The 55,782-nt window shown below is 67.9% G+C and carries 56 protein-coding genes (1 of these 56 cut by a window edge); 31 read left to right on the top strand and 25 right to left on the bottom strand.

Translation table 11 applies throughout. The annotated features are described in order from the left end of the window. Positions 1-47: 47 nt before the first annotated feature. From ABC766_RS08245 to mqo, 3 genes are all read left to right on the top strand, one after another. Complete coding sequence (locus tag ABC766_RS08245; protein WP_345821790.1) at positions 48-1,154, top strand: tlde1 domain-containing protein; 1,107 nt, start codon at positions 48-50, stop codon at positions 1,152-1,154. Positions 1,155-1,311: 157 nt separating this feature from the next. After that, positions 1,312-1,446, top strand: a complete 135-nt coding sequence (locus ABC766_RS08240) for a hypothetical protein (RefSeq protein ID WP_345821789.1) — start codon at positions 1,312-1,314, stop codon at positions 1,444-1,446. Positions 1,447-2,088: 642 nt separating this feature from the next. Beyond that, positions 2,089-3,819: a malate dehydrogenase (quinone) gene (gene mqo / locus ABC766_RS08235; RefSeq protein WP_345821787.1), complete on the top strand. Its 1,731-nt coding sequence runs from the start codon at positions 2,089-2,091 to the stop codon at positions 3,817-3,819. A gap of 60 nt (positions 3,820-3,879) precedes the next feature. Here the strand turns inward: mqo and ABC766_RS08230 are convergent, their stop codons facing one another. The 3 genes from ABC766_RS08230 to ABC766_RS08220 all read right to left on the bottom strand — a co-directional run bounded on the left by ABC766_RS08230 (position 3,880) and on the right by ABC766_RS08220 (position 7,917). Continuing rightward, positions 3,880-4,614 carry a DUF3750 domain-containing protein gene (locus ABC766_RS08230; protein ID WP_345821786.1) on the bottom strand — a complete coding sequence of 245 codons (735 nt, stop codon included), beginning with the start codon at positions 4,612-4,614 and terminating at the stop codon, positions 3,880-3,882. Between the two features lie 106 nt (positions 4,615-4,720). Further along, entirely contained in the window at positions 4,721-5,674 is a 954-nt protein-coding gene (gene mdcB / locus ABC766_RS08225; RefSeq protein WP_345821785.1) for a triphosphoribosyl-dephospho-CoA synthase MdcB, read from the bottom strand. Positions 5,675-5,934: 260 nt separating this feature from the next. After that, the gene (locus tag ABC766_RS08220; protein WP_075381638.1) at positions 5,935-7,917 is read right to left on the bottom strand and encodes an acyl CoA:acetate/3-ketoacid CoA transferase; all 1,983 of its coding nucleotides are present in this window, start codon (positions 7,915-7,917) and stop codon (positions 5,935-5,937) included. A 714-nt stretch (positions 7,918-8,631) separates the two neighbouring features. On the opposite strand from ABC766_RS08220, the gene ABC766_RS08215 reads away from it, so the two are divergent. Continuing rightward, positions 8,632-8,952 (top strand): hypothetical protein, encoded by a 321-nt coding sequence (locus tag ABC766_RS08215; RefSeq protein WP_043386257.1) that lies wholly within the window; start codon positions 8,632-8,634, stop codon positions 8,950-8,952. Positions 8,953-9,116: 164 nt separating this feature from the next. Here the strand turns inward: ABC766_RS08215 and ABC766_RS08210 are convergent, their stop codons facing one another. From ABC766_RS08210 to ABC766_RS08195, 4 genes are read right to left on the bottom strand one after another with little or no spacing between them, the layout of a single operon-like run. Further along, entirely contained in the window at positions 9,117-10,406 is a 1,290-nt protein-coding gene (locus ABC766_RS08210) for an FAD-dependent oxidoreductase (protein ID WP_182592561.1), read from the bottom strand. A 9-nt stretch (positions 10,407-10,415) separates the two neighbouring features. Further along, positions 10,416-11,147: an amino acid ABC transporter ATP-binding protein gene (locus ABC766_RS08205; RefSeq protein ID WP_043386251.1), complete on the bottom strand. Its 732-nt coding sequence runs from the start codon at positions 11,145-11,147 to the stop codon at positions 10,416-10,418. Then, positions 11,144-11,797 carry an amino acid ABC transporter permease gene (locus ABC766_RS08200; RefSeq protein ID WP_043346657.1) on the bottom strand — a complete coding sequence of 218 codons (654 nt, stop codon included), beginning with the start codon at positions 11,795-11,797 and terminating at the stop codon, positions 11,144-11,146. The genes ABC766_RS08205 and ABC766_RS08200 overlap by 4 nt, the downstream gene beginning before the upstream one ends. Before the next feature lie 5 nt (positions 11,798-11,802). Further along, complete coding sequence (locus tag ABC766_RS08195; RefSeq protein WP_342144782.1) at positions 11,803-12,576, bottom strand: ABC transporter substrate-binding protein; 774 nt, start codon at positions 12,574-12,576, stop codon at positions 11,803-11,805. A gap of 144 nt (positions 12,577-12,720) precedes the next feature. Between ABC766_RS08195 and ABC766_RS08190 the strand changes: the two genes are divergently transcribed. Then, on the top strand, positions 12,721-13,338 hold the full coding sequence (locus ABC766_RS08190; RefSeq protein WP_279897412.1) for a helix-turn-helix domain-containing protein: 618 nt from the start codon (positions 12,721-12,723) through the stop codon (positions 13,336-13,338). A gap of 60 nt (positions 13,339-13,398) precedes the next feature. On the opposite strand, the gene ABC766_RS08185 is transcribed toward ABC766_RS08190, so the two are convergent. From ABC766_RS08185 to ABC766_RS08175, 3 genes are read right to left on the bottom strand one after another with little or no spacing between them, the layout of a single operon-like run. Next, complete coding sequence (locus ABC766_RS08185; protein ID WP_345821783.1) at positions 13,399-14,691, bottom strand: TadE/TadG family type IV pilus assembly protein; 1,293 nt, start codon at positions 14,689-14,691, stop codon at positions 13,399-13,401. Between the two features lie 38 nt (positions 14,692-14,729). Further along, the gene (locus tag ABC766_RS08180) at positions 14,730-15,344 is read right to left on the bottom strand and encodes a TadE/TadG family type IV pilus assembly protein (protein ID WP_179697983.1); all 615 of its coding nucleotides are present in this window, start codon (positions 15,342-15,344) and stop codon (positions 14,730-14,732) included. Beyond that, positions 15,344-15,946, bottom strand: coding sequence for a TadE/TadG family type IV pilus assembly protein (locus ABC766_RS08175; protein WP_091955289.1), 603 nt, complete (start codon positions 15,944-15,946; stop codon positions 15,344-15,346). The genes ABC766_RS08180 and ABC766_RS08175 overlap by 1 nt, the downstream gene beginning before the upstream one ends. Before the next feature lie 449 nt (positions 15,947-16,395). Here ABC766_RS08175 and ABC766_RS08170 point away from each other — a divergent pair, with 449 nt between their 5' ends. Together ABC766_RS08170 and ABC766_RS08165 are read left to right on the top strand one after the other, a co-directional pair. After that, positions 16,396-16,947 (top strand): protein phosphatase CheZ, encoded by a 552-nt coding sequence (locus ABC766_RS08170; protein WP_043346637.1) that lies wholly within the window; start codon positions 16,396-16,398, stop codon positions 16,945-16,947. A 22-nt stretch (positions 16,948-16,969) separates the two neighbouring features. Next, complete coding sequence (locus tag ABC766_RS08165; protein ID WP_345821782.1) at positions 16,970-18,046, top strand: HD-GYP domain-containing protein; 1,077 nt, start codon at positions 16,970-16,972, stop codon at positions 18,044-18,046. Between the two features lie 124 nt (positions 18,047-18,170). Here the strand turns inward: ABC766_RS08165 and ABC766_RS08160 are convergent, their stop codons facing one another. Next, positions 18,171-19,514, bottom strand: a complete 1,344-nt coding sequence (locus tag ABC766_RS08160; RefSeq protein WP_342143334.1) for a dicarboxylate/amino acid:cation symporter — start codon at positions 19,512-19,514, stop codon at positions 18,171-18,173. A 29-nt stretch (positions 19,515-19,543) separates the two neighbouring features. Here ABC766_RS08160 and ABC766_RS08155 point away from each other — a divergent pair, with 29 nt between their 5' ends. The 4 genes from ABC766_RS08155 to ABC766_RS08140 all read left to right on the top strand — a co-directional run bounded on the left by ABC766_RS08155 (position 19,544) and on the right by ABC766_RS08140 (position 23,428). Further along, positions 19,544-19,813, top strand: coding sequence for a hypothetical protein (locus ABC766_RS08155; protein WP_345821779.1), 270 nt, complete (start codon positions 19,544-19,546; stop codon positions 19,811-19,813). Then, complete coding sequence (locus tag ABC766_RS08150) at positions 19,810-21,693, top strand: ATP-binding protein (protein ID WP_345821778.1); 1,884 nt, start codon at positions 19,810-19,812, stop codon at positions 21,691-21,693. The genes ABC766_RS08155 and ABC766_RS08150 overlap by 4 nt, the downstream gene beginning before the upstream one ends. After that, positions 21,690-23,045: a sigma-54 dependent transcriptional regulator gene (locus ABC766_RS08145; RefSeq protein ID WP_345821777.1), complete on the top strand. Its 1,356-nt coding sequence runs from the start codon at positions 21,690-21,692 to the stop codon at positions 23,043-23,045. The genes ABC766_RS08150 and ABC766_RS08145 overlap by 4 nt, the downstream gene beginning before the upstream one ends. Before the next feature lie 146 nt (positions 23,046-23,191). Continuing rightward, on the top strand, positions 23,192-23,428 hold the full coding sequence (locus tag ABC766_RS08140) for a DUF6894 family protein (protein WP_043346619.1): 237 nt from the start codon (positions 23,192-23,194) through the stop codon (positions 23,426-23,428). Between the two features lie 484 nt (positions 23,429-23,912). On the opposite strand, the gene ABC766_RS08135 is transcribed toward ABC766_RS08140, so the two are convergent. Continuing rightward, positions 23,913-25,256, bottom strand: coding sequence for an IS1380-like element ISMex4 family transposase (locus ABC766_RS08135; protein WP_043765794.1), 1,344 nt, complete (start codon positions 25,254-25,256; stop codon positions 23,913-23,915). 396 nt (positions 25,257-25,652) lie between these two features. Between ABC766_RS08135 and ABC766_RS08130 the strand changes: the two genes are divergently transcribed. From ABC766_RS08130 to ABC766_RS08095, 8 genes are all read left to right on the top strand, one after another. Next, on the top strand, positions 25,653-25,895 hold the full coding sequence (locus ABC766_RS08130; RefSeq protein ID WP_236952835.1) for a hypothetical protein: 243 nt from the start codon (positions 25,653-25,655) through the stop codon (positions 25,893-25,895). A 167-nt stretch (positions 25,896-26,062) separates the two neighbouring features. Next, the gene (locus tag ABC766_RS08125; protein WP_043346618.1) at positions 26,063-26,431 is read left to right on the top strand and encodes a hypothetical protein; all 369 of its coding nucleotides are present in this window, start codon (positions 26,063-26,065) and stop codon (positions 26,429-26,431) included. Between the two features lie 332 nt (positions 26,432-26,763). Then, positions 26,764-26,973, top strand: coding sequence for a cold-shock protein (locus ABC766_RS08120; RefSeq protein ID WP_043346616.1), 210 nt, complete (start codon positions 26,764-26,766; stop codon positions 26,971-26,973). Between the two features lie 105 nt (positions 26,974-27,078). After that, positions 27,079-27,441, top strand: coding sequence for a DUF6481 family protein (locus ABC766_RS08115; RefSeq protein ID WP_043755289.1), 363 nt, complete (start codon positions 27,079-27,081; stop codon positions 27,439-27,441). A gap of 41 nt (positions 27,442-27,482) precedes the next feature. Continuing rightward, entirely contained in the window at positions 27,483-27,680 is a 198-nt protein-coding gene (locus ABC766_RS08110) for a hypothetical protein (RefSeq protein ID WP_043346614.1), read from the top strand. A gap of 560 nt (positions 27,681-28,240) precedes the next feature. Continuing rightward, complete coding sequence (locus ABC766_RS08105) at positions 28,241-28,477, top strand: hypothetical protein (RefSeq protein WP_051044647.1); 237 nt, start codon at positions 28,241-28,243, stop codon at positions 28,475-28,477. 92 nt (positions 28,478-28,569) lie between these two features. Then, positions 28,570-28,827, top strand: coding sequence for a hypothetical protein (locus ABC766_RS08100; RefSeq protein ID WP_051044646.1), 258 nt, complete (start codon positions 28,570-28,572; stop codon positions 28,825-28,827). Positions 28,828-29,078: 251 nt separating this feature from the next. Continuing rightward, positions 29,079-29,234, top strand: a complete 156-nt coding sequence (locus tag ABC766_RS08095; RefSeq protein ID WP_164706323.1) for a hypothetical protein — start codon at positions 29,079-29,081, stop codon at positions 29,232-29,234. Between the two features lie 438 nt (positions 29,235-29,672). Here the strand turns inward: ABC766_RS08095 and ABC766_RS08090 are convergent, their stop codons facing one another. Beyond that, the gene (locus ABC766_RS08090) at positions 29,673-30,566 is read right to left on the bottom strand and encodes a LysR family transcriptional regulator (protein ID WP_345821774.1); all 894 of its coding nucleotides are present in this window, start codon (positions 30,564-30,566) and stop codon (positions 29,673-29,675) included. A 339-nt stretch (positions 30,567-30,905) separates the two neighbouring features. Between ABC766_RS08090 and ABC766_RS08085 the strand changes: the two genes are divergently transcribed. From ABC766_RS08085 to ABC766_RS08070, 4 genes are all read left to right on the top strand, one after another. After that, a complete protein-coding gene (locus tag ABC766_RS08085; protein ID WP_043346606.1) occupies positions 30,906-31,409 on the top strand; it encodes a flavin reductase family protein in 504 nt (167 codons plus the stop codon). A 139-nt stretch (positions 31,410-31,548) separates the two neighbouring features. Further along, complete coding sequence (locus tag ABC766_RS08080; protein ID WP_345821773.1) at positions 31,549-32,937, top strand: MFS transporter; 1,389 nt, start codon at positions 31,549-31,551, stop codon at positions 32,935-32,937. A 29-nt stretch (positions 32,938-32,966) separates the two neighbouring features. Then, on the top strand, positions 32,967-34,121 hold the full coding sequence (locus ABC766_RS08075; protein WP_043346595.1) for an LLM class flavin-dependent oxidoreductase: 1,155 nt from the start codon (positions 32,967-32,969) through the stop codon (positions 34,119-34,121). A gap of 19 nt (positions 34,122-34,140) precedes the next feature. Next, positions 34,141-35,334, top strand: a complete 1,194-nt coding sequence (locus ABC766_RS08070) for a YbfB/YjiJ family MFS transporter (RefSeq protein WP_345821772.1) — start codon at positions 34,141-34,143, stop codon at positions 35,332-35,334. A 115-nt stretch (positions 35,335-35,449) separates the two neighbouring features. On the opposite strand, the gene ABC766_RS08065 is transcribed toward ABC766_RS08070, so the two are convergent. Genes ABC766_RS08065 through ABC766_RS08040 form a run of 6 tightly spaced genes read right to left on the bottom strand, consistent with a single transcriptional unit; the run spans position 35,450 to position 41,267 of the window. Beyond that, a complete protein-coding gene (locus tag ABC766_RS08065) occupies positions 35,450-36,913 on the bottom strand; it encodes a class I adenylate-forming enzyme family protein (RefSeq protein WP_345821770.1) in 1,464 nt (487 codons plus the stop codon). Between the two features lie 37 nt (positions 36,914-36,950). Continuing rightward, entirely contained in the window at positions 36,951-37,706 is a 756-nt protein-coding gene (locus tag ABC766_RS08060) for a CoA-transferase subunit beta (protein ID WP_287090363.1), read from the bottom strand. Beyond that, entirely contained in the window at positions 37,699-38,526 is an 828-nt protein-coding gene (locus ABC766_RS08055) for a CoA transferase (RefSeq protein ID WP_345821767.1), read from the bottom strand. Before ABC766_RS08055 ends, ABC766_RS08060 begins: the two co-directional genes overlap by 8 nt. A 25-nt stretch (positions 38,527-38,551) precedes the next feature. Next, entirely contained in the window at positions 38,552-39,268 is a 717-nt protein-coding gene (locus ABC766_RS08050) for an enoyl-CoA hydratase/isomerase family protein (RefSeq protein ID WP_043755295.1), read from the bottom strand. Between the two features lie 10 nt (positions 39,269-39,278). After that, the gene (locus ABC766_RS08045; RefSeq protein ID WP_345821763.1) at positions 39,279-40,436 is read right to left on the bottom strand and encodes a CoA transferase; all 1,158 of its coding nucleotides are present in this window, start codon (positions 40,434-40,436) and stop codon (positions 39,279-39,281) included. Positions 40,437-40,451: 15 nt separating this feature from the next. Further along, on the bottom strand, positions 40,452-41,267 hold the full coding sequence (locus ABC766_RS08040; RefSeq protein ID WP_345821760.1) for an IclR family transcriptional regulator: 816 nt from the start codon (positions 41,265-41,267) through the stop codon (positions 40,452-40,454). 280 nt (positions 41,268-41,547) lie between these two features. Here ABC766_RS08040 and ABC766_RS08035 point away from each other — a divergent pair, with 280 nt between their 5' ends. The 3 genes from ABC766_RS08035 to ABC766_RS08025 all read left to right on the top strand — a co-directional run bounded on the left by ABC766_RS08035 (position 41,548) and on the right by ABC766_RS08025 (position 44,344). Continuing rightward, positions 41,548-42,855, top strand: a complete 1,308-nt coding sequence (locus ABC766_RS08035) for an MFS transporter (protein WP_345821758.1) — start codon at positions 41,548-41,550, stop codon at positions 42,853-42,855. Between the two features lie 65 nt (positions 42,856-42,920). Further along, positions 42,921-43,250 carry a hypothetical protein gene (locus tag ABC766_RS08030; protein WP_345821756.1) on the top strand — a complete coding sequence of 110 codons (330 nt, stop codon included), beginning with the start codon at positions 42,921-42,923 and terminating at the stop codon, positions 43,248-43,250. An 8-nt stretch (positions 43,251-43,258) separates the two neighbouring features. Next, entirely contained in the window at positions 43,259-44,344 is a 1,086-nt protein-coding gene (locus ABC766_RS08025; protein ID WP_427902321.1) for a YeiH family protein, read from the top strand. A 312-nt stretch (positions 44,345-44,656) separates the two neighbouring features. On the opposite strand, the gene ABC766_RS08020 is transcribed toward ABC766_RS08025, so the two are convergent. The 3 genes from ABC766_RS08020 to ABC766_RS08010 form a co-directional block, all read right to left on the bottom strand. Further along, positions 44,657-45,679: an efflux RND transporter periplasmic adaptor subunit gene (locus ABC766_RS08020; RefSeq protein WP_345821754.1), complete on the bottom strand. Its 1,023-nt coding sequence runs from the start codon at positions 45,677-45,679 to the stop codon at positions 44,657-44,659. Continuing rightward, positions 45,663-47,195, bottom strand: a complete 1,533-nt coding sequence (locus tag ABC766_RS08015) for an ABC transporter ATP-binding protein (RefSeq protein ID WP_345821751.1) — start codon at positions 47,193-47,195, stop codon at positions 45,663-45,665. The genes ABC766_RS08020 and ABC766_RS08015 overlap by 17 nt, the downstream gene beginning before the upstream one ends. A 524-nt stretch (positions 47,196-47,719) precedes the next feature. Beyond that, on the bottom strand, positions 47,720-48,001 hold the full coding sequence (locus tag ABC766_RS08010; protein ID WP_179697994.1) for a hypothetical protein: 282 nt from the start codon (positions 47,999-48,001) through the stop codon (positions 47,720-47,722). 371 nt (positions 48,002-48,372) lie between these two features. Here ABC766_RS08010 and ABC766_RS08005 point away from each other — a divergent pair, with 371 nt between their 5' ends. Further along, on the top strand, positions 48,373-49,233 hold the full coding sequence (locus ABC766_RS08005) for a LysR substrate-binding domain-containing protein (RefSeq protein WP_345821750.1): 861 nt from the start codon (positions 48,373-48,375) through the stop codon (positions 49,231-49,233). Between the two features lie 36 nt (positions 49,234-49,269). Here ABC766_RS08005 and ABC766_RS08000 read toward each other — a convergent pair whose 3' ends face one another. From ABC766_RS08000 to nhaA, 3 genes are all read right to left on the bottom strand, one after another. Then, entirely contained in the window at positions 49,270-50,040 is a 771-nt protein-coding gene (locus ABC766_RS08000; RefSeq protein WP_345821749.1) for a potassium channel family protein, read from the bottom strand. Between the two features lie 26 nt (positions 50,041-50,066). Then, positions 50,067-50,243, bottom strand: coding sequence for a hypothetical protein (locus tag ABC766_RS07995; protein WP_164706322.1), 177 nt, complete (start codon positions 50,241-50,243; stop codon positions 50,067-50,069). Between the two features lie 77 nt (positions 50,244-50,320). Beyond that, positions 50,321-51,502, bottom strand: a complete 1,182-nt coding sequence (gene nhaA / locus ABC766_RS07990; RefSeq protein ID WP_345821748.1) for a Na+/H+ antiporter NhaA — start codon at positions 51,500-51,502, stop codon at positions 50,321-50,323. A 713-nt stretch (positions 51,503-52,215) separates the two neighbouring features. On the opposite strand from nhaA, the gene ABC766_RS07985 reads away from it, so the two are divergent. From ABC766_RS07985 to ABC766_RS07970, 4 genes are all read left to right on the top strand, one after another. Beyond that, positions 52,216-52,359, top strand: coding sequence for a hypothetical protein (locus ABC766_RS07985; RefSeq protein ID WP_287090371.1), 144 nt, complete (start codon positions 52,216-52,218; stop codon positions 52,357-52,359). A 118-nt stretch (positions 52,360-52,477) separates the two neighbouring features. Beyond that, positions 52,478-53,395 (top strand): hypothetical protein, encoded by a 918-nt coding sequence (locus ABC766_RS07980; protein WP_345821746.1) that lies wholly within the window; start codon positions 52,478-52,480, stop codon positions 53,393-53,395. Further along, positions 53,392-54,657, top strand: coding sequence for an HlyD family secretion protein (locus ABC766_RS07975; RefSeq protein WP_345821745.1), 1,266 nt, complete (start codon positions 53,392-53,394; stop codon positions 54,655-54,657). The genes ABC766_RS07980 and ABC766_RS07975 overlap by 4 nt, the downstream gene beginning before the upstream one ends. Positions 54,658-54,712: 55 nt before the next feature. Beyond that, a protein-coding gene (locus ABC766_RS07970) for a peptidase domain-containing ABC transporter (RefSeq protein ID WP_345821743.1) crosses the window boundary here: on the top strand, positions 54,713-55,782 show its 5' portion. The gene runs 1,039 nt beyond the window's last position; the window shows 1,070 of its 2,109 coding nt (coding positions 1-1,070); its start codon is at positions 54,713-54,715; the stop codon falls past the right edge of the window.

The raw sequence follows: 55,782 nt of genomic DNA, 5'->3' as shown, positions 1-55,782 counted from the left end.
CCGCCGCCGGTCTGCCCCGTCTCGCGACGAGGAGCATGGGCAACCGCATGGCTGTCGAATCCGTGCCGCTGGACGGCCTCAAATCCCAGTCCGCGCGCGGCGCCTGGCGGGCGCCCCTTTCGGTGCTCACCGGCGTCGTGGCGCTCGCTGCCCTCGGGGGCAGCGTCCTGCACCGCGACCCGGATCCGGGCGCCGAGATCGAGATCGCCCGAACGGAGGCGTCGACCGCAAGATCGGATGCCGCTGAGACGGCGGCGGCGACCGTCGTCGAATCGGAAACGGTGGGATCGCCTGATCCGTGGCGGGAAGCCGCCGGCGGAAAGCTGTCGCGCTGGGCCTGGACCCAGATCGCGCCGCCCGCTTTGACACCAGAACCCGTGCCGGAGCCCGGCGCCGAGACCGAACCGAAAGCCGCGGAGCCGCCGCAGGCCGCGATGGTCGTCCCGCTTCCGATTCCGCGGCCGCCCGAATTCCGTGCGCCGGCCGGAACCGGCTTCGCGCGTCGATCCGACCGGCGCATGGCGCGCCGCGACGTCCCGCCTGTGGCGCAGCCCGCTCCCCAGACCGACGAGCGGTCCTTCCTCGAGAAGCTCTTCGGCATCGAGCGCGGACCGGCTCTCGCCTACGCCGCTCTGGAGAGCAAGCCTGCGGACGTGGCGCCGCAACGGCGGATCTCGCCGCCGCTGGCGCTGTCCCCGGCGCCGAGCCCGACGGGCGGAGTGGCCGTCTACAACATCGCCGCCAAGACCGTGACGCTGCCGAACGGCGAGCGTCTTGAGGCCCATTCGGGTCTCGGGGAGGGGCTGGACGATCCCCGCCTCGTCAATGTGCGGATGCGCGGGCCGACGCCGCCCGGAACCTACGATCTCACCGAGCGCGAGCGGCCGTTCCACGGGGTTCGGGCCATCCGGCTCACGCCGGTGGGCGGCAACGAGGCGGTCTATGGCCGTGTCGGCCTACTGGCGCACACCTACATGCTGGGGCCGCGCGGTGATTCGAACGGCTGCGTATCGTTCCGCGACTACGAGCGGTTCCTTCAGGCCTTCCTGCGCGGCGAGGTGCAGCGCCTCGTCGTGGTCAGCGGCACGCAGGATCCGCTCCCGAGCCTCGCCGCCGGTACGGTCACGACCCGGATGGCCCGCAACGGCGGTTGAACCCGCCCCGCGACCTGAGCCGGCGGCGCGCCGCGCCTCGCGCCTTGAACCGGCCGGTCGTGCCGTCCAAGGTCACGGACCGAGAGGCCGGCCCGCTCATCGATGCGCTGGGCAGCGGCCGCAAGCTGGAATCCTCCAGCCCGTTCGGACCGCGCACATGGAGACCCTCGTCGCCGGTACCGTCTGTCACCGGATCGGGGGAGACCGGTGGGTCACCGACGTCCAGACCGCCAAGGCGCCCGAAAGGGTCGCCTCCGAGCTGCGACGCGCCACCCGGATCGACGGCGACTGAACCGACTTGACGACGCCAGGGCGCGTCATGCCGAACTGAACCGACCGCCGGCCGTCGCGCAGCATCAGCAGTTGCCAGTCCATCCGATAACGTCGATCGCGGATCCGGACGCACGATCCCGGACAGTCTATCGGCGACGCCCGATCGTGCTGGCCTGTCATACCGCGGTTGGTCGTCAACCTTCGATGCTTGCATCCGGGCCTGACAGGCAGACGGTGAATGCAACCCCTGCAGCGATTGTCCTTTCGAGCGTCGTCCTCTAAGAGGCCGACATCAATCTGCTGAGCTAAGCCAGCCAGCGTCTTTCCTCCCCCTCGGCGATCGCGCCTGTGCGCGTTCGAGGTCTTGGACCGAAGATCACGGCTCCGGCCGGATCGGGCGTCCGAGTGGCAGGAGACACGCGCGTCGCATCGGTACGTTCCGTCGCCTCGCGATCTGCGCGGGCATCGGAACTTCGCACCGCTGCGGACACGCGCCGGACCGTCGTGTCGGGTCGATCGAGACCGCCGGCACGCCGCCACGGCAACGGGGAAACGATCCGGAAGGCCTGACGAGCGGGGCTCTCGCTCGTCGTATCGAGTGTCTTCCGTACGCGGATCGGCCGATCGGGCCTGTCCGGTACGCAAAAAGCGGGATCTGCCCATGCGTGGCGACGACGAGACTCACGACCTGCGTAACCGCCGTGCCTCGGCCGCGCTGCCTCTCAGCCGGCGTCAGATCCTCGGAACGGCCGCGACGGGCTTGGCCGTGGCCGCGCTGCCGGGCTCGCCGGTCCTGGCCGACGGTGCCGACGGCACGGTCGACGTGCTGCTGATCGGCGGCGGGATCATGAGCGCGACCCTCGGCATCTGGTTGAATGCACTGGAGCCGGATTGGTCGATCCAGATGGTCGAGCGGCTCGATCAGGTCGCCCTGGAGAGCTCCAACGGCTGGAACAATGCCGGCACCGGACACTCGGCCCTGGCGGAGCTGAACTATACGCCCGAGAACAAGACGGGACAGATCGAGATCGCCAAGGCGGTCGAGATCAACGAAGCTTTCCAGGTCACCCGTCAGTTCCTGGCGCATCAGGTCAGGACCGGCGTGATGAAGGATCCGCACACCTTCATCAACCATACGCCGCACATGAGCTTCGTCTGGGGCGACGACAACATCGCGTATCTGAAGAAGCGCTGGGAGGCTCTCAAGGCGAGCCCGCTCTTCGCCGGCATGGCGTATTCGGAGGATCCGGAGCAGCTCCGCAAATGGGTGCCCCTGATGATGGAGGGGCGCGACCCGAAGCAGAGGGTCGCCGCGACGTGGTCGCCGCTGGGCACCGACTGCGAGTGGGGTGAGGTGACCCGTCAATACGTCGCCCATCTGCAGAAGCAGCCGAGCTTCAAGCTCCGGCTCTCGACCGAAGTCGAGACCATCGCGAAGAATGCGGACGGCTCGTGGCGTGTGACCTCGAAGAACCTCAAGGACGGCACGCGCCGGACGGTCGACGCCAAGTTCGTCTTCATCGGCGCAGGCGGCGGCGCCCTGCACCTCCTGCAGAAATCCGGCATTCCGGAGGGTGACGATTACGCCGGCTTCCCCGTGGGCGGCTCGTTCCTGATCAACGACAATCCCGACGTCGCCACGCTCCACCTCGCCAAGGCTTACGGCAAGGCGTCCGTGGGCTCGCCGCCCATGTCGGTGCCCCATCTCGACACCCGCATGCTCGGCGGCAAGCGCGTGATCCTGTTCGGGCCCTTCGCGACCTTCTCGACCAAGTTCCTGAAGGAAGGCTCCTATTTCGATCTCCTCAGCTCCACCACCACCAGCAATATCTGGCCGATGATGAAGGTCGGCGTCGACGAATTCCCGCTGGTCGAGTACCTCGCCGGACAGCTCATGCTGTCGGACGACGACCGGATCGCGGCGCTCCGCGCGTACTTCCCGAACGCCAAAAAGGCGGAGTGGCGTCTCTGGCAGGCGGGCCAGCGCGTCCAGATCATCAAGCGCGACGCGAACAAGGGCGGCGTCCTGAAGCTCGGAACGGAGATCGTCAACGCCAAGGACGGCAGCATCGCGGCCCTGCTCGGGGCCTCGCCCGGGGCCTCGACGGCGGCGCCGATCATGCTGCAGGTGCTGGAGAAGGTGTTCGCCCAGAAGGTCGCCACGCCGGAATGGCAGTCCAAGATCCGGGCGATTGTCCCCAGCTACGGCACGAGGCTCAACGACGATCCCGAGCGCGTCGCCCAGGAATGGGCCGAGACCAGCGCACAGCTCCAGCTGCCGACGCCGCCGCAGATCGACCGGGCCGTGCTGAAACCGGTCCCGACCGGCAGCACCGTGCTCAACAGCAGTGCCACGCCGGTGAAGGAGCCGGTCCACGACCTCGCGCCGTAGGACCGGTTCGGCGTGCGCGACTGCGCGCACGCCTGCCAGGGTGGTGGCCGGATCCGCCGCTCAGAGGCCGAGCCGGCCCACCGCCGGCAGCTTGATCCCGGGTCGCCGCAGGTCGATCCCCGCGACGCCTCCGAGCAGGTTCAGCTCGAATCCCTCGACCCAGCCGAGGGTCACTCCGGCATAGCCGCCAAGATTGACGCGGATTCCGGTCCGGGAGGGCGTCAGGCCGGCCCAGCGCCCGTCGTAGGGGAAATCCTTACCGATCGCCGTCGTCGGCAGGCTGGCGCGGATCTCCGGCACCGCCGCCATCACGGCGGCCACGAAGGTGTTCGAGTTGGGCCCGGGCCAGACGACATAGTCGCCGGGCCGGCTGTAGCGGTACTCGGCCACAGCCCTGCGGATCCGCGGGAGCATCGCCTCCGCCTCCGGCCCGTCCGCCGCGAACACGACCGACGGCGGATTTCCAAACCAGCGCCCGTCCGGCACGAACCGGTCGACCCAGATCGGCTGGCCCCAGGCCGTGTAGTCGAACCGGCTGAAGGCGGTGGCGTCGCGGTCCTTGATGACGATCCAGCTATGCGTGGCCACGATGCCGCGCCAGCTCACGGTCCGCGCCGAGAAGATGCGCAGCACGGCGCCGGGATGCGCATCCGCGCGTGGCAGCAGACCGACGCTGGACCGATCCGCGAGATGCCAGTCGCCATTCGCCCGCGTCGCGTAGAGCACGGCCGATGCCGCCACGGGCAGGACGAATAGCACGGCGAGCGCGAGGAGGACGATCCTGAAGCAGGTCACGAACGAGAGAGCTCCGGGTGATGGGCCGGCCGGATGAAGGCTGCGTGTACCCCGACGTATGCCGCCAGTGGAACGCGGCCGCGCGGATCGGTTCGCACCGTCGCTCTCAACCAGCGGCGGCGAGCGCGTCGAGCAGAAGCGTCGCGGCGAGGAGATCCGCGCAGCCACCCGGGCTGAGGCGCGTCGCAACGAAGGCGCGGTGGATCGCAGCCGCCCGGTCCCGCCAGCCCGGCGCCGCGATTCCGCCGTCCGCGAGAAAGTCCGCCGCCGCCGCCTGCGCCCATCCGAGGCCGTCGGGTCCCCCGCGATGGAGAAGATTGGTATCGTCGACCACCGCCAGCAGCGCGAAGAAGCAGTGCACGCGCGCCGCCTCTGGCTCGCCCGGCCGGCAGGCGCGCCCGGTGCGCAGCGCCGGCAGGCCGACCGTTCGGATCGTCGGGAAGCCGGCCGCTGCCTCGGCGCTGGCACCGCCGACTCCGAAGCGGCGCACCGCACGTCCGCCATGGCTCACCGGCGAGACAGGGGCCCCGGCGATCGCCGCTCCCCACAGATGCCCGACGCGTTCGGCCCACGCCTCGGCGGAGCCGCGCCCCCTGTCCGGCGTGCCGGCCGCCGCACAGATCAGACCGAGGGAGAAGATGGCGCCGCGATGCGCGTTGACGCCGCCGGTGGCCCGCATCATCGCGGCCTCGGCCCGCAGCCCGATCCCGCGGAGTTCCGCCATCTCCGCCCCTCGGCTGCCCGCCGAGACCAGATCGGCGAAGAACGGCCGGATCGCCGCGGCGCTCCGGTGGAGGGTGTCGGCATCCATGTCGTCGTGGCTGCCGGAATCCACCGGGCTGACGAGGCCGGGCTTCGGCCAGGTCTCCAGTTCCTCGATCAGAGCCGCATGGGCGAGGTCGGCGACGCGCTCGGCCCAGGGGGGCTGGGCGCGTCCGGCATCGGCCGTCGCGGCAGCGAGGTTCTGATGAGCGTGCAGGAGCGGACCTCCCCGAGGCGTGCGCCGACATGGCCGGACGGAACTGGGCCGGCCCAACCTATACGGGAAGAATCCGCGCATGCATGCGTCGGAAACAGCCCCAGTCTGCTTGGGCGTCTCCGGCCTGGAGATTCTCCGGAAACACTATAGTCGCGGATGGCGGGTCGGGCTCGGCGAACGCGTGATCTGTCGTCAACCGCGGGGAGCCGGGGCTTGGCCCTCTCACGAGAGCCACCGACGACGCGCCGTATGCCGCCCCCGGAATGGTCCGCCGCGCCGTCCTCTCCGGGACGGCGCGGCGAATCCTCCGGACTACCGGCCGCCTGCGGCCGGCTCTCTCCTCAGGCCGCCGAGGCGACCGCCGGAGAGATCCGCTTCCGGGCCTTCTTGTCCTCGGTGCTGCTGACGAAGGCCTGCGCCTCCTCCTTGCGCTCGAAGACGTGTGGTGCGACCCCGCGGTTGTTCAGGGCCTCCTCCATCTTCAGGCGCAGGAACGCGCTCGTCGCGTACCGGGTCGTGGTGGCGTAGTAGTTCGCCTGCAGATACTGGACCATGCCGGCGTAATCATCGACAAGGTTCTCGTTGAGCCGGAAGCCGTCGTGGTTGATCACGGCGTTGACCCGCTGGCCGGCCTTGCGGCAGGCCTCGACGATGGTCATGCGCAGCTCGTCCATGTCGCCCTTCACCCGGCAGTACCAGCCTTCCAGGTTGATGAAGAGGATGTTGCGCTCGCCATCGTAGCTGACACGCGACTTGAGATCGAGGTTGAGCAGATCCGAGATCAGCTCCATCGGCTCGTCGCGGAAGATGCGCGGATCCATCGGCACGGGATTGCGCACCACGGGGGCGAAATCCATGTGGGCGATGATGTCCCGCTCGATATCGATGCCGGGTGCGACTTCGATCAGTTCAAGACCTTCCGATGTCAACTGGAACACGCAGCGCTCGGTCACGTAGAGGACCGGTTGCGACCGCTCCACCGCGTAGGGACCCGAGAAGGTGTTCTGCTGCACCTGCGTGACGAATTTGCGCGCCTTGCCCTCGCTGACGATGCGCACCTGACCGTCGTTCACCGCGATCTCGAGGCCGCCGGCCGTGAACGTGCCGGCAAAGACCACGGTGCGGGCGTTCTGCGAGATGTTGATGAAGCCGCCGCAGCCATTCAGCTTGCCGCCGAACTTGGACGTGTTGACGTTGCCGGCGGCATCGCACTCGGCCATGCCCAGGCAGGTCATGTCGAGGCCGCCGCCGTCGTAGAAGTCGAACATCTGATTCTGGTCGATGATGCAGTCGGCATTGGTCGCCGCACCGAAGCTCGAACCGGAGGCCAGCACCCCGCCGACCGCGCCCGCCTCGGTGGTGAGGGTGATGTAGGGCGTGATCTTCTCCTCGTTGGCGACCGACGAGATGCCCTCCGGCGCACCGACGCCGAGATTGACGACGCCGTTCGGCGGCAGCTCGAAGGCGGCGCGCCGGGCGATGATCTTGCGCTCGTTGAGCGGCATCCGCTTGATGCCCGTCACCGGAACGCGGATCTCGCCCGCGAGCGCGGCGTCGTGCATGACGCCGTAATTCATGCGGTGCATCTCGGGCTCGGCGACCACCACGCAGTCGACGAGGATACCGGGGACGCGCACGTCCTTCGGCAGAAGATATCCGTCGTCGACGATGCGCTCGACCTGGGCGATGACGATGCCGCCGTTGTTGCGGGCCGCCATGGCCTGCGCGAGGCAGTCCAGGGTCAGCGCCTCCTTCTCGTAGGAGAGGTTGCCGGACGGGTCGGCCGATGTCGCGCGGATGAACGCCACGTCGATCTTGGTCGCCGTGTAGAACAGCCACTCCTCACCATCGACCTCGACGAGCTTGACGATGTCCTCGGTGGTCAGCTCGTTGACCTTGGCGCCGCCATGACGCGGATCGACGTAGGTCTTCAGGCCGACCTTCGAGAACAGGCCCGGCTGGCCTGCGGCGCAGGCCCGGTACAGCTGTGAGATGACGCCCTGGGGCAGGTTGTAGCCGCGGATCAGGTTGTCCTGCGCGGCCTTCGCGACCTTCGGCATGCGGCCGAAATTGGCGGCGATGACCCGCGAGAGGAGGCCGTCATGGTGCAGGCGGCCCGTGCCGAGCCCTTTGCTGTCACCGGCACCCGCCGTCATGATCAGGGTGAGCCCACGGGGCGATCCGGTCTCGACGAACCGCTTCTCGAGGGCGGCGTGCAGGGCCTCCGGGATGCAGCTCTGGACGAACCCCGTTGTCGTCACGACGTCGTTCTCGCGGATCAGCGCGATCGCCTCTTCCGCCGAGATGACCTTGTTCTTCCTCATGGAGCCCGTGATCCTCCCCGGCCTTCGGAGGTGCGGCCGGCCGTGATGCCCGTCCCCTCCGATTCTGCCATACGCCGCCCCCGTGGTTCCGGGACATATCGGCCCCGGGAGTCAGCTGAGTTTTGAATACGATCGTTATTGCACCGCATCAATATTTGCGGCATTGCACGAGGGCCCATGCCGGCCGCGTGACAGTACTCCTAAAATGCAGACCGGCGCTGCTGAAAAACTCTTCGGTCCACGATCAGAAAAATTGCGCGGTGTCAGCGCCGCGGACGAGGATCGGCTCGAGCGTGACCGCATGTGCTCCCCCGCACGCGGTTTCCGCGGTTCGCGTGCGCGGCCTCACCGCGGGGTCCCTGGATCCGGTGTCTCTCTCTGTCACGCAGGGAGGCGATCATGAATCGAGATCCGAGAGACCGAAACAGCCAGCGCGAGGGCAGGGGCCGGCCTGCCGATCCGACCAGGGGCGCCGAGGCCGGCGCACGCGAGGCCGTCGTGGCCGCCTGGCGGCGGGCGCTCTGCAGGATGCGCGAACGGCGGGCCGCGCAGGATCGGACCGATCCCAGCGGCTGAGCCACGGGCGCAAGCGCGCAAGCCACACCCACCGCCGACGTTGCCCGAATGGTGACGGGACCGACCCCTTTTTCCCTACTTTGCGCGGCGCCGCGCAGGCGGCACAGCGGGCCTGACGGATGAGGAGTGCATAGGCCGATGGACGACGACGTCGCAGACGGTACGGACGGCGGCGACGCGAGTTCAGACGCGGCCCGGGAGGCGAACGGGATCGCCTTCCTGCTGGCGAGCGCGGCCTATCTGACCCTCGCGGACGCACATCTCCGGAGGGAAGGTCCGGAAGGCCTCGCCCTGATGGACGAGATCGAGGATCGGATCACGGAGGCGCTGCAGAGTTTCGTCGACGAGACGTCCTACGAGGATGCCCGCCCGGATATCCTGCTGCATGCAACCCGCAAGGTTCGGGCCCTGCTCGAGGCCGGACGCTCCCTTTCACCGGAGATGCGGCGGTTCCAGTAAGCCGCTCCTCCGGCGCGGCAAGCCTGTTCCGATGCGGCTCGATGGCCGGGTCGCGATTGCCCCAAGAAGCCGATAGCGTCCGCTTCTCGACCTGTCGGTCGGGATCCTGGCGCCTCCGCCCGCGGGGGTCTCGCTGGATCGTCGAGACGCCGAGCCTTGCCGCCTCAGCGGATGCCGCCGTCGCTCAGGCGATACCAGGCGATGATCGCCGATACGTACAGTCTGTGGAGGGCGTGAAGCGGCAGCGGCGCGATCGGAGTGAGCGGGAGCGGCAGGTTGTCGGCATCGCCGGTGGCGATGTAGGCGGCCATCGCACGCCCCATCGCCGACTGGAGGCCGACGCCCCGGCCCTGGCAGCCGATATCGATGAGGAGGCCGGGTGCCGGCTCATGGAGATGGGGCAGGTAGTCCCGGGTGATCGCGACGCGGCCGCACCAGCGGTGGTCGAAGGCGGTCCCGTCGAGCTGCGGGAACAGCTTGCCGACGATCCGTTCGAGATGGGCCCAGTCGGCAGGACTCCGCGGCTCCCGGAACGGGCCGCGGCCGCCCATCAGCAGGCGACCGGTATGGTCCAGCCGGAAGTAGAGCAGGAGCTTGCGCGTGTCCGACGAGACATGGCCTTCGGGCAAGATCGAGCGCCGCAGGTTGTCGGAGAGCGGCACCGTGGCGACCTGGAAGGAGTTCGCCGCGATCACGGTCCGCGCGAGGTCCGGCCAGAGGCCGCCCGTGTAGCCGTTGGTGCACAGAACGACCCGTTCGGCATTCAGCCGGGCCCCCTGGGCCGTCGTGACCGTCCAGCCCGACCCCGTCCGTTCGAGAGAGGTCACCGGCGATGCGCCGTGGATCGACGCTCCGGCCTTCAGGGCCGCCCGGGCGAGGCCGCGGGCATAACTCAAGGGCTGGATCGCGCCACCGCGTCCGTCGAGCCAGCCGCCGCGATAGCGACCGGTCCCGAGGAGCTGTTCGGCCTCGGCCTTGTCGAGGACGCGGGTTGGCGCGCCGAGATCGGCCCATTGCGCCGCCCGTCGCTCGACTTCGGCGAGCCCCGTCTCGGTATGGGCACCCTGAATCCAGCCGGCACGCCGGTGCGGCACGTCCATCCCGTGCCGGGCAATCAGGTCGAATACCACGTCGGCGGTTCCGCCTGCGAAGCGTGCGAGTCGCTCGCCGCGCTCTCGGCCGAACCGGGCGACGAGATCCGCGGGATCGTATTTCAGGCCCGGGATCACTTGGCCGCCGTTGCGACCGGACCCGCCATAGCCGACCTCCCGCGCCTCCAGAACCACCGGGCGGATGCCGCGCTCGGCCAAGTGCAGGGCGGTGGACAGGCCACAGAATCCGCCGCCGACGATCACCACGTCGGCCGTGCCGGATTCGGCGAGCGGCGGTGTGTCCGGCGCGGGCGCCGCCGTAGTGGCCCAGAGCGAGGGGGCGAGGGGGAACGGTTCGGCCACGGCCTTGTCCTAAAGCGGGTGCAGCACACGCTGCAGGAAATCCTGCGTGCGCGGGTTCTGCGGACGATTCAGGATCTCGGCGGCGGGTCCCTGCTCGACGAGCCGGCCGCCATCGAGGAACAGCACCCGGTCGGCGACCTCCCGAGCGAAGCCGATCTCGTGGGTCACGACGATCATCGTCATGCCCTCGTCGGCGAGCCCGCGCATCACCCGCAGCACGTCGCCGACGAGTTCGGGATCGAGGGCCGAAGTCGGCTCGTCGAACAGGATCGCCTCCGGGCGCATGGCGAGCGCCCGGGCGATGGCGACGCGCTGCTGCTGGCCGCCGGAGAGTTCGTCCGGCCGGGCGTGCTCCTTGCCGGAGAGACCGACCCGCGCGAGGAGCGCCCGGGCGCGCTCCTCGGCCTCCGCACGGGGTTCGCCCTTGACGTGGATCGGCCCCTCGACGACGTTCTCGAGGGCGGTCCGGTTGGCGAACAGGTTGAATCGCTGGAAGACCATGGAGACCCGGGTCCGGATCGCCTTGATGCTGCGCTTGTCCCGGTCGACCCGCTGACCATCGACGCGGATCTCGCCGCCGTCATAGGCTTCCAGGCCGTTGATGCAGCGCAACAGGGTCGACTTGCCGGACCCCGAGGGTCCGATGATGCACACCACCTCGCCCTTGGTGACTTCGGCCGAGACGCCCTTGATCACCTCCAGGGTGCCGTAGTGCTTCCGCACGTCCTTCAGCACGATCATCGATGCCGCCCCTTGGCCTCGAGATGCCGGACCAGCAGGATCAGCGGCAGGCTGAGCGCGAGGTACATCAGCGCCACCATCGTGTAGACGCTGGTATTCTTGAAGGTCGACGACGCGATCAGCTTCCCCTGGAGTGCCAGTTCCGCCACCGTGATGGTGGAGGCCTGGGACGAATCCTTGAGCATCATGATCATGATGTTGCCGTAGGGCGGCAGCGCGATCCGGATCGCCTGCGGCAGGATCACCCGCCGCATCGTCATGCCCCAGCCCATGCCGATCGACAGCGCCGCCTCGACCTGGCCGCGATCCACCGCCTCGATGCCGGCGCGGAAATTCTCCGCCTGGTAGGCCGAATAGGCGATGCCGAGCCCGATGATCGCCGCCTGCACCGCGGTCAGCGACAGGCCGAAATCGGGCATGACGAAGTAGATGTAGAACAGCTGCACGATGATCGGGATGCCGCGCAGGATGTTGATCATCACCGCGCTGAAGCCCGCCAGCACGGCGATGCCGGAGACGCGCATCACCGCCCAGACCAAGCCGAGGAGCGTCGAGACCACCAGGGAGGCGAGGGTAATCAGGACCGTCAGTTGCACGCCCTGCAGCAGGATCGGCAGGTATTCCTGAGCATCGGCGAGGAACTCGCGCATGGAGCTCAGGACCGGTCGGCCGATGGCGGCAGGCCCCATTTGGTGAGAATCGCCTGGAGCGTCCCGTCGGCCTTCAGCTTGGCGAGCGCCTTGTCGATCTTGGCCAGCAAGTCCGCGTCGGTCTTGCGCACGCTGAGGCCCACCGAGGCCACCACGGTCGGCTTGAAGGTCTCGACCAAGCGGACGCCGGGGAACGCTCCCTGCTTCACGTAGTAGGCCAGGATCGGCGCATCGGCGAAGCCGGCCTTCAGCCGTCCGGAGTTCACGTCCCGGATGATGTCGGGGATCGTATCGTAGATCTTCACCTCGCCGAACAGGCCGGATTTCTTCAGCGGCTCGACGAAGGCGGTGCCGACCTGGGCGCCCACGGTCTCGCCCTTCAGGTCAGCGAAGGACACGTAATCCTTCGTGTCGGTCTTCGGGACGATCAGCCCCTCACCGTAGCTGTAGACCGGCGCCGAGAACGCCACGACTTCCTTGCGCTGCGGCGTGATGAACATCGCCGCCGAGATGATGTCGATCTTCGAGGCGGTGAGCGCCGGGATCAGCGTCGAGAATTGCAGCGGCTCGACCGCCACGGTGAAGCCCGCCTCTTTGCCGACCGCGTTGACGAGGTCGACCATCACGCCCTGGATGGTGTTCGTCTTGGTGTCCAGGAAGGTGAACGGCAGACCTGTCGGCGTCGCACCGACCTTCAGGGATTGGGCGCCGACCGCGCTCCCCAGGATTCCCAGGAGCAGCGTCGACGACAGACACAGCCCGGCCAACCGTCTTCTCATCCTGCCGCTCCCATCATGACCGGATTGCGCGACGAGAGCCGCCGTCCGATTTCATTCTCGTGAAGAATACCGCACGTTTCCAATATCGACGCAAGGGACTTTCACGTGCATGAAGAGACACGCGAGAGGCAGGTTGGTGCGACGGTGAGCATTCCCCAAGGCGACGCAACGGGTCCGGAACCGGTCGACCGGGCCGTGGGTCAGCGCCTGCGCGGCCTCCGGCGCGCCAGGGGGCTCTCCCTCGAGGCGATCGCATCCAGCACCGGTCTCTCGATCGGGTTCATCAGTCAGGTCGAACGGGGTCTGTCGTCGCCCTCGCTCAGGGTTCTGGCGCTCCTCGCGGACACGCTGCAGATCGGTATCGGCGGCCTCTTCGAGCCCAGCCCGCACGAGCCCGATCCGGACCCGATCGTGGTGTTCCGGAAAGACCGGCCGGAACTTCAGCTCTGGCGGGCAGGCATCACCAAGCAGTTGCTGACCCCGCCCGGCGGCACGCACGGGATGAGCCTCTTCCACATGGTGCTGAGGCCGGGGGCGAGCACCGGCGACGAGCCGTTCAGCCACGAGGGCGAGGAGGCCGGCCTCGTTCTGGAGGGGCGCCTGACCCTGGTCGTCGAGGCGCGGACCCTTCAACTCGCGGAAGGCGACAGCTTCCGCTTCGAGAGCCGGCGACCACACCGGTTCAGCAATCCCGACCCGCATGGCCAAACCATCGTGCTTTGGGTCAATGTCCTCGGACCGATGCCGGCCGGATCGCCTTAGCGGAACGCAGGGCCGCCGACAGGCAGGGCCATGCTGGCCCCTGGAGTGGCCGATACCCGTTCAGTTGCTGATCCGGACGGATGCCACCGCGGTGGAGAACAGCTTGAGCATGGCGGCGGTGATGTCGCCCCCGGACGCAACGGGGAAGTACAGCCCGTCCGACGCGCAGGACCGCAGCGCCGGCCCGATCTGGCCCTCATAGGGTCTGACGTACCGATTGTAGAAGTCGTTGTCGTAGATCGGCAGGTATTGCGTATAGATGATGCCGATCCGCACGTTCTTGCTCTTCAGCGCATTGCATGTCGATGGGCTGAAAGGGCCGATGAAGCGGTCGCTCTGGATTTGAAAGCCGGCGCTCTGGTTCGTGACGCTGCCACCGGTATCCTCGACCCCGTCGGTGACCAGGAACAGAAAGCGGATCGGAGAGGACGCCGTGATGCCGGTCCCGCTCGCCGGGATCGTGGTATTCATGACCGCGATGGCGCGCTCGAAATCCGTCTGGTTGTCCGACTGGTTGTAATACGCGTACGCGATATCGATGTTCGGCGCCGCAGCCTTGATCTGGCTCAGGGTCGGCGTCATCGCCTGGAGCCGGGTCTGCGTCGTGGAATCGTTGAACGTCCACATTTCCATTTGATACTGCTGCGACAGCGACATGCTTGCGTTCGCCTGATCAACCAAGGCCGACACGGCGTCACGCAGGACCTGAATGCGCAGCTTAATGTTGTTCTTCAGCGCCACGTGATAAAAGTCGGTCTGGCTATCCCCTGTGATACGACCTTTATTGTCGTAGGTGTGCTGATGACACGCGAAGGCACAGCCGCCCGTCGCGATCTTCATGTTGGCGACATCGGTGTCGGTCGCCGCCAGCCCCATCGACGGCGAATTGTCGAGCAGCAGGTAGAAGTTGATATATTGGAACATGTTGCGGGTGCTGGACGAGCTCCCGTTGATGTTCATGACCGGCACCTGCATCAACGATGAGATCGTCGTCTTCACCGTGGCCGTATAGCTCGCTGCCAAGCTGAGTGTGGCCGAGTTGCTGACGGGTGTTCCCGGGTTGAAGGAGGTCACGGTGACGCCCGGAACCTTGGCGGCCTCCGCTCGGAACTGCGTCTCCATGTTCAGCAGGCTGGTCGATGAGATCGAATTCGTCTTCTGCGAGATCACCGCCAGGACGGCGCCGTCGAGGGCCGCGTCGAGCTGTGCCTTGGCGGCGTTGCGTCGACCGTAATCCACCGCCGCCCCCGTGGCGAACAGCACCGGCAGCATCACGAGGGCGAAAGTGATCGCGACCTGGCCGGATCGCGAGCGCGCACACTTGCGGACGCAGCGCGTGAGGAGGCGGCTCATTCCGGCTGGAACAGCGGACACGTTGGGCCCCCGTCGCGCTAGTTGAAGATCGGGCAAGCCACGCCGCCCGGCATGATGATCTCGCTCGCGGTGCGCTCCGACCACGGGATCTGCCGCGTGAAGGTCAGGCCGCGGTTGCCGAAGATCCAGCGGTAGAGGGCGCTGCCGATGATCGGCGTATAGGTCATCGTCACCTCGCCGAGGATGTAGCGGGCGCCGTCGAACTGATAGACGGCCGGCGTCGGGGGCAACCCGTTGGTCCCGTTGCGCTGCTGGGCCGGCCGCTTGGTCGCGTTCTGGGCCCAGCTGGAGCAGACCCCGCCATAGAGCGTGCCTGAGACCGACTCCACACCCATGGCGTTGACGACGATCTGCAGATTCGAGGCATCGAGGGGACGCAGGATCGCGGTCGCGGCGCCCGCGATCGTCGCCATGGCTTCGACCGTCGGACTCGGATTGTCCGCGCGTCCCGACAGATCACTCAGCGTGCGCGCGAACAGCGTCAGCTTGCGGTTCGCGTCGACCAGGCGCGTGAGTTCCGCGGTGGCAAAATACAGGATGATGAGGAGGGGCAGCACGAACGCGAACTCGACGGCGGCGATCCCGCGCTCGTCGCATCGGTAGCGCGCGAGACGTTCCAGAATCCGGCGCATCAGGAGCACACGGACTGGGTTGTGTACGGTTCGACCTTGAAGACCGTCGCCGCCTGAATCACCCGACGCCTGTTGGGCAGGCTCGGCGTCGCCGCACCGAGCAGCGGGAAGAAGATCGGGACGTCCACGGCCGCCTGCACGATCACGATCGCGGAGGCGCCCGCGCAGGAATAGCTGGGGAAGCTCGCGTTCCAGTCGCTGGCGCCGCTGGCATTGGTCGCCACGGGCGAGACCGGGTTGGCGGCCGCGTAGCTGCTGGCCTGCGTGACGCTGACCCGGACATTGGCGCAGTTGAAGATCGTCACCCGCGGGGTGCCGTTCGACTGCGTGCAGATCGCCGTCCGGAACCGGCTCATCAGGGTCGCAGGATCGGTGGTGCCGGTGTTCGCGGTCTGAAAGGAGCCCGTATAGATCTGCCGGCCGGCATCGGACACTGCCTGCTGGAGGATCTCCTGCTCCCAGAAGACGATCCCGTTCTCCAGGCAGGCCCCGATCAGCGCGAAGAACGGAAGGGCCACGAGGGCGAACTCCACGGCAGTCGCACCCCCGCGCGCCCGCACGAAGCGCGCCGCCTGCGCTCGTCCATCAAGCCAGCGAACCACCGTTCGGATTTCCGTGCTCAATACCCAGCCTTCGACCGGACCACGCCGCTAAAAGAGCATCAAAAGCTTACTTTTTTTTCGCGCAGCATTGTTCAAAATCGATCCATTCGGAATGCTGTCACTTAACATGCAATTGCAAATTTAACCATCGCATCCACCTCAAGTTGAAAGAACTGGCAGAGATTCCTTGAGTCTTGCGACGGCGCCCTGGATGGCCGCCGCTTGTCAGACCAGCAGACCACCGTTGCACGCCTCCGAACATCAGGCTGGAGGGGGCTACGGGCATCGAATTGACCGATCGACCGGCTCGAAGTACGAAATCATGAAATCTTTAAGTCATCAATCGTACGATACGCTGACGACACACGGAAACAATCGGCATTAAGACCAGCTTAAGACATGGCCGATAGTTTCGGCGCCTAAATTAAAGCGCATGGTGATCGTCGATCATGGCCCGTGCTGTACCGGACGTCGTTTCCATAGAAGAGGGTGTCGGGCTCCTGCGGAGCCAGCTCGTGTCGATCTCGGACGCGATCGCGCGGACGCGCCAGGAAATCGCAGACCTTCGACAGGAGCAGGAGACCAGTCGCGCCTGCGACGAACTCCACGCCGTCGTACAAGGCACGGAAGACGCCACGAACGCGATTTTGACGGCGTCGGAGACCGTCGATGGGCTGGCCCGCGGGATCGTGAGGCGATCGGAACACCCTGCGACCCGGGCCGACGCGGAGGCCATTCAGGCCGAGATGCAAACCATCTTCGAGGCGTGCAACTTCCAGGACCTGACCGGGCAGCGGATCTCGAAGGTCGTGCGCACGATCGTCCTCGTGGAGGAGCGGATCGGCGAGATGCTGCGCGTCTGGTCGGCGTCCGGCGACGGGCCGGCACGGCCCAACCTGCCGCACGACAGACGCAGCGGCGAGGCGGCCCTGCTGAATGGCCCCGTGCTACCCGGCGACGCCTCGGTCTCGCAGGACACGGTTGACGCAATGTTCCCGTAGGCCGCGATCAGAGAGCGTGCCGATGGGCCGTATCCTTCTGATCACGGACGATCCCGTACGCAGCCTGGGCTTGCAGGGGGATCTGTCCGATGGTCTGTCTTGCGAGATCCACGACCTCCGCGCCGCGGCGGCGCCGGTCGGCACACCGACCGCGATCGTCACTGACGTCCTCGATCTCGGTACGGCATCCGTCGAGCGTCTGCGGCGCCTCCTGGTTCAGATCCGGCACGGGGTCCCCCTGGTCGTCCTTTCGCCGACCGAGAGCCCGCGCACCCGGCTCGTCGGCGTCGCGCTCGGTGCGACGCACACGCTGTGCGCCCCCATCGACATCGATCACCTGCGGGATCGGCTCGGCGCGCAGCGGCCGCCGTCACCCGTCGCGGCGCATGTCGAGGAGCCGGTGCCCGCCTGCGCGGTCCGGATGGCGGGAGAGGTGCGCGGGTTCTACGCATCGGTCTTCGTGGCGGATCAGCCGATCACACCCGCTGTCATCGACAACGGCACCCAGGCCATCGACGTCGCGATCCGGGATACGGGGATCCGCGACTGGATCCGGGCGGTGCGCCAATTCGACGATGCCACGCACCAGCACTGCCTGCTGGTGGCCGGGCTGGCGGCCGCCTTCGCGACAAGTCTCGGCCTCGGCGTGCAGGAGCGTCACCGGGTCACCAAAGCGGCCCTGCTGCACGATGTCGGCAAGATCCACATCCCGGCCGCCATCCTCAACAAGCCGGGCCGGCTCGACGACACCGAGATGGCCGTGATGCGGCTGCATCCCGAAAAGGGATACAGCATGCTCGCCGAGCAGGGCTTCGAGCAGCAGATGCTTCTGGTGGTCCGGTCGCATCACGAAATGCTCGACGGTTCGGGCTATCCGGACCGGCTCAAGGGACGCGACATCCCCGACCTCGTCCGGCTCGTCACCGTCTGCGACATCCACGCGGCCCTGATCGAGCAGAGGCCCTACAGGGCGCCCATGGCGAGCGAGGCGGCATACGCGATTCTGGAGGGCATGGCCGGCCGGCTCGATCCTGCGATCGTCGGCGCGTTCCGGCCGGTCGTCGCCGCCTTCGCGCCCCAGGCCCTCGCGCAGGGCTGACGGCCGGGGATCGGCCCTTGGAGTCCCGGCACAGCCGCCCGAGGGTCTGCGCGGGCTGATCGCAGATCGCTTGTCTAGGATGTGGCCGTCGCGAGCCGCACGCGCGGCCCGCGACGGCCGCGGCTCACTCGGCGGCCTGCAGGGTCGGCGTGTGGCCGGCCGGTCGGGTGGTTTGGCCAGCGAGAGCCGCCGCGAGCTTGTCCTCGTCAACCTCGTTCTCCCAGCGCGCCACCACGATGCAGGCCACGGCGTTGCCGATGAAGTTCGTGAGCGCCCGGCACTCGGACATGAAGCGGTCCACGCCCAGGATCAGCGCCATCCCGACCACCGGCACGGAGGGCACCACCGCCAGCGTCGCCGCCAGCGTGATGAAGCCCGAGCCGGTCACGCCCGCCGCGCCCTTGGAGGACAGCATGGCCACGAGGAGCAGAAGGGCCTGTTCGCCGAAGCTCAGGGGCGTATCGGTCGCCTGGGCGATGAACAGGGCCGCCATCGTCATGTAGATGTTGGTGCCGTCGAGGTTGAACGAGTAGCCCGTGGGCACGACGAGGCCGACGACCGGCTTGGAGCAGCCGGCCCGCTCCATCTTCTCCAGCAGCGAGGGAAGCGCCGACTCGGACGAGGACGTGCCGAGCACGAGGAGCAGCTCCTCCTTGATGTAGCGGATGAGCCGGATGATCGAGAAGCCGTTGTAGCGGGCCACCGCCCCGAGCACGACCAGCACGAAGATCGTCGAGGTCAGGTAGAACGCGCCGACGAGATAGGCGAGGTTGGCGAGCGAGCTGATGCCGTACTTGCCGATCGTGAAGGCCATCGCGCCGAAGGCGCCCACGGGGGCGACCTTCATGATGATGTTGACGACGCCGAAGATCGCCTCGGACAACACCTTGATGATGTCCAGGACCGGCTTGCCTCGGTCGCCGAGGAAGGCGAGGCCGAAGCCGAACAGCACCGAGAAGAACAGCACCTGCAGGATCTCGCCGCCCGCGAAGGCGCCGACCGCCGTCGTGGGGATGATGTTCATCAGGAAGTCGACGATGCTCTGCTCCTTCGCCTTGCCGGCGTAGGTGGCGATCGCCTTCGGATCGAGCGACTTCGGGTCGATGTGCAGGCCGTTGCCCGGCTGGAGCACGTTGGCGACGATGAGGCCGACGATCAACGCCAGCGTCGAGAACGTCAGGAAGTAGATCAGCGCCTTGCCGCCGACGCGTCCGACCTTCTCCAGGTTGGTCATGCCGGCGATGCCGGAGACGACGGTGAGAAAGATGACCGGGGCGATGATCATCTTGACGAGCTTGATGAAGGCGTCGCCGAGCGGCTTCATCTCGGCACCGAGCTGCGGATAGAAGTGGCCGAGCAGGATGCCGATCGCGACGGCGACCAGGACCTGGAAGTACAGCGTCCGGTACAGCGGCTTCGGTTTGGCGGGCGGATGCGGGGCGGTGAGTGGTGACGGCACGGCAGCCATGGGGCGTTCTCCCTGTCGATAGCTTCGGTTTGGGCGACTGGCGTCGAAATGGTCCGACGCTGTCCGCGCTTGCTCTTGGCCGTTCGGCTGGCAGCCGTTCACTGACGACATGGCTGCGTTACGTGGCGGGAATGGCAACCGGCATGCCACCGAAAGGCGGCGAGTTGCATTTCTTCATTTCATTGAAAGGAAATGCTTTTTTACGGCCGTGGCGCGACCGCCCGATCGGTTCCTGTGCGGATTTCCGCACGCTTCGGGCCGAAGCGTTCCGGCTTTCCGCACGGGTTGGCGCCCGTTGATCCGCTCGGCGGCGCCCGAAAGCGGAGCCCGGACGCCGGACGGAACGCCGTCGCGGCGGGGTCTCGCGATTCTTCTCGGGCTCTGCGCAGTCCTGGCGGCGACGTGGCTCGCAGGCCGCACCGCAGAACGCTGGGCCCTGTCGGATCTGCGGCGGGCCGCCCGCTCGGCCATCGGGCTTCAGGTCGGCGTACTGCTGGCCGAGATGCAGAAGCAGGCCTCGCTGCCGCTTGCACTCGCCACCGACCCCGAAGTCGTCGCCGCACTCGGGCCGGATCCGGGCCGCGGCCTTCTGGATCGCGTCGACAAACGGCTCGCACAAATCGCAGCCGCCACCGGCTCGGCGGTCATCTACGTGATCGGCGCCGATGGGCTCACGGTCGCAGCCAGCAATGCCGGGAGCGACCGCAGCTTCGTTGGACAGGATTACGGTTTCCGTCCCTATTTCAAGCAGGCCCTGGCCGGCGGCGCCGGATCGCAATTCGCCCTCGGCACGGTCAGCAGCCGGCCCGGCCTGTACCTCGCGCGGCGCGTCGGCACTGGCGCCGGGGTCGTCGTGGTGAAGGTGGAGTTCGACGCGGTCGAGGCGGCGTGGCGCGCGGCCCACGAGGTGACCTTCGTCACCGATGCCCGGGGCATCGTCCTCGTCACCAGCGAGCCGGGGTGGCGCTTCGATACCCTCGACGCCATCGATGCCGCCGAGCGTGCCCGGATCGAGGCGGGGCAGGAATTCGGGGCGGCGTCCCTCAAGCGGCTGCCGCTGCATCCGATCGTCGGCAAGCCGGACGCCGTCCGCGTCGCCCGGGGGGCACTGCCGGCCTGGACCGCGATCCTGTCGCAGGCCCCCGTGCCCGGCACGGACTGGCGGTTGCATACGCTGACGCCGGTCGGCACCGCTGTCGAGCGCGAGCGGCTTCAGGCCTGGATCATCGCGGCGCTGGCCACGGCGCTCGTCGGATATGGGCTCTTCGCCCTGGCCGACCGCGGCCGCCGGACGCGGACCCGGCTGGCGGAGGCCGCTGCGCGCCGGGCGGAGCTTGAAACCCGGGTCGAGGCGCGGACACGCGCGCTGCGCGAGACCAACGCGCAGTTGCGCGCCGAGATCGCGGAGCGACAGCGCGGCGAGGCCGAACGCGAGCGCCTCGGCCGCGAATTGGCGCAGGCCGGCCGGCTGGCAGCCCTGGGCCAGTTCGCGGCCAGCATGGCGCACGAGATAAACCAGCCGTTGGCGGCGATCCGCTCCTACGCCGACAACACCGCGATTCTCATCCGCCGCGGGCGATCCGACGACGCGGCCGAGAACGCGGCCGCCATCAGCCGGCTCACCGACCGCATCGCGGGCCTCACCCGGCAGCTCAAGGGCTTCGCCCGCCGCGCCTCGCCGCGACGCGAGCCGGTGGTGCTGCGCGACGTGGTGGCGAACGCCTTGGAACTCGTGACTGCGCGTGCGGCGGCCCTCGACGTCCCGCTCGCGGCAGACCGGCCCGACCCGGATCTGCGCGTGCTCGGAGACGGTCCGCGGCTGGAACAGGTTCTGGTCAATCTGCTCCAGAACGCCCTCGACGCGGTGGCGGGCCGACCGGACGCCCGCGTCGGCCTGCACCTTCGCTCCGACGGTGGCGAGCGCATCGCGGTCGAAGTGGCCGATACCGGGCCCGGCATTCCCGACGCCCTGCGCAGCCAGGTCTTCGACGCGTTCTTCACGACCAAGACGGATGGCCTCGGTCTGGGTCTCGCCATCGCCCGTGGGATCGTGGAGGATTGCGGCGGCAACCTGATCCTGGCGGGCGGCGCGGACGCCGGCACGGTCTTCCGGATGGAGCTGCTCCGGGCGACGGAGAACAGTCCGGGCGCGGACAAGCCCTTGGGAGCAACACCGTGAGCGGATCGGCGGACGCGGAGGCGGCGACCGAGCGCGTCGTCTTCATCGACGACGAGGCGGAGGTTCGCCGGGCCAATTGCCAAAGCCTGGAACTGGAGGGATTTGCCGTCGAGGCCTTCGCCGCGGCAGAGGCGGCTCTGGCGGCGATCCTGGCCGCGCCTCCCGGCGTGGTGGTCACCGACGTGCGGCTGCCCGGACTCGACGGCGTCGGCCTGCTGGCGCGCCTGCGCCGTGTGGATCCGGACCTGCCTGTCATCCTGATCACCGGCCACGGCGACATCCGCATGGCTGTGGCCGCCATGCAGGGCGGCGCCTACGACTTCCTGGCCAAGCCCTATCCCGCGGAAGCGCTCGTCGCCTCCGTGCGCCGGGCGCTGGAGCGGCGGCGGCTCGTGATGGAGAACCGGGCGCTGCGGGCGCGGCTCGACGCGGCGGTCGAGGAGGATCCGGCGTTCCTCGGGATCTCTCCGGAGATCGCGAGCCTGCGTGCCCTCGTGCGCGAGGTGGCGCAGGCCGATGTCGATGTGCTCGTCTTCGGTGAGACGGGATCCGGCAAGGAGGTGGTGGCGAGCGCCCTGCACCGCTGGAGCCGGCGCTCCGGGCGGAATCTCGTGGCGATGAACTGCGGGGCGTTGCCGGACAGCGTCGTCGAGAGCGAATTGTTCGGCCACGAGGCCGGGGCCTTCACCGGGGCGCTGAAGCGCCGGATCGGTCGGATCGAGCACGCACAGGGTGGAACGCTCTTCCTCGACGAGATCGAGAGCATGCCGCTGCCGCTGCAGGTCAAGCTGCTTCGGGTGCTTCAGGAGCGCACCGTGGAACCGCTGGGCACGAACGAGGTGCGCCCGGTCGACATGCGGGTCGTCGCTGCCACGAAGGTCAATCTCGGGCAGGCGGCCGCTCAGGGCACCTTCCGGGACGACCTCTATCACCGCCTCAACGTCATCACGATCGCGATCCCGCCCCTGCGCGACCGGGGCGAGGACGTGATGCTGCTCTTCCAGCACTTCCTGCGCCGCGCCGCCGAGAGGTTCGGACGGCCGGTGCCGCCGGTCACGCCGTCCATCCGCGATCATTTGCGCCGTCACACCTGGCCGGGCAATGTCCGCGAACTCGGCCATTTCGCCGAGCGTTGCGCCCTCGGGCTCGGAGCCGTGCCGCAATCCGCCACTGAGGCGGCGGCCGGCAGCCTCACCGATCAGGTGGATCGTTTCGAGCGGCAGTTGATCCGCGACGAGTTGATCATGGCCGGCGGCGATGTCCGGGCCGCCGCCGAGGCGCTCGGACTGCCCCGCAAGACGCTCTACGACAAGATGGCGCGTTACGGCCTGACGCCGGGCGACTTTCGCTAGGGGCGCCCGTTCGACCTGTTAGGCGGACCGAGGGCCGCGACCGACGCGTGTGGCGCCGCGGACCGGGCAAGCTACCGAAAAGGGGTAAGCGGACCGGTGCGGAAACGGCTTAGCGTGGCGGACGGATCAGCCTCGCCGAGCCGCCCATGCCGCGTTATTTCATCGATCTGCACGACGGAACCGACATCGTCCGCGACAGAGACGGCTACGACCTGCCGAGCCTCGAGGCCGCCCGGTCTCAGGCCGTGAAGATCATGACACGTATCGCGCAGGGATTCTCCGACGCGCCCGGCCGGCAGGACTACATGGCGGCTGTCCGCGACGAGATGGGGGTGGTGCGGATGCGCCTGCGCGTATCGCTCGATGCGGACCCCGTCGGCTGACGCCGCGGCAGCCACTGCGGGCGTACGCGGTCAGAAGCGCCCCGACGCAATACCGGTAATTCGGACCGGGCCGAGGGAGAGGCGACTGCAGGGCCGCTGCATGGGCAGCGGATGCCCCCAACGCCAGAGGACTATCTTTATCGCGCTCGAAGGCGCAGAGTGAGACGATCATCGGATCGACTGATCCAGGCTCCGGTGACTGAGGGCCTGCGCCCCCGCCTGCGATGGACAGGCGTCCTTGGCAAACATCCCGTCAGTTTCAGGACGGTTCCGCTCTCATCAGGTGCGCCAAGCCTATCGGCTGCATCGGCCTGCATCCAAACGTGGGGTGCTAACCCGCTTTATTCACCAGGGTTTGGCTGGCGACGTGTTTTGAGCTGAAGGCGAGCGGGATCGTGCGTCTGTCCTGACGCGTATGGATCTGGTTGTGCTGTCGGCGCTGGAGGGACGGGAGCGGTGTCGATGGGGCATCACGCCCCGTGGTTCAGGCTGGCGCTGGGGCGAGTGCGCCCGCGATATGGCGCAGCAAGTCGGCCTCGGGACAGGCGGCGGCGAAGGCGAGACGAACACGGGCAGTGGTCTCGTGGATGCGAGCCCCAAGCTTGAGCAGGCGCAGGCGGATCGTCGCGAACTCGGCCTTGGCCAGGCGATGGGGAGCCGGGATGGCGTCGCGCACGGTCAGCATCAGCCAATAGGCGGCGGTGTGCAGCACGAGCCGCATCTGGTTGGCGGCCGGATGCCGGCAGGAGGTGCGGTCGGAAGCGAGCTGGCCCTTATGGAGCTTGATCAGGTTCTCGGCCTGTCCGCGGGCGCAGTACAGCTCGGCGTAGAGCCATTCGGGCGTACCGGTGGCGATGTTCGTGACCACGTAGCGGATGTCGAGGCCAAGGCGGGTCGCCTCGATGCGGGCGGCGACGCGGCGGTGCTGCCGCCAGGATTTGGCTGCGTGCGTGGTCTCAGCAAAGCCGCGCACGGCATCTGTGTTGCTGAGGGCCCGCTCGACCCGGATGTGATCGGCGGTCGGCTCGACCTTGGCGGTGAGCGACTTGGTGCCGGTCAGGCCGAAGACGTAAGCGACGTCGTTGTCCTCGCACCAGTCCATCGCTTCGGGCCGCCCGTAATGGCCGTCGCCACGGATCGTGATCGCGGTCGTCGGCCAGTGTCGGCGGATCGCCCGGACCAGACGACGCAGATGGCCCCGGACTTCGCGACCCGAAGGCGTCTTGCCCGGCCGCAGGATCATCGCCACCGGGCGCGAGGTGGCGGTGTCGTAGACGTGGATGGGGAGAAAGCAGCGTTCGTCGTGGTGGGCGTTGAACAGCGACAGTTGCTGCTGGCCATGGACCACGTCGCAGGTGTCGTCGATATCCAGCGTGACAGCCGCCGGTGGCGCGGCGTAGCTGGCGCAGTAGAGGTCGACCAGCACCCGTCCGAGCCGGATCAGGTCACGCAGGCCCGGCGTGTTCTCCAGCCGCGAGACGGTGGGCTGGCTCATCAAGTCGCGTCCGCTGTCGGGTAGGCGACCACAGGCGAGCTTGAAGGCGGGATCGACGCGCAGGTGATCGAGGTCGTCGGCATCCTCGTACCCGCAGGCGATGGCCAGGATGCGCGCCAGCAGGATCTCGGGCAGAGGATGCACGATCCGGCTCGGGTCACGCCGGTCGGGGATCACCGCGGCGAGCTTCTCACCGATCTGCATCCGCCGGGCAGCCTGAGCGAGCAACAGGACGCCCCCGTCCGAGGTCAGGCGTCCGCCGTCGAAAGCAGCTGTGAGCTTCTTGCCTCGAACCGATGGAAACGCGAACGGCAGACACGTAGGATCGGACATGGCGGGCGTGGCGGGCTCGATCTGGTCTGAGGACTTGGCGTCAGCACCCAATCCCTAAGCCACATCAATGCTTTACGCTACGCTCGCCACCACAGATCCACTGCCCTCGTGAATAAGACGGGCTAACGCTTCGTTCCTATACCGGGTACGGCGCGCATGACGGCCCAACGGAGATTCGACCGCTTGCCATCCGGCCGTCCGACAGATCCCGGAGCCGGTCCTATTCTGCCTCCAAACGTGACGCGAAGCGCGATCATGGCAACCGAATCGAGCCGCGGGCCCAGCGAGTCAAAGAAAGCGAAAGAGCCGCCGGTGACCGTCAACAGGGCGGCTCCGTCGATTGTGGGCCTCGCCGAGCACCGCGGTCGTGGCTGACACGTTGGCGGAAATCGGGAGATGACAATCGTGGTCGAGCCGTACTCAGCACCGCCTTGCCCGGTGATGCAAAGATTGATCAGGATGGTTGCACGTTCATCGCAGCTGCCTGGTCTTCAGGAGCGTGGGTGGCTGATCGATCAGCTCACGGACCTCGAAGCCGAAGGTATTGCCGCAGATGCGCATCGGCGCACCCTGGACGCGATCCGGGCGACGCGGCTGAAGCTTCGCATCGAGAGCCTTTTACCAATGGCTTCGGCCTAAAACAGGCACTGATCTATCCGCAGACGGTCGCATGCGCGGCCATTCAGGACTGCTCTTCAAGCGCCCGTCAAACCGGGGAGGGCGGATACCGAGCCGGATACCCGGATCCGCGAGACGGCGCGACAGCACCGAGCATCGCTCAACGGCCCTTAAATCAGGAGGACAGAATGCACGTCATGCGCTGGTTGACCAGCAAAATCATCGGTCTTTTCCTTGGCGAAACTCAGAGTCGCAGGGCGAATACGATGTCCAAAGAGCGCGAAGCCGGCACCTTCGAAGGCGGGTATTCCACAAAATCCCGACAGTTCGAAAGCGATTACAACGCAGCAACGCGAATGCTCAAGCTGCGGATCGACGAGCGCTTTCCGGACAGCTACTATGCCAGGCTGAGTTCCGACAGAAACAGCTCTTACGATTATGGTCAGGATCGCGCACTGGCGATCGACACCATATCGACGGCCATCGCCATGGCCCTGCGCGGCGGTGCTTCCGTGGAACAAGCCGCGGCCGCTGGGGCGGCGAGTGTGAGGATCTGAAGGCAGCGTGCAGCTTCGTTCGGGTAACCGGGGACCCGGATTGGGAATCCATGGCGCGGTCGGTATGGAAACCGCCGCCTAGCTTCGCGCCGCTGATTGCACCGCCAAAATCTTCTGCGCCGCGTGTCAAACATCCTGCATTTTGACTTAGTGCTTGTGATTATCTCTCCGATGCCGTACAGATGATAAATCGACTTTTGGCCAGATATTCGGCCGCATCGCCTCAACAGGGCGAGCGCTCTGCATCTCTCCCATTTTCGAAAATTCGCGATCGAGCGCGTGCATGGCGTGCGCTCGACCTATTTAACTACCTATAACGATATGGAATACCTATGAGCATCGGCACCGTTAAGTGGTTCAACGACACCAAGGGCTTCGGCTTCATCCAGCCGGATGACGGCGGCAAGGACGTGTTCGTGCACATCTCCGCCGTCGAGCGTGCCGGCATGCAGGGTCTGACCGAAGGCCAGAAGGTCTCCTACGAAATGGAAACCGATCGCCGCAGCGGCAAGCAGTCCGCCGGCAGCCTCCAGGCCGTCTGAGCCACACTCCGTCTTCCAAGACGCGTCTCGAAGCCGTTCCCCCGGGGGCGGCTTCATCTGTATTTCGCAGCCAAAGCTTAGCTCTGGCGCGCACAAGGAATATTCGTGGGACCATACAAAGCAAGTCAGCTTGTTGACCATCTGGCGGCTATCGCCAAGTCGCGACAGGACACCCTGGCCCGGTTCCGGGCCCGCCCGTCAGCCGACGATCCGGCCCTTCGCGCCCGGCAGGCAGCCCGCCAGGCTGTGGTCGCGGCGCGGACTGCACGCAACACCGAGCGTGTGGTCGCCCGCCTCGCCGACGAAGCCGCACGCGAGGCTGAGAGTCTCGCTGCCAGCGCGCAGGCCGAAGCCGACCGGATTCGGTTGGTGGCCGAGGCAGCGGCTTTGCAGACGGCCCGCGCCGCTGAGCAGAAGGCCGCCCGCGACGCGCGCTTCGCCGCTCGCAAAGCCAGAGCCCGCCGGTAAGCCGGTCGCTCCCCGCTCAGCGCTTCTTTGGAGGACGAAACATGTCTCACAAGTTCAAGATCGGCCAGCACGTGCGGCAGTTGGGGACCAGCTATACGGGCAACAAGGGCATCGTCGACGGCCTGTTCGAAGTGGTCCGCCTGACACCGGATGACCGCTCCGGCGAACCCACCTACCGGATCCGGTCCGACGGCGGTGAGCGCGCGGCACGGGAAGGCGAACTCGTTCCGGCCTCTTGATCCATCCGGCCCGACCGGGCTTCCGCATGGCCGTTGCGTCCGGCAACGCTGCGGGAGCAATCGGGCCAGAGAAGAACGCCCTGAGGGAATGCTGCTGCGGTCTGGATCGACGCGGCGAGCCGAACGCCACTCTCAGGACCGACAGGGACGATGATCCGTCCCGGCCTCGCCTGCCGCGGCGCAAGCCGCGGGAGATTGGCGGCCACACGGTGCGATCATCGGAGCGCCGCGCGATCTGCTGCGAGCAGAGCTAAGGCGTCCGATCTCGTTTCTTCCAAAGATCGGCAAAGCTGCGACGATTGTTTCGAGCAGGGCATCTCGGACGCTCTGCCATGCCCGTACCGATCATCCGTCGCGACAGCACAAGCGATCGAGATTGCGATGCACAGGCACGTATCCTCTCGCTCCACCTTCGGCTGCCCGTCGGCTCACGGCGAGTGTTCCCGCACGGGAACCGGCTTCCGGAGTTAAACCATCATCGATCGCCGCTGCGAACGCGACATGTTCAAACGTGAGGATGTTTCATGCCCCCGGCCGGCGCCCATTCCCCCGAGGCGGCCATGATCGAGCCCAATCAGACCGCCTATATCCTCAAGGTGACGCGCCCCGACGAGGCGGAACTATCCGGTTCCTTGGTGATGTTCTACGCCGTGATCACGACCTCCGAAGACGAGGCGCTTGCGGTCGTGCGCCAGGCCGTGAAAGCGGATGCGGTGGTCGAGCCGACGGGCGTCCGCCTCGCTCAACAGACAGCCAGCGCCCTCAACCTGGAGGCGGGTCTCGCAAGAGCACTCTGACGCGTCTTCCAGGGCTGCCCCGGTCCTCGAGCGGGATCTCGTGTCGCCAGCCCGGCGATGCGGCGACAGGCAGTGAACGGGGAACCTCCGCCATGGATATCGACCGCTTGGCAGAAACCGAGCGCGTGCTTGCGGTCACCGACCGTCTCTGGCGTGCCGAGATGCATCGGGTCTTCGGTCCCGACGCGGTGCTGCTCCACGGCTTCGGAGAGGACCGTCGAGGCGCGCCTGGAACACGCCTGCGGTCGACCTTCGAAGACAGACGCAGCGCGATCGCGGCCTGGCGGCGGGTGAGGAGTCCGGCGCCTTCGCGCGCCTTCACGGGCAGGCCGGTCGTCCCGGGAGCCTGACGCCCCTCATCGCAGAGCGGCGATGAGGGTCCGCGCAAAAATCGGACACGGGGCCCTTTTGATGCGCGTTCCGGATGCGCAACGCAGCCGCCGCGGATCTCCGAACTGGTGAAACCCGCGCTCAGCCCCCACCGAAAGTCGTCCCACCGTCGACACCCTGCGTTGGGAGTGGCGTTTTGGCTTCGGACGGCGCATAGCTTCGGCATCCCTCCGCGCAATCCCGTGCCCTGGGCGACGAAGCGGAGGCCGAGATGGCACGCGAATTTACGACCGGCAAAGCGCAGGCTGTTACGCCCGAGGACTTCAACGAGCGCGTCAAGCGTCTTTTCGCCGACAAGCCCGACCCGCGTAAGGCCGAGCCGAAGGGCAAGAACTACAAGTCGAACAATCCGTTCACAAAGAGCTGAGACCGAGCGCCCCGGGATAATTGCAGGCGGGCCGCTATGAACTTGCGGCGCGTCGGGGATCCTGATCTGGGTATGACGCCGACGAAATCGGTGATTGTCCTGATGCTGGATGGGTGCAGACAAGTCTGATCGACGCGAGTTCGGTTCTCCAGCTCGACCGGGCCAGGCTCGCCGAGCGTCTACGACGCCGCGTTGCGTCGTAGACGGGCCCGATATCATCGAAGACGTCCACCTGCGCCTCGTCCCGCATGCAATGGGTCCGCGCCGGGCCGTCCGCTCGGCGCGGACACGTTCAGCGCCGCGCCCCTTCAGGCGACCGACCGACGTCCCCGACGCGCATTCCGTGGGCTTTTCATCCGGCCTCACCGAACCGCTGAGGCCTCGCAGCTTCAGCCTCCTCGGGTCAGGCCGGACGGACAATCTCTTGAAGCTGCGCATTTAGCCAAGAGCATCCTCGAACGTGCTCGACGCCGCCGCGAGTTCGGTGAGCAGGCGCGGAATGGTCGTTGTCGCGTCCGCCGCGTAGACGGCGAAGAATTCCACCAACGGCCCCTCCGGGCAGGTCTCCAAAACCCGCAGGGCGCCGGATGCGATCTCCGCCCGGTAGCATTGGATCGGGAGAAGGCTGACGCCCACGCCGGCCTGCGTCAGGGAGGCGACGGCGCCCATGCTGTTGCAGAGATCGACGACGCGCGGCGCGTCGCCCCGTTCGTTGAGCCAATGCTCCACGGTTCGATGATGGAAGCTGTTCTTGCCGAGCGACAGGATGCGGATCGCCCGGAAGTCCGCAGGCTCGATTCTGCGGTTCGGAAGATCGAGGCCGCGGCCCGCCATCCAGGCGAAGCGCACCTGTCCGAGGGAGCGCGTGGCGAGGTGCGGGTCGAAGCGCGTGCCCGGCATCAGCGCCATGTCGATCTCGCCATTCGCCATCAGGGTCTGGAGGTCGGCCGTCAGGGCGACCTGCAATTCCAGGGTCAGGCGCGGATAGGATCGATGGATGAGGTCCACGAAATGCGGGAGCCACGTCACCGCGACCAGTTCGGCCACGCCGAGCCGGACGAGGCCGGACAGGGCGTCGCCGCTGCCGACCCGCGTCCGAATTTCAGCGCAGGCTGCGATGGCGCGCTCGGCATAGACCTGCAGTTCCCGGCCTTTGGCGGTCAGCCGGACCCGCCGCTGCGAGCGGTCGAAGAGGGAGACGCCGAGATCCAGTTCCAGGTCCTGGATCCGGGCCGAGATCGTCGACGGCGTCGCGTTCAGACGGTCCGCGGCGGCCGTAAAGCTTCCGCACCGCGCGATCTCGAGGAAGGTCTCGAGCTGTTTGATGTTCACGACCGAGCAGCCTTGATGACCGTGTAGTCTCTTCGGGATCTACGGGGAGAGAGCCCGCCAATCTGGAGGCGCGCGGGACGGGCCGGATCAGGCCTAGCAACCTGATCCCAGTCCTGCAAAATATCGATCGGGCGTCAACGATGACACGATGGTTCGACATTTTCGAACGTTTGCCTGCGGAATAATTCGCTTTTTTCGTGTCCTGCCAGCGCTATCGTGTCGTTCGTCGAGATGATCGCCGGTCAGAGCAACCGCTCCACCGCTTGCCCGGCCTGTCGCGTGGATTGCGGGACCGGCCGAATGCTGCGCGCGCCGTGACCGCAGGAAGGATGTGTTGTGATGATCCCGTCCCAGAGCATATCGGGAGATCAGTTCAAGTCGGTGATGCGGCGGTTCGCGGCCTCCGTGAACGTCATCACCTCTGCCGACGGGGCTGTGATGAACGGCATGACCGCTACCGCCGTCTGCAGCGTCTCGGCCGATCCGCCGAGCCTGCTCGTCATCGTCAACAAGTCCAATCGCTCGCATCCGGTGATCAGTCGATCCGGCACCTTCGCCGTCAACGTGCTGTCGAGCGATCAGGAGGAGCTGGCGGGGCACTTCGCCGCCAAGAAGCCGGATCCGTTCGCCGACATCGACCATCGGATCGGCCAGACCGGCTGTCCCCTGATCCGCGACGCCGACGCGACGCTCGAATGCGCCGTCGTGCAGGAGACGGATTTCGGCACGCATACGATCTTCATCGGGCGCATCGTGACCTGTGCGGTCGCGAGCAAGTCTCCGCTCCTTTACCACGAGGGTCGCTTCTGCCGTCTGGAGGACATGGCCCTGCACTACGCCTGACGGCGACCCGATCCTCTCCCGACGCAGCCGGCCCGTGACGCCAACGGGAACCGGCCGGAGAGCAGCGTGGCCCCAAAAGGATCTGCACCAAGAAGAAGAGAGCGCAATCACTCAAGACGCCAACACGAGGGTGGAAACGATGGCCTCTGCAGACGACAGCCGGCCCGGATTGGATCCGGGTCAGGCGAAGCACGCGCGTCGCGCCGTGATCGCCGCCACGATCGGCACGATGATCGAGTGGTACGACTTCTACCTCTACGGTCTCGTCGCCGCGCTCGTCTTCGGGAAGCTCTACTTCCCGTCGCATGACCCGTTCGCGGCGACGCTCCTCTCCTTCTCGACCTTCTTTCTCGGCTTCGTGGCCCGTCCCTTCGGGGCGGCGATCTTCGGACATTTCGGCGACCGGATCGGCCGCAAGGCCACGCTCGTGGTCACGCTGATGCTGATGGGGGTGAGCACCGTCCTCATCGGCCTGATCCCGACCTACGACTCGATCGGCATCTGGGGGGCCGTCGCCCTGACCACCCTGCGGATCCTGCAGGGCGTCGGGGTCGGCGGCGAGTGGGGCGGGGCCATCGCGGTCGCGACCGAGTGGGGTCAGTTCAACAAGCGGCGCGGCCTGGCCGGGAGCTGGCCGCAATTCGGCTCGCCGCTGGGCATGCTGCTGGCCGTCCTCGTCCTCACCGTCGTCACCCATGCCGGCTCGCCCGAGTGGTTCGAGACGATCGGCTGGCGCATCCCCTTCCTGCTGAGCGCCGTCCTGATCGCCGTCGGCCTCTACATCCGCCTGGGCGTGCTGGAGACCCCGGTCTTCGAGGAGATGAAGGCCAAGAAGCAGGTCGCCAAGGCACCGGTCCTCGACGCCGTGCGGCTGTACTGGAAGGACATCCTGCTCACCTGCCTGATCCGCACCGGACAGCAGGCGCCGTTCGTCCTCTTCACCACCTACCTGCTTTCCTACGGCACCGGCGTGCTGAAGCTCGAACGGTCGTTCCTGTTCAACTGCGTGCTGGCGGCCGCCGCAACCTCGCTGATCACGACGCCGCTGTTCGGCTACCTGTCGGACCGCATCGGCCGGAAGCGGATGTACCTGATCGGCGCCTTCACGATGCTGGTCTTCGCCTTCCCCTATTACTGGTTGATCAACAGCGCGATCCCGGCCGTGATCGCCCTGACGGTGGTCGCCTCTCTCGTCGTCCACGACATGCAGTACGGGCCGCAGGCCGCCTTCATCGCCGAGAGCTTCCCGCCGAACGTGCGCTACAGCGGCGCCTCGATCGGTTACCAGCTCGCCTCCCTCACCTCGGGCGGCCCGGCGCCGATCATCGCGACGTGGCTGATGCACACCTACGGCACCTCCACGGCGATCAGCTGCTACCTCGCGATCATCGCGGCGATCAGCCTGATCTCGGCGGCGCTCCTCAAGGACCGCTCGCAGGAGGACTACATCTCGGTCGCGCCGCGCCCGCCCGATCCGGACGCAGGCCAACCCCTCGTCGCGTCCAGCGCCAAGCCCACGCTCTCCTGACCACCGCCTGACCCGTGAAGGTGACGAGCATGCTCACCCAGAACCCCCTCACGCCGCACGCCCACGACGCGCCGGTCTCGCCCCTGGAGCGCCTCGCGCCGAACAAGCTCATCCTCGGGCTGTTCCTGCCGATGCAGGAGGGCGCCTGGAGCCCGTCGCGGGCCCCGCGCTCGACTTCCTGGACCTTCGACTACCTCGCCCAGTGTACGCGGCAGGCCGAGGATCTCGGCTTCGACCTCGCCTTCGGCCTCGCCCAGTGGATGGGCAAGGGCGGCTACGGCGGCGAGATGCATTTCCGCGAGCACGAGCTCGATCCGATCATCGTCAACACCGCGCTGGCGGCGATGACGAAGCGGATCGTCCTCATCAACACGGTGCACATCCTCTACGCGTGGCACCCCCTGCATCTCGCGAAGTTCGGGGCCGCGCTCGATCACATCAGCGGCGGCCGCTGGGGCGTGAACGTCGTCACGGGCTACAAGCCGAGCGAGTACCGGATGTTCGGCCTCGACATGATCGAGCACGACCTGCGCTACGACATGGCCGACGAGTTCACGACGCTCCTGGAGCGCCTCTGGGCCGAGGACGAGAACCTGACCTTCGCGGGGCGCTGGTGGAAGACCGAGAACGCCTTCCTGGCGCCGCGTCCGGGGCCCCGCCGGCCCTTCCTGGTCAACGCGGCCTCGTCCGGCGCCGGGCTGGCCTACGCGGCCAAGCACTCGGACCTGATCTTCATCACGAGCCCCGGCGGCGCCGAGCCCGCCAAGGCCTACGAGACCCTGCCGCCGGTCAACGCCCGGATCAAGGACCTCGCCGCCTCCTTGGGTCGGCAGGTCAAGACGATCATCAACCCCCACGTGATCTGCCGCCCCACCGAAAAGGAGGCGCAGGAGGCCTACCGCCGCATCCTGGAGCACGAGGATCCCGTCGCGGCCGACAACTTCGTCCAGACCTTCGTGGGTGGGGACACCAAGTCCTGGCGCGGTCACAGCCGCGCCCAGTGGGTGATCGGCGGAAACGTCCACCTTGTCGGCACGCCCGAGCAGATCGTCGAAGGCTTCGTGAAGCTGCAGGCGGCCGGCTGCGACGGCGTCCAGGTCAACTTCTTCGACTACCTTCCGGACCTCGCCTATTTCGGCGAGGCGGTCATCCCGATGATGAAGCAGGCGGGTCTGCGGACATGAACAGCGGCGGTCGGTGCCGGTGAGCGGTGCCGCTGCGCCTGTCCCGGCCGCGGCGGAGGCAGGAGGCCGGCTGTCGTTCCCGGCCCTTGCCGCCGGCTTCCTCGCGCTCGCCGTCGCGATCGGCATCGGTCGCTTCGTCTACACGCCGATCCTGCCCGCCATGGCGGACGGGCTCGGCCTCACCCGGGCAGAAACGGGCCTGATCGGCTCCGCCAACTTCGCCGGCTACCTCGCCGGCGCCCTGGCCTCGGCGCACCCGCTTCTGCTCCGGGCACGCAGGCTCTGGCTCGCCAGCGCCCTGGGGACCTGCGTCGCCACGCTCGTCGCCATGAGCGCGTGTTCGACGCTCGCCGCCTTCGTCGCCCTGCGCTTCGTCGGCGGCGCGGCGAGCGCCCTCGGCTTCGTCCTCGCCACGGCCCTGGTCATGGACCGGCTGACGCGGACCGGGCGCTCCGATCTGGCCGCGCTCCATTACGCCGGTGTCGGGAGCGGGATCGCGCTGTCCGCGGCGGTCGTGTCCATCGCGCGGGAAGCCGGATGCGGGTGGCGTGGCCTCTGGATAATCAGCGGCGTGCTGGCCCTGGGGCTCGCGGGACCGATCCTCTGGCTGCTCCAGGGATCCGCCCCGGCCGCCTCCCGGGCGCAGGCGGGGACCGCGAACTCCGCGTCGATCGCCCGGCTCGTGATCGCCTACGGTCTGTTCGGCTTCGGTTACGTGATCACCGCCACCTTCCTGGTCGCGATCGTCCGGACGTTGCCGCAACTCGCGACGGCCGAGGCCTATGTCTGGCTGTGCGTCGGTCTCGCCGCGGCGCCGTCCGTCGCGATCTGGGGCTGGGTCGAGCGGCGCTTGGGCTTTCGGACCAGCTTCGCCCTCGCGTGCCTCGTCGAGGCGTCGGGGGTGATGGCCAGCGTCCTGGCGGCCCATGTGCCGGCCATCCTCTACGCGGCCGTCGCCCTCGGCGGGACGTTCGTGGCCCTGACGTCGCTCGGCATCGACGGGGCGCGGCGGCTGCATGCCGGAAATCGTCAGCGGATCGTCGCGGTGATGATGGCGGCATTCGGGACCGGGCAGGTCATCGGTCCCGTGGCGGCGGGCGTCTTGGCCGATGCGACCGGAAGCTTCACCGTGCCGTCCCTCGCCGCGGCGGCCGCGCTCCTGATCGCCGCGGCCCTGGTCCTGTCGTTGCCGGGCGCCGACGCGGCGGCCTGAAGGCCGGCGGTGCCCACCCGGCGGCGGAGGCGGTTCCGCGGAGCCCTGAGAGAGCCGTCGCGCGTCCGGGGCGTCGTGATGCCCAGGAGAGGGGACCGTCACCTGCGTGCGCGGATCAAGGAACGGCCAGCAGGCTGCGCAGCGCCTTGCGATCGGTCTTCCCGACGCCGTTGACCGGCAGCACATCGAGCTTGTGGATCTGCGCCGGCACATAGATCCGCGCGAGGGAACCGCGCACGAAATCCTTGAGGCCCGGCTCGTCGAGGCCCTGGCCCTCCCGCAGCACCACGAAGGCCACCGGCACCTCGCCGAGATCCGCGTCGGGAGCGCCGACCACGCAGCAATCGCGGATGGCGGGATGGGCGGCGAGCTGTCGCTCGATCAGCGCGGGCGAGATGTTCTCGCCACCGCGAATGATCACGTCCTTGATACGCCCGGTGATGGACAGGAAGCCGTCGGCATCGAAGCGGCCGAGATCGCCCGTGCGCAGCCAGCCATCCACGATCGGCTGGTCCGTGCTGCCGAGATAGCCGGCCATCAGGGCGGGGCCGGAGATGCGGATCTCCCCCTCCCGACCGGTCTCGACCGGGCGACCCGTAACGGGATCGAACAGGCCGACATTCTGCCCCTCCAGCACGGTTCCGATCGTGCCGATGCGGCGCCGGCCCGGCGGATTCATGGTCGAGGTGCAGGTTGCCTCCGACAGGCCGTAGGAGACGAGGAGCGGCACGCCGAAGGCGTCCTCGATCTGCCGGTGCAGGGTCGGCGTGATCGGCGCCGAGCCGCAGCGCAGGAAGCGCAGGCCCGGGAAGCGCTCGCCCTGGCGCAGCAGGGGCAGCATCCGCGCGTAGATCGTCGGCACCCCGGTCATGTAGGTGATGCCGCCGGTGCGCAGATGGTCGAGGGCGGCCTCGGCCTGGAAGCGCTCCATCAGCACGATCTCGGCCCCGGCCAGGAGCGGCACGATCAGCTGATTGTTGACGCCGTTCGTGTGGTGGAGCGGCATGACGTGGAGAAGCCGGTCTTCGGGCCCCGTGCCGGTATGGCGGAGCACGCCTGTGGCGTTGCAGATGAGCCCTTCGTGGCGCAGCAGCACGCCTTTCGGCCGGCCGGTGCTCCCCGAGGTGAAGAGGAGCATGGCCTCGTCCCGCGGGCCGATCTCCGCCGCGAAGGCCGCCCCGCCGCTGAAACCGTCAAGCGCCCGGACGTCCAGGCCGGCCAGGGCGCGCCCGGTCACCTGCGCCGCGTAAGCCTCGGCGACGATGAGGTGCCGCATGCCGACAAGAGCCGCCTGCTCGGCCACAACCTCCGGCGCGAGCCCGGGCTCGAGGAAGCAGACGCAGGCGCCGGCCTGCAGGGCCCCGAAATAGGTCGCGATGGCCGCCGCGCTCTTGGGTGCGATCAGCCCGACCCGGTCGCCTTTCTCGACGCCCCAGTCCCGGACCGCCCCCGCGGCGGCGTCGATGCGTGCGCCGAGATCGGCGTAGGTGATGGGGTCCGGGGCCGCGAGGGCCGTGCAACCCGCCTCGGCGTGATGCGCGATGGCCGCGCGAAGCCGCGCGCTGAGCGAGTCCGGCATGGCGGCGATCTCCTCTTCCCTTGGTCTGTCCCGCGCTTCAGCGCAGGCGGATGCCCGCATCGGCCGCGAAACGGCCCGCCGGGTCGAGGGAAGCCAGCGCCGCCCGCTCCTCCGGGGTCGGCGGCGGCGTCGGCCCGGCATCCTCCGCCGAGAAGGCGAAGCCGGTACGGTCGCGGACCTCGTCGAGGCTCGCCTCCGGATGCCAGGAGGCCAGCGCGAGCCGGCCCTCGCGCTTCGTGAAGACGGCGATCGGCGTGACCACGCCGTGCATGCCGCCGGCCGCGGTGACGAAGTCGAGGGTCTCCACCAGGGTGCGCCGGGAATGCTCCGTGCGCCATGTGACCGCCCGGCGGGCGGTGGGCAGCATCACGGCCCCCCCACCGCCGCCCGGCAACCGCACCCGCGGGGCGTGCCAGTCGCCGATGCAGGAGACGTTCGTGCGGCCAAGGCCATCGACCTGGGCGGCGCCCAGGAAGCACAGGTCCATCAGGCCGCGGGTGCAGAGATCGTAGAAATCCTCGTTGGCGAAGATCGCCCGCGAGCCCTCGGCGAGCACGGGGTCGGAGGAGGAGATCGGCACCTCCGACGGGTTCGGATCGACCCCACCGGCGACGTTGATGTAGGTGAACGCGAAGGGATAGGCCTGCTTGGCCAGGAGACAGGCCAGCATCGGCAGGGCCGAGTTCACGCCGCTGAAGGTGATCTCGTTCGGCCGCACGAACCGGGCGAGGTTCGTGACGATGTAGGAGAAGCCCGACCAAGCCCCGGTCACGTTGGACGCCGCCTCAGACATGGGCGGCCTCCCGCGCTTCGGGGCCGGCCGCGAGGTGGTCGGCGAGCACGCCCGGGGCGTCGGTCATGTAGGCCTCCACGGCCGGGTAATCGATCGCGTAATCCGGCCAGAGCGAGCCGGGCCACGCCCCGTTCGGCACGATGCTCACCGCCTCGACGAGGAAGTGGGGCACCAGCGTCAGTTCGGGCTGGTCGCGGAAGGAGGCGTCCGGCGCGATCCGCTCAGCCACCACGAGCACGCGCTTGGCCGAGCGGCTCATGATCCGGTCCCAGTGGGAGGTCCCGAAGACGCGCACGTCTCCCGACTCGCTGACCTCGTTGGCCTGGATCACCGCGAAGTCCGGCTGGATCCGCGGGATGGCGTAGGCCGCCTCGCCGCTGCCATAGGGATCCTCGATCGTCTTCCAGCCGTTCAGGGCGGCCAAGTCCGAGCCGTGGATGCCGCCGCAGGGCATGAACGGCACGCCGAAGGCCGCCGCCCGCAGACCCGCGGTCAGGCTGGCGCAGGCATGCTCCTCCAGGCGGACGGCGCCGGATTCGATTGCGCGGCGGTACCAGGGGGCGAGGCCGAAATTGCCCTCCATGGCGACGATGCCGGCCCTGGCCCGGGACAGGGCGCCGGCGCGGCACAGGATGTCGATGTCGTAGCCCGGCGATTGCTTGACGACTTCGAGGTCGCGACGTCCCTGACGGATCAATTCGCGCACGAACGCGAAGGGGCCGCGATGCAGGAAGCTGCCGCCCAGCGCGAGGGAGCTTCCGTCCGGCACCCGGGCGGCGAGATCCGCGAGGGGGATGATCTTCTGAGGTCCGGCTCTCACGGGGCGTCCTCCGGTCGGAAACGTGTCAGGCCGCGCGGTAGGCGCGGATGCGATCCTTGAGACCCGGGCGCGCGGCCGAGGCGACGAGATCGGCGAGGTCGTCCGCGCGGGTGTCGCGGGCGGCAGCGCGGTTGAGGGCAGCGCCGGCCCAGGGGGACAGCCGCGTCGCCGCCTCCGACGCGGCCGCGACGGTGTCGGACCAGGACTCGGTCGCCGCGATGGCGGTGAGGAAACCGTCGGACAGGGCCTCCGGGGCATCGAACACCCGGCCCTCCTGCAGAACGAGCCGGGCCTTGGAGCCCCCGACGCGATCGGCGTAGCGCCGCGTGCCGAGCACCAGCCCGAAAGACAGACCCGGCATGCGGAAGGTGGCGGCCGGATCGCCGACCCGCCGGCCGCAGGCGCAGACCACATCGACCCCGGCGCCGAAATTCCGCCCGTGCGCCAGCGCCAGGGTGTCGAAGGGCGCGTGGGCGAGCGCCTGGAGAAGCTGCTCGATCCGCACGAAGCGGAGCAGCAGGTCGCCCTCCGACTGATCCTCGTAGCCGCCGAAGTCGAACCCGGCGCTGAAGTTCCGGCCCGCTCCCTTGAGCACGAGGAGCCGGGTCCCGTCGCCGGCCGCCTCTCCCACGGCGTCGAGGAGCGCATCGACCAGGGCGGCCGACAGGGCGTTCATCTTGTCGGGGCGGTTGAGTGTCAGGGTCAGCGTCTCGCCGCTGCGCGCCTTCAGGAGTTCGTCCATAACGCCGCCCTCAAGCCGTGCGGGCGCGGGCCGGCGCGCCGTCGCCGAACAACTCGGCGTTGTGCTGCCCGAGCGCCGGCGGCTCCCGGTAGATCGGGAAGCCCTCGCCGGAGAATTTCAGCGGCGACACGAAGGTGCGTGTCTCGGACCCGGACGGCAGGGTGAGCGGCTGGACCCAGCCCATGTGCTCGACCTGCGGATCGGCGAGCGCGTCGGCGTAGCCGTTGATCGGCGCGCAGGGCACGCCCGCGGCGCGGAACCGGGCGAGCAGGTCGGCGCAGGTGCGGTCGGCGAAGTCTTGCTCCAGGATCCCGAGGAGGTCCTTCTGGTTCTGCGCCCGCAGGGCGGTCGTGGCGAAGCGCGGGTCGTCGGCGAGATCGCTCCGCCCGATCGCCGCGCAGGCGGCGCGGTAGAGGGCGTTGTTGCCCGCCGCCATGGCGAAGTAGCCGTCCTTGGCGCGGAAGGCCTGATAGGGCGCGTTGCGCGGGTGGGCCGAGCCCAGCCGCTTCGGGTCGCGGCCGCTGCCGAAATACTCGCTGGTCTGGAGGGCTGCCATGGCCAGGGAGGCCCCGAACATCGAGGCGTCGATGTGCACGCCGGTGCCGCCCGCCCGCACCTGGAGCAGCGCCGCCGCGATCGCGTAGGCCGCGTAGAGCCCGGTGCCGAAATCCGAGATCGGCACACCGCACTTCACCGGCGGCGCACCGGGCTCGCCCGTGACGCTCATCACGCCGCTCATCGCCTGGAGCGTCAGGTCGAACCCGGCCTCGGACGAGCGCGGCCCCTCCTGGCCGAAAGCCGAGATCGAGCAGTAGACGAGGCTCGGCCGCCCGGCGCTGACGCTGGTGTAATCGAGGCCGAGCCGCTTCATCACGCCGGGGCGGTTGTTCTCCAGCACCACGTCGGCGGAGGAGATGAGCTCAAGGGCCCGCGCCTTGTCGGCCGGATCCTTAAGGTCTAGCGTCACGGAGCGCTTGTTGCGGTTCAGCGAGGCGAAGTTCTCGCTGAAGCCCTCGTTGAGGGGTGGCCAAGCCCGCATCGTGTCGCCGCCGTCCGGGTTCTCGACCTTGACGACGTCGGCCCCCATGTCGGCGAGCAGCATGGCGCAGAACGGCCCGGCCGCAACACTGCAGAACTCGATCACGCGGATACCGGACAGCGGTCGCACGGGCCTACTCCTCGATCAGACAACCGTCGCCGACGCAGGCTCGGGCGCGAGGCCTCGGGCGTGGCGCGGCGCCGGATGGGATGAGACGGTGATGGGGTTGTAGCCGAGGGCACGCGACAGGCTGCGCGCCGTGTCGACAACGACGTCGCTGAAGCGGCGCAGAGCTGTCGGGTTCAGGCGGTCGCCCGGACCGGAGATGCCGATCGCGGCCACGGGACGGCCCATGGCATCGTGAACGATGGCGGCGAGCCCGCAGACGCCTTCGCGCCACTCCCCGCGATTGACCGCAAAGCCCTGGATCCGGACCTGCTCCAGCTCTCGCCGCAGCAGGTCCAGCGTCGGGATCGTGCGCGGCGTGTGAAGCGGGAGCGCCTCCGGCAGATGAGCCAGCGCCGCTTCCTGGTAAGCCAGCAGCGCCTTGCCGGAGGCCACGCAGTAGGCCGGGGCGCGGCCACCGATCGACGAGTAGGCGCGGACCGGCTGCGGGCTCTCGATCTTGTGCAGGTAGATGACGTCAGCCCTGTCGAGCAGCGACAGGTGGATCGTCTCCTGCGTCTGCTCGGCCAGGATCCGCATGAAGGGCTCCGCGACCTGCCGGACGTCGATCCGCGCCACCACCGGGCTGGCGAGTTCGAAGAGCTTCAGCGTGCAGGCGTAGGTGCCGCCCGGGTTGGCGTGCACGTAGCCGGCGGCCACCAGGGTCTGCAGCGTGCGATGCACATTGCTCTTCGTGAGGTTCAGGGCGCGCGCCAGTTCGCTGACGCCACGGGGCGCATCGCTTCCGGCGAGGTACTCCAGAAGCGTCAGTCCTTTGAGGAGTGTGCTGTCCATCGTTCTAATATCCGATACAGCGTTCTGATAAACGCTATCGCCTCGCATCCGGACCCGTCAAGGGCGTGCTTCCGGATTGCTGCAGAATGTAAGTGGTTGCGCCGAGGCATTCGGTTCAATGATCGCGCAAGCAACAGATTCGACATTGACGGCGGCCAACGACCTTCCTAGCCTAATAAATCATGAGACGGCGTTCTAAATAATAGAACAACCTGCGTCGCTTCTCGAACCAGCGGTAGACTTCTGCGGAAGTGACCGCTCCGCTGACGGGAGAGAAACCATGGACGCCTCGGCCCAACGCCCACCTTCCAAGAAGGATGTCTTCCGCGTCGTCAGCGGCAACTTCCTCGAAATGTACGATTTCATGGTCTACGGCTTCTATGCGGCTGCCGTGGCGAAAGCGGTCTTTCCCAACGACAACGAGTACGTCTCGTTGATGCTGTCGCTGGCCACCTTCGGGATCGGTTTCCTGATGCGCCCGCTCGGCGCCATCGTGCTGGGCGCCTATATCGACCGGCACGGCCGACGGGCCGGCTTGGTCATGAGCCTCGCCATCATGTCGATCGGCGTCGCCCTGATCGCCTTCACGCCGACCTACGCCTCGATCGGCATCGCCGCGCCCATTCTCGTCCTGATCGGCCGCCTGCTGCAGGGGTTCTCCGCTGGCGCGGAATCGGGCGGCGTGTCGGTCTACCTGTCCGAGATCGCCACGCCGGGCAACCGTGGCTTCTACGTGAGCTGGCAATCGGCCAGCCAGCAGGTCGCCGTTGTCTTCGCCGCCATCATCGGCGTGTCCCTGCGCGGTTTCCTCTCCGAGGAGCAGATGCTCGCCTGGGGCTGGCGCATCCCGTTCCTGATCGGCTGCCTGATCATTCCGGTCCTGTTCTGGATCCGGCGCTCGATGCAGGAGAGCGCCGATTTCGCGCAGCGGGCCAAGCATCGCCGCGCGACACTCGGCGAGATCTACCGGTCTCTCCTCCAGAACTGGGCCATCGTTATCAGGGCCGTGCTGCTCGTCACGCTGACGAGCGTCTTCTTCTACATGATCACGGCGTATACACCGACCTATGCGCGTCAGGTGCTCGGCCTGAGCGCCCATGACAGCTTTGTCGTCACCGTCTGCGTCGGCATCGCGAATTTCATCTGGGTTCCCGTCATGGGGGCGGTGTCGGACCGCGTGGGACGCCTGCCGGTGCTGCTGACCTTCTCGGTGCTGATCGGCCTCACGGCCTACCCGGTTATGGCGTGGCTCGTGTCGGACCCGTCCTTCGGCCGGCTTCTGGCCGCCCTGATGTGGATGTCATTCCTCTACGGTGGCTATCAGGGCGTGATGGTCGTCACGTTGACCGAGATCATGCCGGCCGAGGTACGCGCCACCGGCTTCTCGCTGGCCTACAGTCTCGCGCAGGCGATTTTCGGCGGATTCACACCGGCGGTCTGCACCTATCTGATCCACGAAACGGGGAACCGTGCCATGCCGGGCCTCTGGCTCGCCTGCGCGGCGCTGTTCTCGATCGTGGGCACGCTGACGCTCTATCGCAACGCCGACATCGCGCGACGCGGGACGGCGGCCGTCACGCCGGCCTGAGCGCGGATCGGAACGGTGCGCCCCCGGGAGGGCTGCGAACCGTGATCGGCAGGCGAAGTCGTCTGATGACGTCGGCCCTCGGCGCGGGCGGCCGGGTCGTCGCGCCGCTTCGCAGCGGAGCGGCCGACGCCGCGTCGCCGACCTTCGGCACCGGGCAGCGTCCGCGGGTGGCGTATCCGGGCAAGCGCCCGCTCCGGCAGATGCCCCTGCGCCTGCCGCAACGGGTGATGCCGTTTGCCGGATCCGACGCGGGCGCGAGGGGCTGCGCCCTGTGGATCGGCATGCCGCTCAAGCAGGTGGTCGACCAGGCGATGATCGAGGGGCGGCAGGCCAAGGCCAGCGCCGCCTGGCTCGGCGCAACCCTTAGAGAGCCGGACAAGGAGGTGATGCCATGACCGCCAGGATGGCCACCCGGGTCGCACCAGACAGTGTGCCCGCGGTCCGAGCCGGCAGATCCTTTCGGGCCGGTGCAGCGGGCCGGCTGATGCCGGGGCTTTTCCTGTGCCTCATCCTGACCGTCATGGCGCAGGCGCTGCAGGCCGGCGAGGAGCACCTGACCGGCCACCCCTATGTCGAGGCCCTGGTGCTCGCCATCCTGCTCGGGACGGCCCTGCGCACCGCCTGGGTGCCGGGAGCGCGCTTCAAGGCCGGAATCGCCTTCTCGGCCAAGCAGGTGCTGGAGGTGGCCGTCGTCCTGCTCGGAGCCTCGGTGAGTCTCGGGGCCATCGTTGCGTCGGGCCCGGCGCTTTTGGCCGGCATCGTCGGCGCAGTGGCGCTCACCATCCTGGCGAGTTGCGCCATCTGCCGCGCTCTGGGCCTACCGGTGCGCATGGCGCTGCTGATCGCCTGCGGCAATGCCATCTGCGGGAACTCGGCCATCGCCGCGGTGGCGCCCGTCATCGGTGCCGACAGCCGGGACGTGGCAGCCGCCATCGCGTTCACGGCCGTGCTGGGCGTCCTGATGGTGCTCGGCTTGCCGCTGTTCGTACCGCTCGCCGGATTCGGTGAACATCAGTACGGCGTGCTGGCGGGGCTTACGGTCTACGCAGTCCCACAGGTGCTGGCCGCGACCGTGCCGGTGGGCGCGCTCGCGACGCAGGTGGGCACGCTGGTCAAGCTGGTGCGGGTGCTGATGCTCGGACCCGTCGTGGTGGTCCTGTCGCTGATCGCGCCGCGCCTGCCCGCGGAGGGGGCAAGGGCCGGTGCTCCGGGCCGGCTCGGCTTCTTCAAGCTGGTACCCTGGTTCATCCTGGGCTTCCTGGCGCTCGCCACGCTGCGCGCGCTCGGCTTCATCCCGGAGGACTGGCTGCAGCCGCTCTCGCGGATCGCCGGTTTCCTCACGATCGTCTCGATGGCCGCCTTGGGCCTGGGCGTCGATGTGCGCATCCTGGCCCAGGTCGGCGGCCGGGTGACGCTCGGGGTTACCGCCTCGCTCCTCGTGCTCCTGGCCATCGCCGTCCTGCTCATCCGCGGCCTCGGGGTCGGCTGATCCGGCCGGCAACCGAAGGCGATGAATTTCCTGCGCAATTCCTGCAACGGGCCTGCTCGCAACGCAGTCGTCACCACCACTGTGTAAGATCCGCGTCCGGAACGCCGATCTCTTCGGCTGCGCGGCCGATATCGGCGCGTAGCGGCCGGCCGGATCTGGCCGAGTGCCACCAATCCGCGTCAGATGAGGCCCCCCGGACAGGCGGATACGGGGCATGTGAGCCGCCACGTTCCTGCAGCCCGCGGCCGCTTCGCACCTGGGCAAGCGATGCAAGTCCATACGCGCAGAGTGTGACTGCGGAATTCCAGGCTTTTAATTTGTGCCCGGATTCGGCGCACGGAATTCCAGCGGAAAGTTGTTCAGGATCCGCCAGAGCTCGTAGCCGATCGACACCGTCTCCATCTGGATAAAGCCGCGCACTTTCGCACCCAGCGGAATGAACTCAGCGTCGGGCCATGCGGGCTTGCCGGGATCCTGCTCGACCAGCACGCGGAACCGGCCAGTTTGTTGCGCAGAGGGATCGACCGCACGCACGCGCCCGTCAAACATGCCATGGGCCACGGAGGGCCAGCCGCTGAACTGAACGGCTGGCCAGCCTTCGAAGGCCAGGCGCACGGGCTGGCCGGGCCTGATCAAGGCGACATCGCGCCCGTCGACCATGAGCTCCACCACGCGGGCCGGTGCGTGCGGCGCCAGAGTGGCCAGGGTGTCCCCTGCGTTCACCAAGGTGCCGCCGGTGGCCGCGTTGATGTGGAGGATCCGGCCGTCCCGCGGCGCGCGAACCAGCTGCGCCGATTGGCGGTTCACGGTCACTTCGAGCCGGCTCAGTTTGGCCTTGGCCTCGGCCAGGCGCGCGCGCCGCTCTGCGACCAGGATCTGTGCCGCCTCGAAGTTGCGCCGCGTCACGAAGCCTTTCTCTGCAGCCTCACGGGTCTGGCTGACCTGACTTTCCGCAACCTTCACCGCCTGCTCGGCTGCCGCGATCTCGGCCTCGATCTGCTCGCGCTCGGCGGCGAGCCGCTGCAGCAGGAACGGATCGTTGTCGACGAGGCGCGCGATCGGATCTCCGGCGCGGACCCGCTGGCCATCCTCCACGTACCAGTGCTCGACTCGGCCCTGGACCAGGGCGGTGATTGCCTGCACGCGGTCGGCTGGATTCGGGGCCATGACGCGGCCCGTTCCGGCCGAGGTCTGTACCCAGGGGACGTACAGGAGGATCAGGACCGCAAGAAGGGTCCCGATCCCGAGCATCCAGCCGACCGCGACAGCTGCGCGAGGCGCCTGGATCGATGTCAGAGTCGGGAAGTGATGCAGGTGTTCAGGCCGCGACAGCATGAGACCTCTCCCGTAGCGTCACTTGATCGGTGCGGCCGTCGTGATCGGCGGTGCGCTTCTGCTCAGGCAGGCCGAGCCGGAGGTGGCGATCGTGGATCGGCTGGGCCGGGCGCTGCGTGACATGCAGCACCGTCGTGCCCGCCTCCCGGAACCGCGCGAACGCCGCTGCGATCCGATCCGGGGGCAGCAGATCGTAGAGCGTCGACAGGAGGACGAGCTTCGGCGGATGCGAAAGGGCGGCGGCGAGCTTGAGAGCCATGGACTCGACCGTCGTGAGCGGCCAGCCGGACGACGAGAGCAGCGTATCGAGCCCCTGGGGCAGGTGCAGGACGCGCTCGGACAATCCGACGCGCTCAAGGCTATCGTGGATCGTCGCGGCGTTCCGGCCTGGGTCCATCGACAGGTAGGCGCGGATCGTCATCTCGGGGAGCGTCGGCCGATCCAGGACGAGGAGCCCGGAACGCAGGCTGTCCGGGTCGAACGCAGCGATATCGGCCCCGCCGATCATCACCGATCCCCGCTGCGGACGGAGCTCCTGCCTGAGCAGCGCCGCGATCGTCCGCTCGACAGTTTCGTCGGCCGTCATGGACAGGATTTCACCGCTCTGGATCGCAACGTCGAACCGGTAGCCTTCGGCCTCGACCTCACGCAGGCGCAGGGATCCATCGACCGGGACCGCACTGGATCGTCCCGCCCGGTCCTCCTGCTCGATCCCGTCGAACTGCGCCAGTTCGTGGAGTGACGCGACCAGCCCGTAGAAGGTTTCCACGTGGGTGCCCAGTTGCGAGAGACCATAGAACGCCCCGGACAGGACGAGTTCCGCGGCCACGAGCTGTCCGAGCGACAGCTGGCCCTGCAGGATCAGCCATCCGCCCAACGCAAGCAGTCCGGCGCTGGCGACAGCGTAGATCAGGAGAAATCCGATGGTCTGCGCGAAGGTGTGGCGGAAATGGCGGCGATGCGCCCGCACATAGGCCGCGGTCATCGTCTCGGAACGCCCCATGGCAAAGTCGAGGCGACGGTCGTCCTTGTAGAAGCCGTTCGAGCGGCCGACGCTCTCGAGCCAGGACGCCGTCTCGTGCTTCGCGTGGCTCAGGGCCGCGGCCGACCGGAGCGCCGGTCCCACCCAGAGGAGCCAGATCCCGAGCAGCAGAGAGGCGACCACGAGATTGAAGGCGAGAAAGAAGGGGTGATAGAAGCTCGTCAGAACAAGACCAATCCCGGATTGCAGAAGGATTGCAAATCCGCCGATCAGGAGATGCGGGACCGCCTTCTGAACCGTCACGAGATCGAAAAAGCGGTTGAACAGAGCGCTGCGCCGAGCGTCGTCGAACTGCGGATCCCTGGCGTAAACGGCGCGCACAGTGATATCCGCGACGATCCTGGCGAAGACGCGCCGTTCGAATAGGGCCATCACGTAGATGCGGGCCGCACTCAGGGCGGCGACGACCAGCAGCAATCCGAGCAAGAGACCCGACAGGACGAACAAGGGCGCCGGCAGCCCTGTGTTCGCCACGGAGTTGATCAGGAGCTGGACTGAAACGGGTGCCGCGAGACCCAGGAGCGCGATTGCACCTCCGTAGACGATCGCCAGCCAGACAAAACGCGCCTCCGGGTTCAAGAGGCGCGCGATGAGCCTGCAGGCTTCCACGACAGTCAAAGGGGTGTGTCTGATCGCATCCATCGATCGAGGACTTTCCAAAACAGGTTCGATTTGTGCGTTCTGCATCACGATTTCGATCGGATGCAGTGCGTTGCTCGCCAGTCATTGGTCAATTGCTGTCTCCCGGCGTCCGGATTGCGCCGCGGATCGGCACCCGCGAGGCACCTTTCCGGGTCGGGGCGCGATCGCGCTGCGGTCTCGCAGAGGACGCGGCGGACGATTTGCGGGAGGACTCCCGGAGGAGACCGCCGGGACGCGCCCTGTGAGGCGAGGATCGGGAGAGCGGTCCGCCATGACACGATGGCGTGGCGGACCGATACGTTGCCGGCCCTCACGTGAGACACGGCCGGCTGTCGGGCCGAGGACGCTGGCCCCGTTCAGCAGCGGTAGCCGCCCGCCGTCTGTCCGTATTGCTGCACCGGAAAGTGCTGCTGATCAGCATTGCCTTCCTGCGCCGAGCTTCTCCGGCAGCCACCAGTGGAAAACCGCGGGGCGTCCGACATGTCGATCGCGCCGGTCGACAGTCCGTCCCAGGTCGTCTGGGGCAGGGGCCGCATTTGAGATCCGACGCGGTAGTCGGCGACGGCCGCAGAGATCGGCGCGATCGCGCAGAGGGCCGTCGCGAGCGCCACACGGGCTGTCTTCAGCGAAGTCTTCATGGTTCGTCTCCACTCAAGATCACGGTCATATCGACCTGTTCGCGGCTGAGGCGCACCGGCCCGCCAATGCGTGACCGACATTCTCGCCTCATCCACGCCAATGATCTGGAAACGACCGGGCCGCAGAACAACGCTACGGAGCCAATGATGATCATTGTGAAAATAAATGGACACAGGATTGGGCATGGCAGGGATAATTTTTAATCCTGCGACACCTCGTGCAAGCTTATGGTCATGTGCGTTTCATCACGCAGCGGCGTCGATTTTGACATTGAGGCGACAGGAATGCGGCCCGGGTGCTTGTAGGGCGCCCGGAGAGATTTGATGTCGGGACGATGCCGGGTCCGCCCCTTCCGTTCGACCTCGATTTGTTGCGCACCTTCGTCGCGATCGTCGACAACGGCAGTTTCACGCGTGCCGCTCAACGCCTGAGCCTGACGCAATCGACCGTGTCGCTGCAGATCAAGCGCCTGGAAGACGGGCTCGCACGCCGCTTGTTCGACCGGGACGGCCGGGACTTGCAGCTGACGCCCGAGGGCGAGATCCTGCTCACCTATGCGCGGCAGATCTTGCGGCTGGGAGCCGAGGCGCTCTCGCGCCTGCGCGAGTCGGATGTATCGGGCGTCGTCAGGCTCGGAACGCCCGAGGATTTTGCGACGACGCACCTGTCGGAGGTTCTGGCGTGTTTCGCGAGGACCCATCCGCAGGTCGCGCTTCAGGTGCAGTGCGACTTCACTGTCAACCTCCTCGCTGATTTCGCGAAGGGTCGCTACGACCTGATCTTGTTCAAGCGCGAGCCGCAGGGGCCGAGCGGCGGGACCAAGGTCTGGCGGGAGGTGCTCGACTGGGTCGCGTCGCCGCGCCTCGTCACGGAAACCGGGGGCCCGATCCCCCTCATCCTCGCACCGGCCCCCGATGTCTATCGCAAGCGTGCGCTGTCAGCCCTCGACGCGGCCGGACGCGACTGGCGCATCGTCTACACCAGCCCAAGTTTGGCCGGTCTTCAGGCCGCCGTCCAAGCCGGGCTCGGCGTGACGGTTCTGCCGACGGAAATGATTCCGGCGGACATGGTCTCGGTGTCTGCCCGGCTTCAGCTTCCGAAACTGCCCGATACGGAGATCGTCCTGTACCGGGCTCCCGGCCATGTCACGCCGGCTGCCGAGCTGCTGTCGTCGACGATCATCGCCGCCCTGGAGCAGCGCGTCGTGGTGTCCAAGGCCGTCGCCGTGTGACGGCCTTGGAACCGGACCCTGACGCCCGCAAAAGCGTCAGTCGGCTCCCTCATCGGGGATGTTCAGGAGGTTGCCGCAGGCCTTGCAGTGCACCGCGTCCGGCTCATGGCGTTGCAGCCCGCAGGCGTCGCAGGGGAAGCGCACCTTGTACGGCCGGAACACCACCTGCGCGAGGCGGAAGAACAGCGTCACGCCGCAGATCATCACGAAGACCGAGAGCAGCCGGCCCGTCGGTCCCGGCAGTGTGATGTCGCCGTAACCCGTGGTCGTCAGCGACGTGACCGTGAAGTACAGAGCGTCGATGGGCGTCTGAATGGCCGGATTGGTGTTGTGCTGCGTGGCGTAGACGATGCCCGTCATCGTGAACACGAACACCACCAAGTTGGTCGCGGCCAGGATCGCATCTTCGTTCCGGCGGAACAGTTCGCTGTCCTGCCGCAGCCGCTCCAGCAGATGATAGGTGCGCAGCAGACGGAGCGTGCGCAGGATCCGCAGGAAGCCGACGCCCTCGACGAGCACCGGGGCCAGGAACGAGGCGACGGCTACGAGATCCGTCCAGGTGCTGAGATGCCGGAATTCGCGCAGCGGGGCACGGCTGATGCCGAGGCGGGCGGCGAAGTCGAGCAGGACGAACACGCCCAGCGCCACATCGCAGGCAATGATCCAGGGTATCAGCGGCAGGAACGAGGTGACGATCACGAAGGCGATCGTCGCCACGTCGAACACGAGCAGGACGTAGCGGAAGCGGTGCGCGCGCCGCGTGTCCCCCTCGTACAGTTCACGCAGCGTCGCGGTCAGTGTCGTCATCGGTCGTCGGGCTTCGGGGCCAGAGCTCAAGAATCCTGCATCCCCGCGTACCCGACCGCGGCTCCCTCTGCACCGCCGCCCAGCCAGGAGAGCAGCAGCAGGATCATCGCCCCGAGGAGCATGACCCCAGTGAGCGCCAGCACGAAATCGGACAGCCGGCCCTCGATGGTGCCGGGACGACGCTTTGGAAGGTGACGGCGCATGGTGCTCCACCAGGTTTCGCGGGAGGTCGACGGATCGAGGCTGTCGCGCCCCGTCGCCGCGCGGCGGCGGCTTCGGCTCAGCGGTGAGACGGACGGGCCGGGGCAAGCCGCAGCACCAGAGCCCCGACGGCCATGCAGGCGAGTGACCCGAGCAGCACGCCGATCTTGGTCTCGGCTTCCAGATCCGGCTGCGTCGCAAAGGCCAGCAGGCCGATGAACAGGCTCATCGTGAAGCCGACCCCGCAGAGCACGGCGACGCCATAGACCTGAGCCCAGCTCGCACCGCGCGGGCGCTGCGCCCAGCCGAGCTTTACGGTCGCGAGCACGAAGCCGAAGACGCCGACTTGCTTGCCGAGGAACAGGCCCAGCGCCACGCCCAGCGTCACCGGGTCGAGCAGCATCGCCGGCCTGACCCCGGCGAAGGACACGCCGGCGTTGGCGAAGCCGAACACCGGCAGGATCAGGAAGGCCGACCACGGGCTGACGGCATGTTCGAGGATGTGCAGCGGCGAGGTCGGGTCGTCCGGCCTGCCGATGCTCAGCCGGAGCGGCACCGTGAGGGCCAGCAGGACGCCCGCGACGGTCGCATGCACGCCCGACAGGAGCGTGAACACCCACAGCACCGCGCCGAGGGCAAGGTAGGGCCACAGGCGGCTCACGCCGGCCTTGTTCAGCCCATAAAGCGCGGCGAGCATCGCGGCCGCACCGCCGAGCATCGGCAGCGACAGGTCGGCGGTGTAGAACACGGCGATGACGATCACCGCGCCGAGGTCGTCGAGGATGGCGAGCGCGGTGAGGAACACCTTGAGCGAGACCGGCACGCGCGAGCCGAGCAGGGCCAGCACGCCGAGGGCGAAAGCGATGTCCGTGGCGGCCGGGATCGCCCAACCGCGCAGGGTCTCGGGCGTGCGCCAATTGACGGCGGCGTAGACGAGCGCCGGGAGGATCATGCCGCCGAGTGCGGCCACACCCGGCAGGATGCGGTCCGGCCACGTACGCAGCCGCCCGTCCAGCAGCTCGCGTTTGATCTCGAGGCCGACGAGCAGGAAGAACACGGCCATCAGGCCGTCGTTGATCCAGTGCAAGACCGAGAGTGGGCCGAGATGGGCCTTGAGCCCCGCGAAATAGACGTCGGCCAGCGGCGAGTTGGCGACGATCAAGGCCAGCGCAGCGCTCGCCATGAGCACGAGGCCGCCACCCGCTCCGCTCGTGAGCAGGCCGCGCAGGGACGACCGGGGACGATAGGTGAGTGTCGGCACGCGCACAGGCCTTCCGCCGCTGGCGGCCCGACCAACGCTGAAGCCTGCCGATCCGACCTTCGGATCATGCACCCGGGTCGGGATATCTCACCGATGAGCGTTGCCGGCAACCTCCCTCCGTGTCGCTGCGCAAGGGGCCCGCGGAGCACGGTTCCCCAGCGCGCGATGGCGTGCTGGCTCATCGCACCTGAGCGCCCCGGGAAGCCGCCCGTTGGTCGGGCACCTGGTCCGATCGGTTGCGAAGGTTGAACCCGTGGCCGCCTCAGGGTGGTTCTTCGGACCCTCAGGATGGTCGAGATGGGTGCTCACGCCACGCGAAGTTGCCGCAGCGCTGCGATCCCTTCGCGTGCGACCGCCTCGACGGTGATGGCCGTGGCCAGTTGGCGTTCGGCGTGACGAGCGCGAACGCCACCGGTCCGGTGGCTGCACTGCGTCTGTGCACCGGGCAGAATGCGGAGCCCGACACCTCTGGAGGCTTCGCGCTTCGCCGCGTCCTGGGCCGCACAGGTATTCATGGCCGCGGGGCACGGATCGACGATCCCGGGCCACAGCCGGTTCCACGGAAGAGGCGGACCTTACGCCGAACAGCGCAGGCCTTAACACTTACGCAAGCGATCCGATGCAACTACTGAGTGGTATCGACTCCGAGCCACCACAACTATAAGTGAGTCGGAGGCGACGACGGCGTCGCTGGTTAACGAGGCCTGAGAATCATGAAGAAACTCGACCTGAAGACCTTGAAGACTGTGTCCGGCGGTCATGGCTCCCAGCAGGGCCTGGGTGTCGGCTTGAATCTTGGCGGCCTCAGCGTCGGCGTTGGACTTGGGCTCGGATCGTCCTCCGGCAAGTCTCGCTGACCCAAGCAACCGGCGCGCGGGGCTCCGTCCCGCGCGCCGGCACACAGGCAGCCTAACATCGATCGTTCCGCGGCGGCTCCCGCGCCGGCCAGCCAGCGATTTCCAGGGGCGTCGGGCAATGGAGCCGATCTCGGGTGTCTCCAGGAAGGCGGCGCTCATCGCCGGACTGCCGCTCCCCCTGCGCCGCCTGGCTTTGCGAACCGTGTTCCGCGTATACGCAGCGGTCGGCCGCAGCCCGCGTTCCGGCCTCGCGGACCGGTTCGAGCGCGTGCTCCGTCTGCCGCGGCGGGAGGCTCGGCGCCTCGACCGCGAGGCGGCCTTCCACGACGCGCTGGCCGAGCTGGAATGGCTCGCGCTCTTGACCCGCAGCCGGGCCGCGATCCAGCGGGACCTCGCCCATGTGGTGACCCAGTCGCCCGAGGTCCTGAGGCGGATCGCGGCAAGCGGTGAGCCGGTCATTCTCGCGCCTCTGCACATGGGTCCCTACGTGATCGGGCTCCTCAGCATCCTGGTCACCTTCTTCCCCGGCCGCTCCGTGCTGATCCTGAGACGCCGGGACGACAGGCCGCTGGAGACCCGGGTGATGGAACGCATCACCGAGTTCGGGATGCCGGTGCGCTTCCTCACCGTCACGGATCGGGCCGGCTATCTCCCCGCCATTCGCTATGCCCGACAGGGCGCGGTCATCGTCGTGTTCGCCGATCTGCCGCCGCGCTACGGCAAGCCGGCCCCGATGCCGATCTTCGGCCTACAAACCGCGTTCGCCTTCGGCATCGACAGCTTGGCGCACCTGACCGGCGCGACGGTGGTGCCCTTGGCGATCGGCGCGGACGCCGGCGGTGCGGTGGTGGTTCCGCGCTATCCCTTCGCCGTGCAGGCAAACGATGCGCTCGAACGCGGGCGCGTCGCGGACCTGATGCGCCGGCATATCGAGACGACGATCCGGGAACGTCCCGCACAATGGCACTTCTGGCCGTCGCTCCAGGAGTACCTGGCGGCCGAGGATCCCCTGATGCCCATCGAGAGGGCCGCGTGAGCGACACCCTCGCCGCGCCCGGACGGACGCAACTCGGCTTTCTGCAGCGCCGGACGGGTGCCCTCCACCTCCATCGTGATCGTGGCGCGTCGGCCATGGCGTGGTTCTTCGGCCTGATGATCGTGCTGGTGATCAGCGCCCTCTTCTTCGGCCGTTTCGCGCGAACCGAGTCCGTGCGGGGCTATGTCTCGGCGGTCTCCGGGATGTCGCGTCTGGATGCCCGCGCGCCCGGCATCGTCGCTGCGATCGACGTGCGCCAGGGCGAGACGGTGCGGCGCGGCCAGCGGCTGATGCAGGTGAAGCTGCGCGAGCCGACGGTGGGCGGCGTCTCCACGGTCGCGGCGGATCTGACAAGCCTGACCGAGCGCCGGGCCGTCCTGGAGCGTGAACGCGACCGCCTGACGACCTTCCTCGCGCGGGCCGACCGGGAGACAGCGGAGATCGACGCCCATGTCGAGGCCGTGAGCGCGGCCTTCGCGCAACAGGAGACGATCCTGCGCATGGGCCTCCGGGAGCAGGGGGCAATCGTAGCGCGCGTCCAGACCTATCTCGACCAAGGTTACGCCACCCGAGACGCGCTCAATCTGCAACGCCGGACGCTCCTCGATTACGGACGGCAAATGGCCGAGTTGCAGGCCCGGCGCGCCGAGCTGCGGCAACAGGCGGACGAACGCAAACGCACCCAGCGCTTCGGCTTGGCCGAGAAGACTGGACAGCTCGCCGCCGTGCGCAACGAGCTGAGCGGAATCGTGGCTCGGATCGCCGGGCAGGCGGCGCAATCTCAACTCGACATCGTCGCCCCGGTCGATGGGCAGGTTGCCGGCCTGTTCGTGGAGACGGGCGCGTCCGTGGCGGCCGATCAGGTTCTTGCCGTCGTCGGCGACATCCGCGCCGACCCGGTGATCGTGCTCGGCGTGCCCGCGCGAGCGGTCGGCCTCGCCAAGGTCGGACAGAGGGTGGTGCTCAAATACGATGCCTTCCCGTTCAAGACCTTCGGCATCGGCCACGGGACCATCACGTCGATCTCGGAATCGCCCCTGCGTCCGGCTGCCGACCTGCCGCCTGCCCAGGACGCGCGGGAATCGAACCGGCAATCCACCTATCGGATCGAGGTCCTCCCGGAATCCCGCACCATCCGCGCCTACGGCGTCGACGAGCCGATCCGGATCGGTTCGACCCTGAGCGCCGACATCGTCGTGGAGCGGCGGCGGCTGATCGACTGGGTGCTCGATCCGATCCGGGCCATGCGCGGCAGGGGCTGACATCATGACGGGTTGGCTGAGCCGTATCCTGGCGCGGCGGCGCAGGATCCGCTGGATGGCCCAGAGCGAGGCCAAGGAATGTGGCCTCGCCTGCTTGGCGATGGTGGCCAATTACCACCGGCACCAGATCGACCTGAGCTACCTGCGTGCGCTTTTCCCCCTGTCGCAGTCCGGCATGTCCCTCGCCGACATCGTCGAGGTGGCCGACGGGCTGGGATTCGATGCCAACGGCTTCGCGCTGTCGAATGTCGGCGAGTTGTCCGGTGTGGCGCTCCCGGCGATCCTGCACTGGAATGGCAACCACTTCGTCGTCCTGGAGCGCATCGGGCGCGACGGCTACCGGATCCAAGACCCTGAATTCGGGCTGCGGATCTACGACCGCGCCGATATGGAACGCCTCTTCTCCGGGGTGGTCCTCGAATTCCAGCCGCGCATGGATTTTGCGCGCCTGACGGCCGAACGCCGCCTCGGCTTCATGGAGGTGTTCCGCGCGACCCGGGGGCTCGGCGGCACCGTCTGGCAGATCTGCCTGATCTCGCTCGCCATCGCCCTCCTGGGCCTCGGCATGCCGATCCTCCTGGAGATCGCCCTCGACGTGGTCATCCCGCAGGTCGATCTCGATCTGCTGCGCGTGCTCGCCATCGGGCTGGCGGCGATGATGGCCTTCGAGGCCGTGGGCCGCTGGCTGCGGGACGCCATCGTGCTGCGCTCATCGACGCTGATGCAGTTGCAGTTCACGCGCAACGTCGTGGGGCACGCCTTCCGGCTGCCACTCGGCTATTTCGAGCGGCGCCATCCCGGGGATTTCGTCGTGCGGGTCGATTCCATCGACCACATCAAGACCTTCCTGGTCGGCGGTCTCGTCACCGCCATCGCGGACACGCTCACGTCCGTGCTGCTCGTCGGCCTGATGTACTACTACGCGCCACTCATGGCCGGCTTGACCCTGCTGACTCTCGCGGCCGTTCTGCTGGTCCGGGCCGTGACGTTTCCGGCCCTGAACCGGTACACCGCGACCTCCCTGGAGGCCCGCTCCGAGGAGCAGGGTCGGCTCTTGGACGGTCTGCGCCGGGTCGACACCCTGAAGGCCCATAACGCCGCGGACCTGTTCGCGATGCGATGGTT

The sequence above is a fragment of the Methylobacterium fujisawaense genome, from assembly GCF_039619325.1.
Taxonomy (GTDB): Bacteria; Pseudomonadota; Alphaproteobacteria; order Rhizobiales; family Beijerinckiaceae; genus Methylobacterium; species Methylobacterium fujisawaense.
Note: the sequence above shows the minus strand (reverse complement) of the source record. Positions and strands in the feature narration are given on the sequence as shown.

Bases quoted from the DNA above. Each gene is read 5' to 3' on its own strand.
- ABC766_RS08245 (WP_345821790.1), top strand. From the start codon at position 48: ATGGCTGTCGAATCCGTGCCGCTGGACGGCCTCAAATCCCAGTCCGCG.
- ABC766_RS08240 (WP_345821789.1), top strand. From the start codon at position 1,312: ATGGAGACCCTCGTCGCCGGTACCGTCTGTCACCGGATCGGGGGAGAC.
- mqo (WP_345821787.1), top strand. From the start codon at position 2,089: ATGCGTGGCGACGACGAGACTCACGACCTGCGTAACCGCCGTGCCTCG.
- mdcB (WP_345821785.1), bottom strand. From the start codon at position 5,674: ATGCGCGGATTCTTCCCGTATAGGTTGGGCCGGCCCAGTTCCGTCCGG.
- ABC766_RS08220 (WP_075381638.1), bottom strand. From the start codon at position 7,917: ATGAGGAAGAACAAGGTCATCTCGGCGGAAGAGGCGATCGCGCTGATC.
- ABC766_RS08215 (WP_043386257.1), top strand. From the start codon at position 8,632: ATGGACGACGACGTCGCAGACGGTACGGACGGCGGCGACGCGAGTTCA.
- ABC766_RS08205 (WP_043386251.1), bottom strand. From the start codon at position 11,147: ATGATCGTGCTGAAGGACGTGCGGAAGCACTACGGCACCCTGGAGGTG.
- ABC766_RS08200 (WP_043346657.1), bottom strand. From the start codon at position 11,797: ATGCGCGAGTTCCTCGCCGATGCTCAGGAATACCTGCCGATCCTGCTG.
- ABC766_RS08195 (WP_342144782.1), bottom strand. From the start codon at position 12,576: ATGAGAAGACGGTTGGCCGGGCTGTGTCTGTCGTCGACGCTGCTCCTG.
- ABC766_RS08185 (WP_345821783.1), bottom strand. From the start codon at position 14,691: ATGAGCCGCCTCCTCACGCGCTGCGTCCGCAAGTGTGCGCGCTCGCGA.
- ABC766_RS08180 (WP_179697983.1), bottom strand. From the start codon at position 15,344: ATGCGCCGGATTCTGGAACGTCTCGCGCGCTACCGATGCGACGAGCGC.
- ABC766_RS08170 (WP_043346637.1), top strand. From the start codon at position 16,396: ATGGCCCGTGCTGTACCGGACGTCGTTTCCATAGAAGAGGGTGTCGGG.
- ABC766_RS08165 (WP_345821782.1), top strand. From the start codon at position 16,970: ATGGGCCGTATCCTTCTGATCACGGACGATCCCGTACGCAGCCTGGGC.
- ABC766_RS08160 (WP_342143334.1), bottom strand. From the start codon at position 19,514: ATGGCTGCCGTGCCGTCACCACTCACCGCCCCGCATCCGCCCGCCAAA.
- ABC766_RS08140 (WP_043346619.1), top strand. From the start codon at position 23,192: ATGCCGCGTTATTTCATCGATCTGCACGACGGAACCGACATCGTCCGC.
- ABC766_RS08135 (WP_043765794.1), bottom strand. From the start codon at position 25,256: ATGTCCGATCCTACGTGTCTGCCGTTCGCGTTTCCATCGGTTCGAGGC.
- ABC766_RS08130 (WP_236952835.1), top strand. From the start codon at position 25,653: ATGACAATCGTGGTCGAGCCGTACTCAGCACCGCCTTGCCCGGTGATG.
- ABC766_RS08125 (WP_043346618.1), top strand. From the start codon at position 26,063: ATGCACGTCATGCGCTGGTTGACCAGCAAAATCATCGGTCTTTTCCTT.
- ABC766_RS08120 (WP_043346616.1), top strand. From the start codon at position 26,764: ATGAGCATCGGCACCGTTAAGTGGTTCAACGACACCAAGGGCTTCGGC.
- ABC766_RS08110 (WP_043346614.1), top strand. From the start codon at position 27,483: ATGTCTCACAAGTTCAAGATCGGCCAGCACGTGCGGCAGTTGGGGACC.
- ABC766_RS08105 (WP_051044647.1), top strand. From the start codon at position 28,241: ATGATCGAGCCCAATCAGACCGCCTATATCCTCAAGGTGACGCGCCCC.
- ABC766_RS08100 (WP_051044646.1), top strand. From the start codon at position 28,570: ATGGATATCGACCGCTTGGCAGAAACCGAGCGCGTGCTTGCGGTCACC.
- ABC766_RS08095 (WP_164706323.1), top strand. From the start codon at position 29,079: ATGGCACGCGAATTTACGACCGGCAAAGCGCAGGCTGTTACGCCCGAG.
- ABC766_RS08085 (WP_043346606.1), top strand. From the start codon at position 30,906: ATGATCCCGTCCCAGAGCATATCGGGAGATCAGTTCAAGTCGGTGATG.
- ABC766_RS08080 (WP_345821773.1), top strand. From the start codon at position 31,549: ATGGCCTCTGCAGACGACAGCCGGCCCGGATTGGATCCGGGTCAGGCG.
- ABC766_RS08075 (WP_043346595.1), top strand. From the start codon at position 32,967: ATGCTCACCCAGAACCCCCTCACGCCGCACGCCCACGACGCGCCGGTC.
- ABC766_RS08065 (WP_345821770.1), bottom strand. From the start codon at position 36,913: ATGCCGGACTCGCTCAGCGCGCGGCTTCGCGCGGCCATCGCGCATCAC.
- ABC766_RS08060 (WP_287090363.1), bottom strand. From the start codon at position 37,706: ATGTCTGAGGCGGCGTCCAACGTGACCGGGGCTTGGTCGGGCTTCTCC.
- ABC766_RS08050 (WP_043755295.1), bottom strand. From the start codon at position 39,268: ATGGACGAACTCCTGAAGGCGCGCAGCGGCGAGACGCTGACCCTGACA.
- ABC766_RS08040 (WP_345821760.1), bottom strand. From the start codon at position 41,267: ATGGACAGCACACTCCTCAAAGGACTGACGCTTCTGGAGTACCTCGCC.
- ABC766_RS08035 (WP_345821758.1), top strand. From the start codon at position 41,548: ATGGACGCCTCGGCCCAACGCCCACCTTCCAAGAAGGATGTCTTCCGC.
- ABC766_RS08030 (WP_345821756.1), top strand. From the start codon at position 42,921: ATGACGTCGGCCCTCGGCGCGGGCGGCCGGGTCGTCGCGCCGCTTCGC.
- ABC766_RS08025 (WP_427902321.1), top strand. From the start codon at position 43,259: ATGGCCACCCGGGTCGCACCAGACAGTGTGCCCGCGGTCCGAGCCGGC.
- ABC766_RS08020 (WP_345821754.1), bottom strand. From the start codon at position 45,679: ATGCTGTCGCGGCCTGAACACCTGCATCACTTCCCGACTCTGACATCG.
- ABC766_RS08010 (WP_179697994.1), bottom strand. From the start codon at position 48,001: ATGAAGACTTCGCTGAAGACAGCCCGTGTGGCGCTCGCGACGGCCCTC.
- ABC766_RS08000 (WP_345821749.1), bottom strand. From the start codon at position 50,040: ATGACGACACTGACCGCGACGCTGCGTGAACTGTACGAGGGGGACACG.
- ABC766_RS07995 (WP_164706322.1), bottom strand. From the start codon at position 50,243: ATGCGCCGTCACCTTCCAAAGCGTCGTCCCGGCACCATCGAGGGCCGG.
- ABC766_RS07985 (WP_287090371.1), top strand. From the start codon at position 52,216: ATGAAGAAACTCGACCTGAAGACCTTGAAGACTGTGTCCGGCGGTCAT.
- ABC766_RS07980 (WP_345821746.1), top strand. From the start codon at position 52,478: ATGGAGCCGATCTCGGGTGTCTCCAGGAAGGCGGCGCTCATCGCCGGA.